The sequence below is a fragment of the Undibacterium sp. Di26W genome, from assembly GCF_049340265.1.
Lineage (GTDB): Bacteria > Pseudomonadota > Gammaproteobacteria > Burkholderiales > Burkholderiaceae_D > Undibacterium.
Map to the genome: position 1 here is coordinate 346,029 of NZ_JBMPOR010000003.1, position 52,262 is coordinate 398,290.

Genomic DNA, 52,262 nt, shown 5'->3' on the forward strand with positions numbered 1-52,262 from the left:
ATGCCAGGGTGGCAGTCGACCAGGCCGAGGCACAACTGGCCCAGACCGTGCGTGAAGTACGCGTGCTGTTTGCCAATAACGGCAGCCTGCAGGCCAATGTCAGCCTGCGCAGCAGCGAAGTCGAAAAAGCCAGGGCGGATCTGGCCCGTCGCCAGCAATTGCTGAGTACAGGTGCGGTCTCTGCCGAAGAACTGGAACATGCACGCAATGCCGTCAAGAGCGCAGAAGCCGCCTTGCAGGCCGCCAGTGAACAACTGACATCCAACCGCACGCTGACAGAAAACACCACGGTTACGCAACATCCGAATGTCTTGCGTGCTGCCGCACGTCTGCGCGAAACCCTGCTGACCCTGAGCCGCACCAGCTTGCCAGCACCGACTACCGGTTATGTTGCCAAGCGTGCGGTACAGGTTGGTCAGCGCATCGCAGCCGGTTCACCATTGCTGTCTGTCGTGCCTTTGAATTCACTGTGGGTCGATGCCAATTTCAAGGAAGTGCAACTGGCGCATATGCGTATAGGCCAGGATGTGGAATTGCATTCTGACGTGTACGGTGGCGATGTCGCTTACCATGGCAAGGTGCTGGGTGTGTCTGCCGGTACCGGTTCTGCCTTTGCTCTGTTGCCGGCGCAAAATGCCAGCGGGAACTGGATCAAGGTCGTGCAGCGCATACCCGTGCGCATTACCCTGGACCCGAAAGAACTGGAAGCGCATCCACTGCGCATAGGTGTATCCATGCAGGTCAAGGTCAATATCTCGCAACAGCAGGGCGCGCCGGTAACGGCTGCGGCACGTACTAGCCCTGCCTATCAGACCGCCGTGTTTGAACAGAATGGCAAAGAGGCGGATCAGCGCATTGCGGACATCATTGCCGCCAATTTGCCAGTCACGAAAGTTACTACCACCAGTAAGGTCAGGTAATGAGTGCGGCACCACGTCCACAGGCACCGCATCCGCCGTTGAAAGGACCGCAACTGGCGATGGGCACGCTGGCCCTGTCACTGGCGGTTTTCATGAATGTGCTGGATTCGTCGATTGCCAATGTGTCGATACCAGCCATCTCCGGTAACCTGGGTGTGTCACCACAACAGGGTACCTGGGTCATTACTTCGTTTGCAGTGGCGAATGCGATTTCCGTACCACTGACAGGTTGGCTGACTACCCACTTCGGCCAGGTCAGGCTGTTCTTGTCATCGATATTGTTGTTCGTGATTTCATCATGGCTGTGCGGCATGGCACCGAATATCGAAATGCTGATTGCTGCCCGTATTTTGCAGGGAGCAGTGGCAGGGCCAATGATCCCCTTGTCGCAGGCATTGCTGCTGGGCAGTTACCCGCCCGCCAAAAGTTCCATGGCCCTGGCGCTATGGGGGATGACGACTCTGGTCGCGCCCATCATGGGGCCTTTGCTGGGTGGCTGGATATCGGACAATTATACGTGGCCATGGATTTTTTATATCAACATCCCGGTGGGGCTGTTTACCGCCTGGGCGACCTGGTCCATTTATCGCAAGCGTGAATCACAGATCAAGAACCTGCCCATCGACAAGGTCGGGCTGTTCCTGCTGGTCATCTGGGTGGGGGCCTTGCAACTGATGCTGGACAAAGGCAAGGAACTGGACTGGTTTAATTCTGGAGAAATCATTTTACTGACCGTGATTGCTGTCATCGGCCTGATTTATTTTGTCATCTGGGAACTTGGGCAGGACCATCCCGTGGTCGATCTGTCGCTGTTCAAGGGACGTAATTTCAGCGCCGGTGTGATCGCCATTTCCATCGGTTACGGCCTGTTTTTCGGTAGCCTGGTCATCATGCCTTTATGGTTGCAGACACAGTTGTCATATACCGCAACCGAGGCTGGCAAGGTCATGGCACCGGTGGGCGTATTTGCGATTTTGCTGTCACCCATCATAGGAAAAATCTTGCCCAAGGTGGATGCGAGGAAAATTGCATCGCTGGCTTTCCTTGGGTTTGCCCTGGTGTTCTTTTTGCGCTCAGGCTTCAACACGGATGTGGATACCTATACCCTGCTGATCCCGACCCTGATACAGGGGGCCGCCATGTCCATGTTCTTTATCCCGCTGACATCGATCATTTTGTCAGGTCAGCCACCGGATAAAATCCCGGCGGCATCCGGCCTGTCGAATTTCGTACGCATCATGTGCGGTGGCATGGGTGCTTCCATCATGACCACCATCTGGGATAGCCGTAGCACCCTGCACCATGCCCAGATGACCGAGCTGACCGGCAGCAGTTACCCGACGTTTGTGCAAAGCATGCAAAACCTGATGCAGCAGGGCATACCAGAACAGGGCGCCTATGCCATCATAGACCGCAGCATCAGCGTGCAGGCCAGTACCATGGCAGCAACAGATATCTTCTGGATGTCAGCTTATATGTTCATTGGCCTGATTGGCCTGGTGTGGCTGACCAAACCGAAGAAATCTGCAGTGCCGGTGGATGCCGGTGGCGCGCATTAACGTGGATGAAGGCTTGATCGCCATGAAGAAAAAAGCCCGGCATATTTTGCCGGGCTTTTTTGTCTTTCACAGATGTTGCAATGCCTGATCAGAACTTGGCATCGAAGCGCACGCCTACGTAACGGAAGGCATCACGGGCCGGGCTCCAGGTGGTGTTGGTGACGGTGATAAGCGGATTAGGGGCTTTGGAACTCCAGTTCCCCAGTCCGGTAAAGCCGGTGTTGGCATAGTGTTTGTTGAACAGGTTATTGATAAAGAAACTCAGCTTGTATTTGCTTTGTTTGTCTTTGATACCAAATCCCAGATTGGTCACGCTATATCCGGCTACTGACAGCGTCGGGTCCTGGTTCAGGTTGGTCAATACTTCGCTTTGGTAGCGGACTGCTGCCGTCACAAAGGCATCAAAAGAATAGTCCTTCAGATGGATATCATATTGCCCGCCCAGATTAGCCTTGATCTTGGGTGCATTTGGCATGCGTCCGCCAGCCAGGTCTTGCACATTCTGTCCGCCATATTGGACTGACTTCAACTGACAGGCTGCATTAAATCCGCCATTCGATGTATCAATGACGTTGTAGCAGGGTGCATTTGGAAATTCGGTAATGCTTGCATCGGTGTAGGCGACACTGCCGTTGATGATGAAATCAGCCGTGACCAGTGCAGAAATATCCATTTCCACGCCACGGGTCTGTACCCCACCCACGCTGTTGAGGCGGGTCACATAAGTGGTCGTGCCGGGCAGATAGCCGCCGGAATTTTGCTGGTAATTCTTGAACTTGCTGTTGAAGGCAGCCAGGTTCACTGTCAGGCGGTTGTTCAGGAAATTGCCTTTCAGGCCCAGCTCGAAGGTGTTTGAAGTTTCCGATTGTACTGGTTGTTGTGCGGCCGTGGCGGCATTCAGGCTGCTGGTCAGGTCATAGGCCAGGCCCTTGTAGCCGGTCGCACCCAGTACATACGCCATCAGGTTTTTATTGAACTGATGTTGCAGACTCAGCTTGCCAGTGGTGGCATTTTCAGTGTTATCCACGCTGGAAAACGCGGCAGTGGGAACGAAAGCGCCAGGTGGCGGCGCGCCGGTCGTAAAATGAAAGCCCGAGGTTTCACGGTTATAACGCAGGCCGGCAAGGACGGTGTAATCCGGCAAAAAGTCCCAGCTTACCTGGCCAAAGATCGCCTTGTTTTCATTATACGTATCGGTGAAATACTGGGTAGGGGTGGTTAAGGCAATGCCGTTATATCCACGGACAAAGTGGCGGTCAATGGCATTCCATCCATACCACAGCCCGGCCACATATTTGACGGACTGGTTTTCAGGTGAAGTCAGGCGCAGTTCCTGGGTTCTGGAAATGACATCGAAGCTGCCGTACTGCACATAACCTTCATTGACGCCAGCTGGCTTGCCATTCGCCAGTGGGTAATACTGCAGGGTGGGAACATCGACAAAATCCTGGTCGCGCGTATCGTTGGCATAATATCGGTCCAGCGATGTGATGGAACTCAGCGTGGCACCATTCGGCATAGCATAGTTGATGCGCAAGCCAAAGCCACGGCTGGTGGATTCTTGCCCGGTCCTGGTGTCATTGCGGATGTCTGTATTGTAAGGCCCGATATTGATGCCTTGTAACAGCGTGGAGGCAGGCAGTTGCGTGAGGTTCGACAGCAGCGCACCCTGCAGTGGCGTTATGCTGGTTGCGACCAGGGCGCAGCAGGTGGTGTTGGAATAGTTGTAGCGTGGTGTGAAATCAAGATCCAGGGTGTCGGTCGGATGCCAGCTCAGTTTCGCCATGAAGGTCTTGCCGCCAGAGCCATTGGTTTTTGTGCCTGTGGTCAGGTTATTGACATTGCCCGCAAAGCGCGTATCGCTGGCAGCAATACGAAAGCCGAATTTTTCTGACAGTTCACCACCGTAGCTACCACCGACCCGCCATTCGCCGTCACTGGTATAAAAGCTACTGACATTACCCGACAGTGGACCAGAAATAGGCTTGGTCGTCACATTCACCGCGCCGGCAATCGCACTTTTCCCAAACAGGGTGCTTTGCGGGCCTTTCAAAATTTCTATCCTGGCGATATCCGTCAAATCCTGGAATGCCTTGACCTGCATGCCCATGGGAATGTCGTCGATGATGACCGCCACATCGGCTTCCACACCTATGCCTATCGAGGTGGTGCCTATGCCGCGCATATTGATGCCGTTGTTGGCGGGCGTGGTGCCATAGGTGATGGTCAGTGCCGGCGACAGATTGATGATGTCGGCAAATTCGCGGACATTATTTCTTTGCAGTACAGCGTCACCCAGCACGGTAATCGCCAACGGTACCTGTTCCAGTTTCTCTATGCGTTTGTTGGCCGATACGATGACTTCTGCCAGCTTTGGCTGTTCGGCTGTGGTACTGGCTGCTTGTTGGGCGGCGGCAGTTTGCATCATGCTCAACAGCGCCAGCGCTACCGCTGAGCTGATAGGCAAGAGTCGGCATGTCTGCCTTGGTTGTGATGGCTTGTTACGCATTTCCTGGTCTCCTGATAAATGTTTTTATTTGTGTTGATAGGTATTTCTGCTTACTGCAATTGAAAATCACTGCGACATCATCAGCGTTGCTGACGCCGAATTTGCACAGGGAATTCCGGTGTGGCTCATCAAATGATCGTGTCAGTGATATTTGATGGACCAGCTAATCGTGATCGGTGTATCAAAACTGAAAGCCTTGCGTTCACAGCTCACCAGGGTCTTCATGGGGCCGTTCGGTGATTTGAAATTTTCTGTATCGAGACTGGCCCTGGCGCTGCAGTGATCCATGCCGGTGACGGTAAATTCGCTGAGATCACCCTTGTTGAAGCGGATGGTATTGCCGCTGACTTCTGGCAATTCCGAGAAACTGGCAAATTCCAGTGACACCTGACGCACGCCCAGCTTTTCTGTCGGCAGATATTGATCTGTTCTGGTGATCATGCCTGCACCCAGGCGATAGCTGGTATTCAGTTGTATGCGTGCATCTGGCACGGGTTTCTGATTGACGGGGCCGATTCTGGTCAGGCCGTCCTGGTGGTAAGTTACTTCATAGGCTTGCGGGGTTTGTGCGGTTTCAGTAGCTTCTGTGTGGTGGATGTTTTTGATGAAGGCTGTCGCGATCAGTTCACTGCCATCATTCATGGTAAATTTGGGTAATAATTGCGGATGTTGATAACCACTGTCGGCGATGCCGGCAAGCAGCAGGTTGGAAAATGGCAAAGGGTAATAAGGACTGTTCCCGTGCTGGCTTGCACCACCGTTCACCATTAGCAAGCTGAACACATGTCCGGCGTCGCGGTAGATGGCGAGCGCCCTGTCATATTCACCACGGGCAAACCAGGTGAACTGGAATGCCGGTTGCGTCTTGTCCAGCCAGGCCGCCAGATCTTGCCTGGGTAATTTGTCCTGGTATCCCATCTGGCGCCATAAATCATTGGCCGAGATCAGTTGGTGCAGCAGCGAGAAATTTTCGCCCAGTATGCGGTGTATGCCACGGTAGTCATCCGTTTTCCGGCCTTGGCCCCACAGGTCGACAGACCTGGTTTTTTTGTCGTACCAGAAATCAACGTATCTGGCGACGATACGGGTGGAATAGGCGTAGGCATATTCTTTTTCTTGCTGGCTCAATATGTCCAGGTAGGCAGATACCGTCAGTATGTCAAGCACGGCGGTTTCGCCATAGGCACCGATGCTGCGTCCAAAACTGAAGCCATCGCCAGATACATTACCCAGGCGGAAGGCAATATCGGTGGCTTTTCTCAGTTTGGTTTTCAGTTCTGGCGTGACTTCCATGCCGGTTTCTATGAAGCGTCCGCAGATTTCTGAAATCAGCAAAATACTGTAGCGGTCAAAGCGGCCCTCACCTTCGGTTTCATCAGAAAAACCATAGGTGCCCGAATGCTGTTCGTAATGATCCAGCAGTTTTTTCAGCAGACGCTGGCTGGCAGTCTCATCTTCCCAACCCAGCAGCATGCGCAGGCGAGCCACACCAAATGCAACGCCGTAGTAATTGGTTGGCAGCTGTATGAGTTTGAAATCGGTTTGTGTAACGAAGCTGCGCCAGTCCAGTTTTTTCTTCAGGGCATCCAGTGTTTTTGTTGGGACTGCCTGTTCCAGTAAGCCATTTTTCTTCAGTTCGTATAGCGCCAGCAAATAGTAATAGATGCCCCAGGTGTGATTGTCCATGCCCACCGTCAGTTCTGCCGATTCCCGGAAATCGCTCAGATAAGGGGCAAGATCTTTGCCTTCATGCTTGGCGTTCAATAACAAATGGCCCAGTCCGGAAGCGATTTTCCCTGGCAGGAATTTATCCTTGCCATTGAAGGCAGGGTGACCATTGAGTGTGGTGTTTTCTTTTTCAGCCAGCAGCTTTTGCGCCAGATAAGCCAGTTGCGGATACAACTCGGATTGCACGATCTTGTCCATGGCAACATTGGCCAGCGGCGGCTCATAGACCACTTTAGCGATATCACTGGCCGCGACCTGTGCGACTGTAGCGAATACGGTGAGCAGCATGCAAATGCGGGGTAAGAAATTCATCAGCTATAACCTGGCAGGTTTGTTCTTGCTTGCGAGAGTGTTAAGCGTATCTGGAGCAAGCTTGAAATTATTTAGGAAAACGTTTAACTAGATAATAGTGAAGAAAAGTACGTGAGTAAAGTGGCTGAATTCATTTTTTTGTATCCGTTGCGGTGAGACAACGGCAAAATATAGATATATCAGGCCCGAGTGACTTTGCGTTAAAAGTTTTAAATGGAAAACGTTTAACGTTGGATTGAAAATGTGTACATGGCGCAGATATGCGCAGAATTACGTCTGGGCAGGGGTGTTTGCGGCTGTGCTTAGTTACGGCGCATGGTGGATGCGCGCACCACCAGTTGCGGTTCTATCACGGTGAGTTCGTTGTCCTGCGCGCCAGCAATGATTTGCATGAGTTTTTCCATGGCGGCGACACCCATGCGTTCGCTTTGCAGATCTACCGAGGTGAGTGCCGGGGTGACAAAGCGCCCATACAGGATGTTGTCTATGCCGGTGACGGAGATGTCATCAGGTAACTGGAAGCCGAGGATTTGTGCTTCTTTCATGAAGCCGAGGGCGATCAGGTCGTTATAGCATATCAGTGCATCCGGGGGGCTGCTGCCCAGCATGATGGATGAGCACAGGCGCTCACCTTCGGCGGCGGTGGCGGCATTGGTGTTGTATTTGATGAGTGGTAACTGGTGTTTGTCCAGGCAATCCTGGACGCCACTCATGCGTTCTTCATCGCGCCTGGATTTTGCAAAGCCTACATAGGCGATATGCTTGTGCCCCAGTGCCACCAGATGCTGTGCCAGCATATAGGTGCCACGCCTGTCATCACTGCCTACCGATGGCAGTTGACGTTCGTGTATGCGGCCAAAGAAAACCAGTGGTTTGTCCATCTGGAATAGCCATTCCAGGTCCTGTTCCGGCAGGCGCGAAAACACGATCATGCCATCGACCTTGCGGCTCAGTGCCTCCAGTAATGGGCGTTCACGGCTGAGGGTTTCATCTGTGTCAACCAGCAGCAGGGTATAGCCCTTTTCCATGGCAACGCGATTGGCGCCTTTGACGATGCTGGTGAAGTGCGGGTTGCTGATGTCCAGTATCGACAGGCCTATGGTCTTGGTCTTGCCGGTGATCATGGACTGTGCCTGCGGGTTGGACTGATAACCTAGCTCTTCAATCACCTTTTTGAGGTTGGCTTCGACGGGGGCGGAGAATTTTTGTGTGCCATTGATGTATTTGGACACGGTTGCGGTCGAAACTTGTGCGGCGGCTGCAACATCGCGTATCGTCGGGAGCTTTTTTTTCATGATTGAGTTAAAGGTTTAACTTTTTTCTTGGTCTGGTCATATGCATTCTAACCTGAATAAGAAAAATCCCTACACACGAATGAAAATAGTATGAATCTCGTGCTGTTTGTAAACTGAAATACAAGATAGGATTCCTGCGAAGTCTTATAAAAAAACAAAATGCGCTTGCATGTACAACATTTTTTAGTATACTTAGTTAATCGTTTAACTTAAAGTTTCTTCCGTTACACCGGTTGATGTAGTACCCCGCAAGCAGGATGCCCCCGCACCCTGTCGCCGCTGCTTTGGCTGCTGCCTGCATGATCACGATTGCCCATTTCAATGTTGAGAAAATACACATGACCACGACAACAGATAACAAGCCTATTAATAGAATCTTGCTGACCGGAGCTGGCGGCGGGTTGGGGAAGGTGCTACGTCAGTCGGTTTCTGACTGGACCCATCACCTGAAGCTAAGTGATATTACCGATCTTGGTGAGGCGCGCGAAGGCGAAGAGATCGTGCAGTGTGATTTGGCCGATGGCGCTGCCGTGATGAAGCTGGTGGAGGGCGTTGATATCGTATTGCATTTTGGCGGTATTTCGGTGGAAGATAAATTTGAACCCATCATGCAGGCCAATATCCTGGGTATGTACAACCTCTACCATGCGGTACATGCCTGCGGCGTCAAACGCGTCATCTATGCAAGTTCCAGTCACGTGGTGGGGTATTACCCGACCACGGAACTGGTGGATGCCGATATGCCTTTGCGCCCTGACGGATTTTATGGTCTCAGCAAATGTTTTGGCGAAGCCCTGTCGCGTTATTACTATGATCGGTTTGGTATAGAAACCGTGTGCCTGCGCATAGGTTCCAGTTTTCCCGCGCCACTGAATCCGCGCATGATGGTGACCTTTCTCAGCTATGCGGATTTGCTGGAACTGATACGCTGTGCCGTCTTTACTCCCAAGGTTGGGCATACCATCAGCTTTGGCAATTCGGACAATGCCAGCCGCTGGTGGGACAACCGTAAAGCATCCCATCTGGGCTACCGCCCGGCAGATAGTTCGACACAATTTACACATCTGTTTGCCGATAACATTGCCTATCCCCCTGCGGATGATGCGACGGCACGGTTTCAGGGCGGCCCTTTCGTGATTGCCGGGCCTCAGTACTAAGTTGAGCATGGCGAAATACTTGCTATGCCGTCTGCTGTCGTGTCTGCCCTTGCTGCTGGCCAGCACGGTGTATGCGAAAGACGATGCCGGTGTCGCGAATACAAGCATAGCAATTTGGGGTCATACCCGTCAGGGTGACCAGGTGGGGCGCGTCAGTCTGCGCAATGACCTGGGGATGGCCGTCAGTTATATCGATTATGGTGCCACGCTGACGGCGACATCTGTTCCCGATCGTCACGGTCAATTTGCTAATGTGGTATTGAGTCTGCCCAGCCTGCAGGCCTATGAGGCAAGCAAGCGCAAGTTTGCTGCCGTCATAGGGCGTTATGCCGGACGTATAGGCAATGCCAGTTTCCCGCTTGAGGGGCGGCAGGTCATGTTGCCGAAAAACGCCAGGGGCATCGCCCTGCATGGCGACCCCGATGGCTATGACAAACGGGTGTGGGCGCGGCGGGAATTTGCCGATGATGATTCTTTCGGCTCGGTCTACAGCCTGTTCAGCCCTGATGGTGACCAGGGATTTCCGGGGGCAGTCAAGCTTGAGGTTCGCTACCGTCTGTATCGCAAGCGCAATGAATTCCGTATCGAATACAGTGCCAGTACGACGGCTGCCACGGTGATCAATTTGACGAATCATGCATATTTCAATCTGGCCGGTGCCGGCAGTAAAGGCATGCCGCAACATACATTCATGATCAATGCAGACCGTTACCTGTTGACGGATGACAAGCGGGTTCCTACCGGTGTCATCGTCAGTGTAGAAGGAACTCCACTGGATTTCAGGACGGCAGCATCGCTGGCAGGTCGCTTATCTGACATACTTAACGTGCCTGCCACGCCTGCCGTACCAGCCATGCCTACTTTGACTGGCTCACCTCCAGGCATAGACCACAGCCTGTTATTTGCAACCTGGAAAAAGAATGCCCTGGCCCAGGTTGCAAACATCATGGAAACTGGAAGCGGTCGTTGTATGGAAATATGGACGACCGAGCCATCGGTGCAGTTTAATACAGGTAATGGTTTTGACGGCAGCGAAATCGGCAGCGAGGGCCGGGCATATGAAGCCTATGATGGTTTTGCCTTTGAGACGCAGCATTTGCCGGATAGCCCGAATCACCCTGGTTTCCCATCTGTTGTATTGTTGCCGGACCAGGACTTTCTATCGATAACGCATTTCAAATTTTCTGACTGCAAATAACATGAATAATTTCCGGGTCTGTGCAATTCTGTTGATCAACCTGGCATTGCCGGATGCTGTCCATGCCAGCCAGACTGATGGCGTGACCTATGGCCTCAGCTATAAAACACCAGTCCTTCACAGCGGTGTGACCGGCAATAGCCTGTGCCTGACCGCATCTGACGCGAAAGACGGTGATACTTATGCGCATATAGAAAAAGTATTTGGCAAAGGCGCAGTGGAAGCACCCAGCGACGACATGTATGTGCCGCCGCGACCGCATGTCAGCATAGGGCGTAATGATGCGCTGGTCGGTGATTATTTTTCCATCATGGCGAATGAGATGGCAGATGTTAACTTGGATAAAAAATCCCGCCAGCAAGGTAGTGACCGCTCTCGCACTGAAATAAAAATTGCACCCTCCAAAGGCGGTATGCATGAAACATTCAAAGCCAGGGACAATGATGTATTTAACTATCGCTGGCAATTCAGGGTTGCAGCGCAGATGAAATTTTCCCCTTCATTTACCCATATCCACCAAATCAAGGCTTACGGCGGCTCTTATGCCGAACCACCGCTGATTACCTTTACTGTTTTAAATGACGGTAAATTGTATGTACGCCATATCGCTGACAAACTGACGGAAGGCGGGCATTTCAGCATCCTGGGTTCATTTGACCTGGCTGCCTTAACGGGACAATGGCTGGATGTCAGGGAGGAAATTCATTATTCTAATACCGACGCCCGCTACCAGTTGCTGATCCGTGATCAGCAGGGCAGGCCGGTATTGAACATCGATCGCTCAGGCTTGTCGTTCTGGCGTACTGGTGCAGACCATATGCGCCCCAAATGGGGAATTTACCGCAAGCATCATCCTGATTTGAGGCAGGATGCTGAAGACCTGGTTGATTTCGCCAATCTGGCCATTACGCGCGGTGGTGATGGCGGCGGTGCGTATTGTGGCGTGACTGAACAGAGTGGTATACCTGCCCAGAAATAAACCGAGCTTTGCAGCATCTGCGTGCAGATGCTGCAAAGAGGGAGAGGGTATCGGTTCCTTATTCCTGTGGCAATTCGTGGATCACCAGCCCCGCATGGGGCGGCAAGGGTTTTAGCCATGATTGATGGCGCAGTGCGCGCTTGCAGTCATGGATGCCGGCAGCCCAGCGGGCTTGTATGGTCGAAGTACTGAAATCCACATCCTTGAAATAATGATCGTCCGGCAGCGCTTTCATGATCAGGTGGACGACATTGACGGTGTGGTCACAACCCATGGCCATCAGCGGCTTCAACTCGGCTTTTTTGCGCTCGGCCGCAGGCAGGTGCTGCGCCAGTGTGCGTATGGCACGCTGCATGTCCTGCATCTTCTGGTGCATCAATAACTGCTCTGTGGAACGGCTGGCGTACTGTATGCTTTTGTAGCGCGTCATGGCTGCGGCGATGGAATCAGGCCGGGTTTCTGTCGGATCCCATAAATCGACCATGAAGCACAGGGCATCGGCATTTCTCTCTTCATCCAGGAACACTTCCAGCGGCGTATTTGAATACACGCCACCATCCCAGTAAGCATGCTTGCCGATTTTTATGGGGGGAAAGCCGGGGGGCAAGGCACCGCTGGCCATGATATGTTCCGGGTGTATCCGTTCTTTCTTGCTGTCAAACACCACGCCCTGGCCGTTATCAATATCGACTGCACATACGCTGATGCGCATGGGGCCTTCATTCAGGTAGTCAAAATCCACGTATTTTTCCAGCGTGGTTTTGAGTGGCGAGGTATCGTAAAAGCCAGTTTCTTCCAGCGGTACTTTGGCATTGATATCCCAGGCTGCACCAAAGCGCGGCTTGAAAAATCCGGCAACACCCTGCATCAGGGCGGACAGGGTATTGATGTTGCTGGTGATATTCATCCATGGCGTCATGGAGGGCCAGAAACTGTCACGGTGCAGGGCATCGGGTGCCAGGCTGTCCCAGAAACCGTGCAATTGCTTAATGCGTTTTTCTGGCGGGTTACCGGCGATCAGGGCGCAGTTGATGGCACCGATAGAGGTGCCTATGATCCATTCTATAGGCATGCTGGCTTCTTGCAATTGCTGGTAGACGCCTGCCTGGTAGGCACCCAAGGCACCACCGCCCTGCAGTATCAGTACCGTATTTTGATCAGCCATAGTGTATGTGGGGTGCTTGCAGGCACCCGGGCAAGTACTTCAGGAGAACCCACCTAATTGCGCCAGCTTGTGCTCATTACCATCGTGAGTCACAGACACAACATCAATCTGATAGGGGGCATTCAGTTCATGACGCAACTGCGCGCCCTTGTTCACAGCAGCAAGGAAATCATCCCCGGCGTCTACTGTTTTGGTAATTTCGCTTTTTTCATTGAGGCAAGCCAGACGGTAATACATGAATTTTCCTAAAAATTAAGTGACCGGACACAGACGATGTAGATTGAACCATGCATGCTGGTTTCTATTGTTGCGCCGCACATTCTATCACGCATCATTTTCTTTTATTGCAGGTGGCTAAGTATGGAAATGTATCTTTAAAACGATGTTATAATGATATTGTCGCGAGATGGTTTGGCTCGGCTTGGCTCGCAGTCGGCAATAGGCTTCAGGGGTGATCAGGGTTGTATGCAAACCCCAGCGTAAGCTGCATCCTGGAAAAAAGATGTCATAATGCTTCGCTTTTGTAGCTATGTCGCACTGTGCCACGCTGTGTCATTGCGCCGAATCAGCCGCAGTAGCCACAGTGATGGCGGAAACTTATCAAGTGACAGCTTGAACCGGGCATACAACGGATTACGGCAAGCAGTACGGAGTTGTCGTATCGGGGCGCGCAGGCTTCATGCGCCTTAGCTCACCCCCGACAGGCACTGTTGCGCCAATCAGGCGCGCTTGGAAAACGCAATGTTGAGGCGCTTGACTAAATCCTTATTGAAGAATTTAGTGTCCTTGCTCCAGTGTTTCATGGTTTGCTGGATTTCTGCATGCAAGCTGTTGGCAGTGCCATGTTCCCCAGCCTGCAAAGCCCAGATGGCATATTCCACGCGGGTTTCCATGCTGCCAAATTTGGCAGCGGCATCGGCAAAGATCGCACCGGCTTCTTGCTGGCGGCCAGCACTGGCATAGGCCTGACCCAATAATAGCGCCTGCTGTTCTGGTCTGTGGTTAGGCTGTTCTTTGCGCACCGCTTCCAGCAATTCAATGGCATCAGCACTTTGACCATGCAGTATTTTTGCATGTGCTGCATCCATGCGAATTTCCGCATCGTTGGCAAAAGGGCCTTGCAGGCAAAGATCATAATGTTGTACCGCCTGGGCCGTGTCACCCGCATCCAGATAGGCTGCTGCAAGGCGCGTTTGATTTTGTGCCGTGGGTACCAGGTCATAGGCTTTTTGCGCTTCACGCACGTCACGTCCGCGATCCAGTGTCTTGGCTGCAGCCGTGACGGTTTTGCGCATACCGTGTTCCAATTTGGTATCTGGCAGGTACACAGCAAAAAAATACACGACGCTGCCCAGCAGTGGGAACATGAATAAAATCATCAGCCAGTACATCTCGCGTCCATTACGAACAGCATGCACGGCAAAAAACAGGGCGACAAGAATGTGAAAACCAACTCCGATATAGGGCATAAAAATAATTGGTAAAAATAGAGGGTGTATGTATCCCGTATTTATCCCGTATGTATCTGGACACGGACAGTAAAAATTCGTGCAGATCAGGATGGAACAGAAGTGTAAAGAACAGCCAGATGGCATTTTACCATTAGCTTGCTGGAAGGGATTTGATTGCTGCGACTGGTCGTTCTGAAAAAATTACAACCAGTCTTGCAGCGCAGTGGCAAACAAAACAAATATATAGCGGTATAAGAACTGGGCCGGGCCAGAATTATTTATAGATACCGCAAGCAAAATAAATTTTGTCAACCCGTTCTACGTAGGTACTTTTTTGTTCCATCTCCTTGGTTACAGGATTTGGCCATTTGTAGTCTACCCACCCCTTGCCTGCTTTGCTGCCAGCGACTTGATTGATTTTCTTGACGAAGAAAACGCCATCACCATCGCGCAATTCACCCAGCGGTTTGCCGAGTAATTTGGGGTTGCCGCCGTGGGCCAGGGTGACTCCGCCGGGTTTGACTGTACCGGCAAACACATATAAATCCTTGTAAATGAACTGACCTTTGGGGTCGTTCACCGCGGCATAGGTTTTTTCGGGGCCATTGGCTTTATAGTAGGCGACGACTTTTTTTATCATGTCAATTGCTTCCTGTGCCGTGGCACGTTCGGCAGCAAAAGCCGTGCCCTGAGCAAGCAGGGACATGGATAAAACGAGGGATATGCTTTTAAAAAGTGTCTCATGATGTCACCGGTTGGTGTTTTTATCTAAGTGACCCAATACCTGATAACAATAGCTAATCCAGAGTAGGCTTTGCAGGCAGCTTTTGCAATGCAAAGACCACACTTTTTTCTTTCAGTATGTCAGCACGAAGAAAACAATACCAGATTTCCGTATGGAAATGTTGGTGATTTTTTCCATACAGAGTTGCTTGCATCAGGCAGGTTTTTGTTCTGCACTGAATACCTTGATATCACTCAATAAGCCAGCAACGGCGGTCTGGATGATTTGCTGCCCCAGTTCTATCGTCGCCAGGCTGGAATCGGCACCAATGCGGCCATCCGGGAAGCGGGCGCGGTAATCAAGGGCGTCGAGGATAGGACCGGTAGGCGGGATTTTGGGTGTCAGTTCAACATGGCGCACCTGATCTGGGTAAGCAGCATAGGTCACGGCAATTTCTGACGGTGTCGCATGCGAGCCGTGCCCCACCGGGAACATTTCATGACACAGTGGGGCAACGCCAGGCAAGTCCCACCAGTTTTTCAGCTTGAGTGTCAGCGGACAGGTTTTGCCGCTATACGAATAGTGGGAATAGATTTGCGAGAAACTGGCTTCTATCGTGGCAATATTGCCGCCGTGGCCATTCAAGAAATAAATATGATCAAAACCATGACGTGCCAGTGACAATACCCAGTCTTCAATCGCTGCCATGAAGGTCGACGGGCGCAGTGAAATAGTGCCGGCAAACCCCAGGTGATGTTGTGCCATGCCAATGTTGAACGTGGGGGCCAGCATCATCGCTGCGCCCGTTTCCTGCGCGACTTTTTCAGCGGCAGTGGCAATGATCTCCGGGCACATCCAGTCTGTCCCCAGCAAGCCCATGGGGCCATGCTGTTCATTGGAGCCGATAGGAATGATGACGGTTTTTGAATCCGCCAGGAATGCAGTAATTTCTGGCCAGGTGGAATAGGCTAAACGCATGCTGATTCTTTCTTGAGTTGGATAGTGACTGGCAAATTATAGAGCGATACGGCAACGCATGCCGGCTGGAGGGGGGATGAAGATAAAATCACCCTTGTGAGTGGCATGGACTAGAATGAATCAAGTCTTGATACTAGTCTTGAGACAGGTCTTGTATAGTCCACATCAAGCCCACGTCACTCCAGGAGAATAAAGATGAAATACATCGATGGATTTGTACTCGCTGTTCCCAATGCCAACCGCGAAGCTTACAGGCAATATTCGGAAAAATCTTCCCCGGTTTTCAAGGAATACGGTGTGCTAAGTGTCGTCGAATGTTGGGGCGACGATGTGCCGCCTGGCAAGCTGACTTCCTTTCCTCTGGCAGTGCAATGCAAGGAAGATGAAACCGTGGTGTTTTCCTGGATGACCTGGCCATCGAAAGAAGTGCGCAATGCCGCATGGGAAAAAGTCATGGCAGACCCACGCCTGAACCCTGAAAGCAATCCCATGCCTTGTGATGGCAAACGCATGATTTTTGGCGGCTTCGAGGTGATGGTGGAGTTGTGATTCTTTTGACAGGTATTTTCTGTTAGCCTGGGATGGTTTTCGCTTAATCAATAAGGTAAAAAAATTGCGCAAGAACCCCATCCCCATCCCAACCTTCCCCTTGAAGGGGAAGGAGTTTAAACCCTCTGATCCGCAGGCAGCCTCGTAGGTTGGGCCGGGCCTCGCTAGGCTACGTTTCACCAGCCCAACAGGCGGCTAATAAAACGTAGCCCAACATGCTCAGGCCTGCCCCACAACACCGGTATGTGAATTTTCATAAGCTTGTTTAACCATTCATTGTTACAGGTAAGACCCCAAACTTTTGCTCATACAAACTCACCAGCCAATCCACAAACACGCGCACGCGGGGTGATAACTGGCGGCGGTATGGGTAGAGCGCAGTGACCTGCAGTGGCGGGCTTTGCCAGTCAGCCAGTACTTCCACCAGACGACCTTCGCGCAAGGCATCAGCGACATGAAAGCGTGGCAGTTGAATCAGGCCGCAGCCGCTAAGGGCGCAGGTAACATAGTTCTCGGCATCGTTGACTGACATCCAGCCACCGACATCAAACTCTTTCACTTGTCCATCCATAGTCAGCACGAAAGGGTAGTCAATTGCCCCGGTACTGGAAAAGAACCTGACAGCCTGGTGCAGCATTAAATCATCCGGATGATGCGGCGTACCAAATTTGGCCAGATACGCCGGGCTGGCGCAAATTGCTTGCGGCATCATCGCCAGGCGGCGTGCCACCAATGTTGAATCACGCGGATTACCGCCGCGTATCACGCAGTCCACGCCTTCCCTTACCAGATCGACCAGACGGTCACCGCTGCTGACGACCAGATCTATGCCGGGATAACGGTCACGGAATTCATATATCTTCGGCAATACCACTTGTGTCGCATGGGTGCCGTGCATGTCCACCCGCAAGACCCCGCGTGGATTGGCGGCTACATGCCGCATCGATGCTTCGGCATCATCCAGCTCACTGAGCACATGCACACAACGCTCATAGAAAGCCTGCCCATCGAGAGTAGTGCGTACCTGGCGCGTGGTGCGTTCGAGCAGGCGGGTGCCCAATCGTGCTTCCAGCTGCTTGATGGCATAGGTAGCGCTGGCACGGGGCACATCCAGCATATCCGCCGCCCGGCTAAAACTGCCGGTTTCGACAATGCGGGTGAATAGTTGCAGGGTATCCAGTCTGTCCATGATTGTTGAGCTGTGTTGAATTATGTTCTGAGTTTATCAGTATTTATCTCATTGTATTGAATGGTTAAAGTGTATTCCAGACAGGCGATATGGTCCTGTAGTCTTAAATCACCGGAGTCAATCATGAATAAAGATGCAACTAAAACAGCCATCATCACTGGCGCATCCCGTGGCATAGGCCAGGCAATCGCGCTGCGTTTGGCGGCAGATGGCTTTGCTGTTGTGGTTAATTACGCCGGCAATGCCAGTAAAGCGCAAGAAACAGTAACTGCTATACAGGCGGCTGGCGGCAAGGCCATCGCCGTGCAGGGCGATGTTGCCAGGCCGGAGGATGTGGCGCAATTGTTTGCAACAGGCAAAGAAGTATTTGGCCGCATTGATGTGGTCGTCAATAGTGCAGGCGTCATGCCCATGGCAACCATCAATGACAGCAATCTGGATGCTTTTGACAAGGTCATCGCCACCAATCTGCGTGGTGCTTTTCTGGTACTGGCCCAGGCGGCCCAGCATGTAGAAAAAGGCGGTCGCATCATAGCCTTGTCCACCAGCGTGATTGCCAAATCCTTTCCCGCCTATGGCCCGTATATCGCCAGCAAGGCAGGGGTAGAAGGCTTGGTCCATGTATTGGCGAATGAATTGCGCGGGCGTGATATCACAGTCAATGCCGTCGCCCCTGGCCCGGTGGGCACCGAGCTGTTCTTCAATGGCAAGACCGAAGAACAAATCACCAACATCGCCAAAATGGCACCGATGGAACGCATAGGCACACCCGCAGAGATCGCTGCTGCCGTCGCCTTTCTGGCCGGCCCTGACGGTGCCTGGGTTAATTCGCAAGTGCTGCGCGTCAACGGCGGCTACGTTTAAGCAGTATTATTTTTTACACCAAGGAGAAAGCCATGCCATTTGCCAATTTCAAATTCCCTGAAGGCATACTCGATGCAAGCCGCAAGGAAGAAATTATCCACCGCACCACTGCCATGTTCGTCGAGTACTTTGGTGAGAGAGTACGTCCGTATTCCATGGTGTTAGTGGAAGAGGTCAACGACGGTGGGTGGGGCCGTGCCGATGAAACGCTGACGCTGGAAAAGATGGGTTTGCCACCCAGGTCAAAATAAGTATTGCTGATGTCAGTGCACCGGTTCGCGCGTATTGTCAGGGCCGGTGTATTGGATGGCTTCATCAGCTCACCACGGCTGACTGGCAAATTCCTCCACCAGAAAATCCAGCAAGGCGCGCACAGCGGGGGACAAATGCCGGCGCGACGGGAACAAGGCATAAATCGTCATCGCCGGTGCCGTCCATTCTGGCAATATGATTTGCAGTTCGTCCTTGCTCAAGTGGTCAGCCATCAGATAGGTTGGCAGCAAGGTGATACCGCCACCTGCCAAGACCGCCTGCAATAATACTGTCGCATCATTGGCGCTGAAATGGCTGGCGATATCAACCAGTAAGGTTTCATCAGCACGCTGGAAGCGCCAGGTGTTACGCCCGTAATTGGAATGACTCAGGCAGCGATGCGCAGGCAAATCTTGTGGATGCGCTGGCAGGCCGGACTGGCTTACATAAGCAGGCGACGCCACCAGGACAGAATCACACACTGCCAGTGGCCGCGCAATCAACAGCGGGTCTGGTTCACTACTGATGCGTATCGCCAGGTCTATGCGTGCTTCGACCAGATTGACAGTGCTGTCGCCTACCTGCAAATCGATCTTCAGCATCGTGTGCAGAGCCAGGAACTTGCTGATGACGCGTGCCAGATGACCAAAGGCAAATGAAGTACTGCAAGTCAGGCGTAACTGGCCGCGCAGTTCTGCGTTGTCGCTACTGGTTTCTTCTTCTATGTTTTCCATCAGCGCCAGCATTTGTTGGCTGCGGCGCAGGCATTGTTCACCGGCATCGGTCAGGGTCACGCTGCGCGTGGTTCTTTGCAGCAGGCGTGCATTCAGCCAGCTTTCCAGTTCACTCACATAACGTGTCACCATGGCACGCGACATGTCCAGCTTGTCTGCGGTGGCACTGAAGCTGCCGCTGGTTGCAACCTCACAAAACACCCGCATGGCCGTCAATCTATCCATAATTTGCCCGTCATTTGCTCTATTTTTGAAATAGTTATGTGCATTTTATCGTATTTATCTGGTTGAAAATTGAAATTAAACTGCAAGCACTGGATCATTTACTGATTCAAACCACAGTTCAAACTCAATTAAAATCAGGAGCTCACCATGTTGCGTACCACTGTATTAGCCGCCACCTTCGCCGTCACTTTTGCCTCTGCCGAAGCAGCCACCCCGTTGCAAGTCAAAGTCTATAACGCGGATGGCAATAGTTTTAATGTTAATTCCACCCTGGTATATGGCGAAAAAGAAGCCATGGTGATTGATGCCGGTTTTACCCGTGCGGATGCCCTGCGTATCGCTGCCAATGTACTCGACAGTGGCAAGCAATTGAAAACCATACTGGTTAGCCAGGCTGATCCTGATTATTACTTTGGCGTCGAAGCGCTGAAAGAAATTTTCCCGCAAGCTGATGTCGTCGCCACCCCGGCCGTGCTGGAAAAACTGAGCGCCAAGCTGGCAGGCAAGCTGGCTTTCTGGGGCCCTAAAATGGGCGCGAATGCACCTCGTACCCCTGTCTTGCCCAAGGCTTTGAGCGGCAATAGCCTGACCGTCGATGGCGAAGTGGTGGAACTGCGTGGCAACCAGGGCGTGCTGGCACACCGTCCTTATTTCTGGATACCATCGATCAAGGCCATCGTCGGTAACATTGGTGTGTTTGGCAATATGCACGTATGGACAGCAGATACCCAAACCGTGGCCGAACGCAGTGCCTGGGTTGCGCAACTGGATGAAATGGCTGCCCTGCAACCAAAAATCGTCGTCCCTGGCCACATGAAATCCGGCAAGGTAGTTGATGTCAGTGCGATTACTTACACCAAGGGCTATCTGCTGTCGTTTGAAAAAAATGCAGCTGCCACCAAGACCAGTGCCGAACTCATCGATGCCATGAAAAAAGCCTATCCTGATGCGCCACCAGGCATGTCGCTGGACATCGGTGCCAAGGTGAACAAGGGTGAGATGAAGTGGTAAGTTTGTATTAGTTGATTCATTGAGCAATACCTTGAGCATGGCGGACAACAGTTCGCCATGCTATTTACACATAAAAGAGGTGAGAAATTGACTAACCTGGACATCATCAAAAGCACGTATGAAGGTAAAACTTCAGAAGAAAATGGCAAAAACCTTCAACAATATCTGGCCGCAGATGCCAGTTGGACAGAGGCACAAGGTTTTCCCTATGCTGGTACCTACACAGGCTTTGCAGAGATAGCAAAAAACGTCTTTCAGCGCCTCGCTACAGAATGGTCAGGCTATACATTCACAGTCGAAGATTATGTCGCCAGTGATGACAAGGTTGTGGCCTACGGCACATATAGCGGCACGCATAATACGAGCCAAAAATCCTTCAGCGCCAGAGTCGCCCATCTGTGGCAATTAAAGGATGGCAAGATCATACGCTTTGAGCAGTTTGTGGATAGCGTGCCGGTTGTTGCTGCCATGGCTTGAGGTACTCTGCATTCCACGTTTCTCCAGCGCAGCCAGAGTGTACTCGCGGGCGACACAGCCTTTTCATATAAGGCCACTGGCTGCGGGTTTTTCTTCCACGCGGCATGTTTTTCTGCACCTACCCAGACCACGGGTTCTCGCCGTATGAAAACACCATCCTGGCCTTCACCACGGGCAAGTCTTGTGCAGGTGGTCGGTTTGCTACTGATCGTATTGGCCTGTCCGGGTGTCAACCTCAACTTGGGTTGGCGCGTTTCTAGACAAAAGCCGGTAGCACGCATCCTGTGTCGCTGCACGGCATTGTCAATGCCGTAACTGTTGTAACAATTATCCCTGCAGTCGTGTTGGCGATGACGGTATAGAGTATTGTTGATGAAATGAGTCAGTATTCTGTTTCGGCATAATGTCTGACCCTGCGGCTGTGGCAAGGGCGTGCTGCCACAGCACGCCAACATTGGAATAGCTATGAAATCTGATTTCTTGTGTGTATTTTCTTCCGACAAAGCGCCACTCGTTACGTCGCTCATTACACCTCTTATTACACCGCTTATTACTATCCTTGCTACATTGTTAGTTTCAGCTTGCGGTGGTGGCGGTTCTTCCAACACTGGCACCACGCCAGTCGTTACACCAGAAGTTGCCAATCCGCCTGGCCCGGGGCATTTTGAGGTGGCCACTTTTATCAAAACGGTCAATGTCACTGATGTGACTGTGGCACTTCCCAAAGACGTGGCCGTGGCAGTCAAACCGCTGTATTCCGTCGACACCTATAAAATCACTTACACCACGACCGATTCTGCTGGCCGCAGTGTGATTGCATCCGGTCTCGCAGCCATTCCACGCAAGGCAAGCAGCCTGGCCAGCCCGGTACTCAGCTACCAGCATGCCACCATCAAAACCGATGCCGAAGCACCCAGCAACCATGCCACAGCGGATGAACCTGCGGTGCTGTTTGCCTCCATGGGGTATCTGGTCAGTGCCACCGATTATGTCGGTTATGGCGTGACCAAAGGCTTGCCACATCCCTATTTGCTGGCGACGCCGACGGCTGTTTCCGTGATTGATTTCATGACAGCCACTTCACGCTGGCGCCAGATGAAGGCGATTGCTGACAATGGCCAGGTGTTTTTAACCGGGTATTCTGAAGGTGCCTATGCATCGATGGCAACGCTGCGCCAGTTGACGCAAAACAAGACGCCAAGTACCGTGCTGCCGGTCAGCACATTTATCGGTGCAGGCCCGTATGATGTGGTACTGACATTGAATACCATGCTCAATACCATCCGCAAGGACAATCCTGTCCTTGGCGCACTCATCAGCCCAGGATTCTTGAAAAAACTGGGCGCGAATGACAGGGCGAACGTGCGCAATTTGCTGCTGTTGTCTGCATTGGGCAGCCAAAGCGATATCAGCTTTGACCCTGCATTCCTGGATAATTTCCTTAATGATGACGACGCCAGTATTGCTGCACAAAGCAATGTGTATGACTGGACGCCACAATCACCCATCCTGTTTTTCCATGGACGTGATGACACCACCGTCCCCTATGGCAATACTGATTCAGCGTTCCAGGCGATGACAAGACGTGGTGCCGCATCGCTGATAGAACGTATGGATTGTCCAGCCAAACCGTCTGAGCACATTCCCTGCGTACCGTCATTTTTGATCAGCGACATCACCCGGCTTGGCGCTTTGGCGCGGGGATTGTAAAGCCTGTTGCCTGCCACTGCCGGATACATGATTTCCTTGATCAGGTATTCAGCCGACGTGCAGATTCTTTAGCGCTTGTTTATCGCTTGTTCAGCGTCGCCCATGGCACTTCATGGTCATGCTGCCCAGCCACAACCACGTCGCCATTGATGTCCGTCACACCGCGAAAGCCGACACCATAGGCCCTGAAACCCAGCTGTTCGTGATGCTTGCTGTAGTCGATGCGGTCATGGTGATGGCCGTGGAATGAGCGGGTAACGCGCATGCGCCGCGCCAATTCATCAATCACGGCAAAGCCATGCGGGTGCGAGCTGGGCGCTTCATGGGTGACCAGGATGTCGGCGCGCTGGCTGGCCAGGTAATTGTAATCGGTAGGGAAGATGGAACTGTAGTGCTTGCGCGGCAGCCCTTCGCGCCAGCGGTTTTCCTTGCCAGCTTTGATACTGTATTCTCTTTGCGTCTGAAAATGCCTGGCCCCTGGTGGCATCCAGATATGTCCACGGAACACCCCACCCAGACCGGCTATTCTATAACCCGCAATATTCACCACCCGCCCATGCAGATTGCGGCCGGCCAGGGCTGAACCAAACAAATGATCATAATCTTCGTCAGTATCGGTATCGTGGTTGCCATGGATATACCAGATGTCGGTACTGCCCATAATAGCGGCCAATTCTTGCTCCAGCGGTTGCCTGGCTTGCAGGTCGCCCAAAAATATGATGGCTGCAGGGCGATTCGCCAGGACGACATCGATCACATGTTGAAAGTTGCCATGTGTATCGCCGCAGAAGTAAATTGCTTGCATAATGTACAGCCAGGTAATGAATTGATAAGTAATATGTTCGTCAGTCAAACGCAATGTTGAACCCACGCGCAATATACCTTACATCAAAATTCAAATATCATGGCGACACGACAATTAACATGATTGTTGTGAAATTGGCCTGGGAGATGGCATCATCCTCTCAATACCGCTGACTACAATCGACCAGGATTTCCCTGTGTCGCGCAGTTTTCCATATTTTTAATATTTAGGGGCAAGCATGTTTTCATGGCGATGGATACTGGTGGCTTTAATCCTGTTTGGTGTCGTCCACCAGTGGCGTGGACGGTCTGTGACCGTGCCACCCGGCAGTATTGCGCCGAATGATCCGGTGCAGATCATGCTCGATCGCGGGCCAGTCTATCAGCAAAATAATTACAATCTCAAAGCACTGGCAGAATTTACAGTAGAAGCGCGCGTACTATCCAAAGAAACCTATTCTTCTGATCGCGAAGCCGAATTGTCACCCGTAGACCTGGCCCTGGGCTGGGGTGCGATGTCGGATTCTGCCGTACTGGCAAAACTGTCGATAGGCCAGGGCAACCGTTTTTACCATTATCACTGGGACAATGAGCCGCCACGCCCACCGGCTGAGATAGCCAGCCACAGCGCCAATATGCATTTGATACCGACCACCCCCGAGTTGGAAAAAAAGATGAAGGCAGTACGCGTCGGCCAGGTCGTCACCATACGCGGCCAACTGGTCGAAGCCACTGCAGCCGACGGCTGGCACTGGCGTTCATCGCTGACACGTGACGATACCGGTGCTGGTGCATGCGAGGTGATCAGGGTCGAGGCGATAGAGGTTAAATGATTTTCTATTAAGTAATAAATGCATAAATTGGTACTGTCATGCGGTGCTGAATGGATAAAGTGTCAGTACTTTGTTCATAAATATGGTACCAGGCACTGAAAGTGACGACACTTGGAAATATAGTCTTGATTGCCCAGTCCGGTTGAAGGATTGTATGGGGTAAGCGTGGACTGGTGGGCATGGGGGTGTTTATCCCGGCTCATTAAAATAATAATTCAAGGAAATGTTCACTATGCATGCTGCTTCCACGTTTGCTTCTGCTCTCTCAAGACAGGTCAGCCTGCTGGCATTCATGCTGGCATCGCTGACCACGTTTGCCAGCCAGGTACAGGCCCAAGTCAATGCGCCGACAAGCGCATCTGCAAGTATGTCCGCCAGCGCATCCGCCAGCTCGTCTTCAGGTACTGCCGATGAACTCCAAAGTGTAGAAGTCAAAGCCATCAGGGACCCGGCCATCTTGCCCTATAAAACAGCATATGAGCTGATATCAAAAGTTCGTGCAGCAAGCAAGGACAAGGTACAGATACTGATCCGCATCACCTCGGCCAAATCCCACGCACCGGTACCTAACCTGAACATCTATCTTGACGGTAAAGCCACGCATCAACAACTGCAAATATCACCAAGCGGTTTCATCACCGTGCCGCTGGACCAGGCCGCTTATGCCGATGGCGCAGAATTTGTCACCAACCAGAAAAAAGGTTCGATGGAAGTCAACATCCTATTGCTGCCCAAGCTGCCGCAAGATGTCTTCAAATATGCAGACATTAGCGAGAGTATTGAAGCAGCCAGATTGGCTATAAAGGAACTGGTACCCTGGTATCTGCGCCTGTTCATGCCATCGGTTGACGGTGTCGGAATTTGTTACGCTGATCAAAACCAGACCGTGTTGGTCAAGGGGAGTGAAGAAGTTCATTTGGCAGCAAATAGTGATGCGACTGACCCTCTGAAAAACAAGCTACATTGCGCCAAAATAGCGGCCAAGGATGCGGCGAAGGAAAAAGATAATCTTATTCTGCCAGCGACTGGCTGGCAGGCGATTTTTATGTAAGTCCTGTGAGTCATGCCTTGGGGCCAGTGGACTTGATAGTTCACTGATAGCTCGCTGTGCCTGCATCTGGCCCTGCATCCTGCTTTAGCCACGGGTGGCTTTTCTAAACCACTTCAACCTCATCAACCACATCAATTTCTTGTCACTTAGGGAATCCCTCTTTTATTGGTCCTATTGTTGTACTATGATCATTTTTCAAAGAAGCATAAAATGACTCAGCTTTGGCAATCTTGCTTAATCAAATAGCGTATTTCTTTGTAGTGTTCAAGTCTGTATAGGGGGACCAATGAAAATATCTTCGGTTGTGCTCGCAATATGCGGTATCACCATGGTGGGGCCGGTGCTTGCGGCTGGCGATATCGCATCATCCGTACAAAAAATTGCCAGTGCCCGCGTTAGCAGTGGCGCTGTTCCGGGCATAGTGGTGGCGACTATTACCGGGCAAGAGCAAAAGGTGCAGGGCTTTGGCCTGGTGTCGAATGGCAAATCCCAGCCACATCAGCCGGATGCCAGCACCGTGTTTGAGATCGGCTCAGTAAGCAAAACCTTTACCGCATTGTTGCTGGCTGATATGCAGGCGCATGCTCAGGTCAAGCTTGACGATGCGGTCGCGGCCTTGCTGCCTGCCTATACCATTCCGCAATATCAGGGGCGCGCCATCACTTTGCTGGATCTGGCCACACAGACTTCCGCTTTACCGCGTTTGCCTGCCAATATGGCTCCCAGGCAGCCTGACAATCCGTATGCCGATTACACAGAAAATAATCTGCGTGAATTTTTGCGCAGCTATCAACTGACTCGTGCGCCGGGCGCGAAATATGAATATTCAAATCTGGGTTTTGGCTTGCTCGGTCAGGCTTTGTCCGCACGCGCAGGCAAGTCCTACGCAGAGCTGGTGCAGGAACGCATTGCCAAGCCATTAGGCATGGCAGACACTGGCATAGCCCTGACAGCCACTATGCAAAACAATCTGGCGACCGGGCATGATGCAGTTGGCAAGCCTGTCGCGAACTGGGACATGCCCTCCCTGGCAGGTGCAGGTGGGCTGCGCTCTAACGCGCAAGACATGCTGCGTTACTTGCATGCACATATGCACAGTGCGGACGTGAAGTCACCTGCTGGCTTGCAACTGGTACAGCAGCCACTACGTCCCACTGGTTCGCCGGGTTTACAGATTGCTTTAGCCTGGCACGTACAAAGTGTGCGCGGGCAGACAGTGATCTGGCATAACGGCATGACAGGTGGCTATGCCTCCTTCATCGGTTTTACCGCAGATGGCCAGCGTGGCGTTGTGGTGCTGGCAAATGCCAGTGTCAGCGTCGATGATATAGGCATGACGGCGTTGTTGCCAGCAACACCAGCAACTGATGCCAGCAAAGCCGGAGAGACTCGCCTTACAGCAAAGGAAATGACAGAATACACAGGTCGTTATCAACTCGCCCCTGGTGCTATCCTCACCATCAGTGCTGGGCCGGAGGGTTTGCTGGCACAAATTAGCGGCCAGCCACAGGCACCCGTATCCTGGCGCAAGAAAGATGAATTCTTTTATAAAGTGGTTGAAGCCAGCCTGCAATTTGAACGTGATGCCAGTGGAAAAATCCAGTCATTGACCTTGCTTCAAAACGGCCACGCCTCACCGGCAGCACGTATAGGCGACGCTGGCCCTGAACCTGCCAAGCGTACAGAAATAGCTATCCCGGCTGAACAACTGAAACAATATGCAGGCAGCTACACCCTGGCACCCGGTTTCAAACTCATCATCACAGAACAGGCCGGGCAACTATATGCACAGGCCACGGGACAGGGACGCAATCCTGTTTTTGCACAGGCGCCAGATGAATTTTTTTACAAGGTAGTTGATGCACAACTGAGTTTTCAACGTCAGGCAGATGGCAAGATAAAAGGCTTGGTCTTGCATCAAAATGGACAGGATATGCCGGGGCCACGCGATGGGGATTAATTGATTGCTGTCTTGATTTATTTTTTAAAGAAGTAGCATTTCTGCATACCTGACATGTAAGGAATCCGAAAGAATTTATACTTCACACTCAGTACATACTGACTTCACAAGCCATTGTTAAGCTGCGGAATTCTCCATTCCCTGCCGCTTCGTCCGGCTTTAGTATGTCTTCACTGCTGGCCCATGTCGCTGTTGGCTTTACTCTGCGTTTTTGCAATCGCGATGACAAAGTATGCTCACTAAAGCTAGCTCCGGCTTTGCCGGTGCTATTAGCCATCCTACCCGATTTCGACTATTTCGCGATCTGGTTTTTAGGCGTGCGGTTTGAACAGCGTTTCACGCATTCACTGTTGTTTTGTCTGACAATGACCTGTATCGCATGGATGGTGACGAGGCGATGGCTCAGTGCACGCAATGCGGGATCGAGTTTCTGGCTTCTGTTGCTGGCGAGTTGCTCGCATTTGTTACTTGATCTGCTGGTCGGGCGGTCTTTGCCTTTGCTGTGGCCATTTCCGTTTGCCGAACTGTCCTTGCCTTTGGCGGTATTACCGGGTGCGGCGCATACGGGGCTGGTCAGCTATTCATTCTGGCGTAACCTGGTGATTGAATGCTGCCTGCTCTTGCCGGTATGCGCTGCGCTCATTGCAAGCATGCAAAAAATGCCATGGCGCAGGTACCTGCCTGAAATGATACTGATGCAGGCAATGTGGCTGGGTTTGCTATTTTGCAGTAACAGTTTGACGGCGACGTGAATGCTTGAGATGCTGCTTGATCCTATGCTTCAAACAAAACTGAATCCCGCTTTCGACAACGGCAATGTACGTATGCGCTTGCCCTTGCCTTTGCCATTTTCCGCAGCAGCAATCGCATTGCACAGTGCCGGTGCTATCGAAGGCACCGCGGGTTCGCCAGCACCGGCGGGGGATGCTTCACTCTCCATGATGATGATTTCCATGGGCGGCAACTCGTTCAGACGCAACACCTGATAATCAGAAAAATTCTGTTGTTCCACTGCGCCGTCTTTTACCGTAATTTCGCCCTTCATTACGGCAGACAAACCCCAGACCATGCTGCCTTCGATCTGGGCTCTGAAGCCGGATGGGTCAACCACTACGCCGCAGTCGGTGACGCAGACGGCCTTGTGTATCTTTACCACATTTTTAGATGAAATGCTGATTTCAAATGCATGTGCGGTGTAGGCATGGGTGTGGGTATAGACACAGCAGGCAATGCCACGATAGTGGCCACGCGCAGCGGGTTTGCGCCAAGCTATGGCGTCGGCACAGCGCAGCAACACCGCTTCCATGCGCTTGCGGTGCGTGGCCTGCACGGTGTCGTTGCCGTACTGGCGTAGCAGCATCAGCCGGTATTCCAGCGGATCGGTCTTATTGTGTGCCGCCAGTTCATCGATGAAAGATTCCACCGCAAATACATTCTGGCTATACGAGATAGAGCGCCATGAACCCACCGGAATGGGTGACTCTACCGGATAAAAAGCACTCTGGTAATCTGCCGCAGGATAAATCAGGTCATTCGATGGGCCGCCGTAAATATGCTGGGCCGAGGCGATGTTTTTTGCCGGGAAGGTACTGACGGCAAGCTGATGACGCCATGCCTGTATGCCGGATTTGTCGGCTTTGGCGGATAAGCGGTGGAAGGTGGCGGGGCGGTAAAAGCTGTTGCGCATATCGTCTTGCCGCGAAAAAATCAGCTTGACGGGTTTGCCCAGGGCTTTGGACAACTGCATGGCTTCTGCCGCATTATCGACTTTTTCTTTGCGGCCAAAGGCACCACCCATGGGCAGCAAATGGGCGAAAATGGCTGACTTATCGACTTCAAATGCCTTGGCCAGGGTGCTGGCAAAAAAGCCGGGGGCCTGGAAACCACCCCAGATATCATATTTACCGTCGTGGTAACTGGCGACGCAGTTGGGCACTTCCATCGGTGCCTGGTTTAAAAAGGGTAATTCATATTCGGCACTGAAACTGGTTTCGGGCGCTGCCATGTAGGTTTTGCTTTTACCCTGGTTGTCGTAGCTGAGGGCAGGCGTGTCGTTCTTGATGGCAGTACGCATGGCAAGTGACAGTGCGGCACTGTCTGGATTGGCAAGAGCCGGGCCATGGTCCCATTCCACTTTCAATAGTGACTGGCCCTGCAAGGCCAGCCAGGTATTGCTGGCGACAATGGCGACACCATTACGGTTGTCGCAGCCAGCCATCTGTCTGACTTCAAGCACTGCAACAATGCCTGGTCCCAATGCCTTTACCGCGCTGTCGTCAAAACTGCGCACTTTGCCAAAAAATGTGGGGGGCCGGACGATGGTAGCCACCAACATGCCAGGCAGGCTGACATCCATGCCGAACTGCTCCTGTCCATTCGCTTTTTCCGCGGCGTGATAACGTTTGACCGGCTTACCTATCAACTTGTATTCGCTGCGCGGTTTTAACGCCGGGTCGGTGGGCACAGTCAGTTTGCTGGCAGCTTCGATCAGGGCGGCGTAGGGCAATACTGCATTGGTGTCGAGGTTGATGACGGTACTATTGCTGGTCTTCACCAGTTCGACAGGGATATTCCATGTGCTGGCCGCAGCGCTGGCCAGCATGGCACGGGCCGCCGCACCCGCCTTGCGCAAACTGCCCCAGCCGCCTTTGACGCTGGCACTGGCCCAGGTATTGTACTGGCCTGCGCTGGCGGCATCATAGGGCAGGGCCTCTATCGTTATCTTGTCAAAATCGGCATCCAGTTCTTCTGCCAGCAGTACTGGCATGGCAGTCCGCACGCCCTGACCCATTTCCTGTTTTTGCACGAACAGGGTAATCTGGCCATCCGCCGCAATGCGTATCAGGGGTGAAGGGCGAAAGCCTGCCCCAGTTTGTGCCAGCGCAGTGGGCAGCGCTTCTGACAGTAGCCATGCACCAGCACTGAAAGAAGAAAGGCGGAGGAAGCTTCTGCGGTCCATGAATTGTTTGCCTGAAGGCGGCGTCCGGGATTGAGTTATGGAATTATGCAGGGTTTGCCACTAAAACCTGCTCAAGAAGATGATTTTTCGGGCTGCCGTAAGGTCCTGTCTTTTAGGCTGACTTACTATTGCCAGTCTGATTTATTCCGTTTTTTGAGGTGATTGTTTCATGGGCCTGGTCCGTATTTTTCTTCTGTCCCTGTTGTGCACTCTCGGTGCCAGTCAGGCGATTGCCGCCATTGCAGGCGCGCCGCGTAGTGTGCAATTGCTGTCAGAAGGATGGCGCTTTAGCAAAGGCGATGCCAGTGGTGCCGAACAAACTGGTTTTGATGACAGTCAATGGCGTCGCGTGACCGTACCGCATGACTACAGCATAGAAGGGCCAGTAGCGCAGGATAATCCATCCGGGCCTGCCGGCGGATTCTTCCCCGGCGGTGTGGGCTGGTACCGCCAGACCCTGCATGTCGCCAGCTTGCAGCCGGGGCGACGCAGCTTTATTGTTTTCGATGGCGTCATGGCGAATAGCGATGTCTGGATCAATGGTCAGCATCTGGGTCGTCGCCCGAATGGATATGTCAGCTTTGTATATGATCTGACTACTTATCTTAAACCTGGCGACAACATCGTTGCCGTGCGCTGTGATAATGCCAACGAGCCTTCGCTGCGCTGGTATCTGGGTGCAGGTATTTACCGCCAGGTGCGTCTGGTTAGCACGGGCGACACACACATCGAACCCTGGGGCACTGTTGTCACCACACCCAAACTGACAGACGACAAAGCGACCGTGCATGTGCGCAGCAGCGTCATCAGTCCGGATGGCGGCAAGTTGGCGTTGCAGGTCAGGCTACTTGATCCCAGCGGCGCAGTGGTGAAGACAGTCAGCACACCCGTCGTGCAGGCAAAACCCGGCCAGACACTGAATCTTGAAGCGGATATGGCCGTGACCAAACCACAACGCTGGGATATTGACAATCCTGTGCTGTACACAACTGCAGTCAGCCTGGTGCGGGATGGAAAAGTCGTCGACAATGAAGATGTCGCGTTCGGCATTCGCAGCTTTGAATTCAATGCATCCAAAGGTTTTTTCCTGAATGGTCGCGCCTTAAAGATATATGGTGTCGGCTTGCACTCAGATGGTGGTGCCATGGGGGCAGCAGTGCCGCTGGCCGTATGGAAGCACCGCCTGACAGAACTGCGCAAGCTGGGTGTGAACGCCATCCGCACGGCGCACAATGCGGTCGCACCAGAATTTCTTGATCTGTGCGACCGCATGGGTTTTCTGGTCATGGATGAATTTTTTGATCAATGGACCCTGGCCAAAGTGCCGCATGACTACAGCCTGCATTTCAAGGATTGGGCAGAACGCGATACCGCCGATCTGGTGAAGCGTGACCGCAATCATGCCAGCATCGTCATCTATTCCATCGGCAATGAAATACGTGATACCACGCAACCGCAAGTGGCATTTGAATGGGCAAAACGCCTGATCAAGGTACATCATGAGCTTGACCCTACACGTCCGGTCACCCAGGCCCTGTTCCGTCCCAATGTGACCAAGGACTATGACAATGGTTATGCTGATCTGCTGGATGTCGTTGGCCAGAATTATCGTGAAAAAGAAATCCTGGCAGCCTATGTACAAAAGCCTACGCGAAAAATCCTTGGCACAGAAAACACCCATGAAGTCAATCAATGGGTGGCGGTGCGTGATCATGCTGAATACGCAGGGCAGTTCTTGTGGACAGGTGTCGATTACCTGGGCGAAGCCGGTCGCTGGCCAACCATAGGTACAGGCTCTGGTCTCTTGCTGAGCACTGGTTTGCAAAGGCCGCGTGCCTATGAACGCCTGTCATGGTGGTCAAGCGCGCCCATGGTAAAGATGGCCCGTCGCGTTGCCACCGTAGGGCAGAACGTGGTGGAGCCTGTGTTTGGTCCCGGTGCTGCACCGGCAGATCAGCCAGCCCAGGCGGCAGCCACTGCAAGGCCACGTTTCTCACAACCACTGGTGGCCGACTGGTCACCTGCCAATCGTGAACCGCATACTGAGACACTGGAAATTTATACCAATGCCGATGAAATCGAACTCAGCCTGAATGGACAAACGGTGGCAACTGAAAAACGCCATGCTGATGCCACACCCATCGTCGTCAAACTGTCATTTGTAGCCGGCAGTTTGAAAGCCATTGCCAAACGTGATGGCAAGATCGTTGCCACGGATGAATTGCTCACTGCTGGCAAAGCTGCACGCTTGCAGTTATCCGCCGATACAACATTGAGCCAGCATCTGGATGATGTCGCCCATGTGACAGCCACCCTGGTCGATGACAAGGGTGTACGCATTGCAGATAACGATACAGTAGTCGAGTTCTTGGCCGAGGGTGAAGGCAAGGTCATCGCCGTGGACAATGGCAATATGCAAGACCACGACCCCTACCAGTCCAGCCACCGCAAACTGTATGACGGCAACGCAATGGCCATACTGCGCGCTAATGCCAGCAACGGCAAGATCACTGTGCGCGTTCGTGTGCCCGCCATGCCCGATGTACCAGAGAGCGTGGTGACGATACCGGTAAAACCGGCGACTGCCCTGGTACCGCTGCGTAGTTTTTAAGCCTGTAATTTCTTATTAAAAAAATAGAGACCTCGCACATGATAAGCACACCCATTCTGACCAAACTGCTGCCCCTCGCAGCTCTCCTGCTGGCTGGTGCCTGTCACGCGGCGGATGCACCACCAGCCATGCCAGGCAAAGGTCTGGCACAGCATGATTTTTTATATACAGGCGAAGCCAGGACCCGTGACATATACATAGTCCGTGGTGGCAAGGTGGACTGGGATTTTCATGATACATCGGTTGAAGGTGAAGTCAGTGATGCCGTCATGGCATCCAACGGCAACATCGTCATGACGCATCAGCATGGTGTGAAGGTTATTGACCAGAATCGCCAGACATTGTGGGCATATACGGCAGAAGAAAAACATGAAATTCACACGGCCCAGTTCATCGGCAATGACAGAGTCATCTTCATCCAAAGCGGTACACGTCCACGCATCATGGTCGCCAATATCAAGACCAACAAGATAGAGCGTGAAATCGCCATCCCGGCCGGCAACCTCAACAACACCCACGGCCAGTTGCGCCATGCACGCCTGACCAGCACTGGCACCTATCTGGTGGCGCAGATGGACATGAAACGCGCGGTGGAATTTGACGGCCAGGGCAAAGAAGTCTGGAGCCTGCCTTTCCCTGGCATCTGGTCAGCCAAACGCCTGGACAACGGCAATACCCTCATCACTGGCAAGACCGGCGTATTTGAATACAACAGCAAGGCCGACATAGTATGGAGTCTGACCCCGGAAGACCTGGCCGCCTACAAATACACCAGCTTCCAGCTCGCCCAGCGCCTGCCTAACGGCAATACCCTGTTGAACCACTGGGTTAACCAATGGAGCCCCGCCGGTGCCAACATCGACCCCGCCACAGCACCGGCACAATTGCTGGAAGTGACACCCAACAAGAAAGTGGTGTGGGCATTGCACCAGTGGAAAGACCCCAACCTTGGGCCATCAACCACCGTGCAGCTTTTGGATAAGGCAGAAAAAACTGAGCAGGTTTATTTTGGGGATGTGCGCTAAGTCAGTGTGCCATTTTTGAATCGCAAGACGAATCTGATGATTTTCTGAATACGCCGCTGCTGACTAATCGCTCTGTGTTTCACTTGGTCTTACTTGCTTTTTTCGCTCTTCAGCTTCCTCATTTGTTCTGCACTGACAGCCTTGGCTGGTGCGGCTACCCGTTCAGTCTTTGGTGCCTGCATGATTTTCGTTGTTTTCGCCAGTGCGCTTGCGCAGTCCGTATCTGGCGTATTACCCAGATTGACCAGTGGCAGCACGGCGGCAAGAGGAGAGAGGATGGCAAGTGCCACTGCCGCACCGGTTTTTAGCACCAATGGTCCTTTATAAGGGCCGATGTCAGGATGCTTGAATGTGCCCTTGGCATACAGCGGAGTGCGTAAAGAAATGATCCGTACCCCTTTGGTCTTGGGGTTGACATCCAGGTTCAATTGTTCCTGTGCGAGGTTGATGTTGCCGGTAATGTCAATCACTGCGTCATCGGTATCGATCACAAAGCGCTGAACTTCCGCCAGGCCGTTTTTCACCTTGAAATCACTGGCGAGGCAATTCAGATGGATCTGTTTGTCACCAAAGACTTTAACGAATATGGCATTGGCGAGATTCAGGCCCGCGATTTCCAGGATAAATCGACTAACGGTGCCTTCGGTGACAACAGCGCCGAGCTGGCCGTTCGAGGTAGCCAACATCGCGGAGATGGAATTACCGTGGCCGGTCAATGCGGCATCGCCGTTGATTTCACCAAAGCTTGCACTCATTGATACCAGGGCAGGGAATAATTCGCGGACCTTTAAATGACGTGCGGTCAGCTTTATCTGGGCGGTAATTTTTTCATTGCGGCCATCGAGCGAAATATTAGAGGTCACGTCGCCGCCGGCCATGCCAAAATTCAAAGGCGTCAGGCTCAACACCTGGTCTTTCATATGTATTTCTGTAACGACGTCCTGCAAGGGTATGTCATGCGTACGCACCAGTTTTTTACCTTTGAATTTGACGTCTGCATCGAGCGCATCCCATTTTGCGGTATTGAATTGCTCCACTGGCAGCGCTTTCTGATCCGGCTGGACTGGTGCCTTGTTCCGGGCCACTTTGGCCGCATTGCTATCTGCCCCTATCGTTGGCCCCAGGTCTTCCAGCCGCAATTGCTGCGATATGACCGTGCCGTGTAGCAAAGGGCGGGGTTGTTGTTGCGTGTATTGCAAGCTGCCGGCCAGGTCGCTACCGCCCACGGTGCCGCTAAAGTCCTGATACAGCCAGTTCCACAGAGCGTTCACTTTCTTGCCTGTCAGGTGGCCCTTGATGGCATAAGCTGGCGTTTCCGGCAACAATACGCCTGTCAGCGGGTACAGGTCGGCCATGCTGGCGCCGCCCAGTGTCAGTTGAAGATCAATGCCTGAAAGCGACCGGGGATCGGTCAGCGTACCAACCATGCCTATCTTGTTCTTGCCAATATGGGCATCCGCTTCGACCGGATAGATCGTATGGCCGTCTTTCAGCGACAGCAGCGCACCTGCCTTGCCGCTACCGGTGACAGGGGCATTGTGGTAGCTGCCAGTCAGGTCTATCTTCAGGCCGAACTTTGGGGTATGCGCTTCCTGGGTGGAGGCCGCTGTTGTTGTTGCTGCGGCGACTTTGGCGGCAGCATCATTGCCAGCAAGGGATGATATCTTTGCCCGCATATCCAGCTTGATGCTGTCGTCCAGGTAGTGCAAATTACCTTCTGCAATGGCCATGCGCTGGATTTCTACTTTCCAGTCAGAAGAGCCGCCGTTTTTCAGCGTCCACGAATTGCTGCCATCGGCCCGTCGCTGCAGCGCCACCAGTGCAGTATCAAGGGACAAGTCCGTCACAACGATGTTTTTGTGTAGCAAAGGGAGCGGATGCAGGGTGATCATAACGCGGCGGGCGCTGGCCATCTGCGGGCCTATTGCGCTCCATGCGGGATTGCTTATTTGCACATCTTCGGCGCTGATTGCCAGCCTTGGCACGTGCAGCCACCAGCCTGGCTCCGTGTCGAGGCCTGGCATGAACCGTACGTCCAGGTTGCCGCGAATAGCAAATTCGCGACCGGTACTTTCTGATACCTTTCGATTTATATAGGGACGGGCCAGGTTCCAGTCGAAAGTTACGATGAAAACAAGCACGGCCACCATTGCCGTCAATAAACTGGCAAAGGTCCAAAATAGGATTCTTACTGGTCTGGGTGCTGCCATGATTGCCCTATGGTAAGAGGAGCAGGGCCCGTTTCAGGCCGGAAGTCTTTCAAGACTAGCTTGGCAGGGGAAATACTTCTGTGCGCTTTCAAACAGAGCGCTTGCTGTAAAAAGCAGAATCAGGTGAGAAATTCAGAATTAAACGAGATTGTTTGGATTTATTTGATCATTCCTGCCAAAAAGATGACACCTCCACTCAGATTGAGCTTTACTCCCGCATTGAAGTGACGTCTATGAATCACGGTTTATTGGACCGTCAATTTCAGTTCGATAGCGCGAGCGACTGCTTCCGTTCGTCGTTGCACCTGTAGTTTTCCAAAAATATTTTGGTTATGCCATTTCACTGTGCTCAGAGATAAAAATAATCGTTCGCTGATTTCCTGATTGGAACGTCTCAGGTGCATCAAGCGCAGTATGTTCAGTTCGCGTGGGCTATAGGACTCGATAGGTTGTGCCGTGGCGCGAGAACTATTTTTTTGGGCATCTCTATGTTCCATCGACTTTTGCAATGCAAATATGCTGAGCAGTTTGGACACGTAATTGGGTTGAATGGCTTGTTTCGCCACCTTCGACAATAGTCCTTCCATAGGCGCACCTTCGTCGACAAAAATCCGGATATATCCTCCTGACTCTGCCAGCACCAGCGCTTCATTGATGGCTTGTATTGCTTCGTTCACTTTATCCAGGGCTTCCAATATCTCGGCAAAGAGGGAGGGCGGAACCAGGTTATATGCAGCCGTTTTGATTTAGTCGGCGGGTAAACCTGTAAAAATCGGAATTAATTGAGGGCATGCCTAAAAATTAGGAGAAAAATATCAAAAAAGCAATCATGCAGAGGCTCAATTAATTCCGATTTTTACAATTGATGAGCGCACGACATTTGCCATCCACCCTGGCTGTTACGGCGTTGGGGATGGAGTTACCTCTGAAGCAGGCGACGAACTACGCAACAATTTCGGGATGCTGTCAACCAGAGCAGGTTCCATGTGCATCTTCTGTAAGCACTGCGCCAAGTAAGCCTTATCGCTGACCATTTCGATAGCCCTCATATACGAGTTGTCGATGCTTTGACCATATGCCCGGCGAGCCTTGGTCCACGCTTTTTCCGGCACGGCTCCCCAATGCTTTATCAGCATTGCCAAGTCGATGGCATCGCGGCTGGCAACGGACACATTGCTACATCGGTCTGCGTTGGCAAGCAACTTTTCAGCGTACATATCCTCGCGCGACAGCGTTGGCACACCGAAAACCGGGTTCATATTGCCAATGATGTCGATTCGTCCCTCGCTGACGATTTCGAACTTGATTGGCGTTCCGTCCACCCACACAAAGGTTCGGATGCCGTAGCGATCCGCACGCACCTCACGGGCCAGTTCCACAGGCTGGGTCAAGATGTCGCCAAGCGACGCGTTGGTGATCGTGTTGCGTAAGGCCCGGTAGCCATCCATTGAGCTACAGAGGAAGTCAACATCAACTGACTCCCTGTATTCATTCAAGGACAGCACGATGGCCGTTCCCCCACCGAAATAGCAACCGGATTGGGCGAGAAAATCTGCGTTGAGAGAGGAGAGAAACTTGGCGATGCGTTGATGATGAGGGCGGTCAAACATGCAAGATGCCATGGCCGTATTCACGTGTCAGTCGCTCAACCACAGCACGCTCTTGGGGAGTCATGGCATTTTCATCAACAAAACGCCAATTTCGCTCGTAGAGATCGAACGCCTCCTCACCGGTGATCGCATCATGGGGATTACGATTCCATGCGATCAGTCGGAGCTGGGGAAAATCCCCGATCACGAAGGTGTTGATTGCGGTTCTCATAAGATAATTATGCACCATGCGGGACTTATTTTCAAACGCTGGTACAAAATCTCAAATAATTCCGGTCAGTCTCATTTAATTCCGATTTTTACAAAAACCTTGTACGAGTTATGGTTATCCAGTTTTGTACAATTGCAAACGTCTGTAGGGTGGCAGTAATTGCATCACTAAATGAATTACAGGAAGATGCCCCGCATATTTTGCTGGCAAGTGCGCAATTGATTGGCGAAGGGTTTGATCATGCTCCTTTGGACACGATGATCTTGACTTTACCAATTTCCTGGGAAGGAAGCTTGCGTCAATATGCTGGGCGACTGCATCGGGATCACGCTACTAGGGGCTGTTGACGTTTGAACGTAAGTCTATGAAAAAGAAAGGCAAACTTGTATTGTTAAGGTTCTCACACCGGATCAACACGAGTTTGCCATGCCCCGATTGCTGCTCAACGACGAGCTTTGGTCGAAGCTGAAGAAGATTTTGCTTCAAGAACGAATTTATAACAAGCGCAATTTACGCCTGATGGTAGAAGCGATGCTGTATCGACTGAGAGTGGGTTGCCCGTGGAGGGACTGCTGCGTGGCTTACCGATTATCCGACCGAACCAAGTCTGGAGTACCGACATCACCTATGTTCGGCTATCACGCGGATTCGCGTACCTGGTCGCCATCATGGACTGGTACAGTCGCAAGGTATTGTCATGGAGGTTATCGAACACGATGGACGCAGGATTTTGCGTGGACCGTCTGGAAGAAGCGATCAGGTATTACGGCAAGCCGGAAATATTCAATTCAGATCAGGGCTCACAGTTCACCAGCGACAGTTTCACGAAGGTCTTGAAAGATCACGGCACCACCATCAGCATGGATGGCCGTGGACGTGCGATGGATAATATCTTTGTTGAACGGTTGTGGCGCAATGTGAAGTATGAAGACATCTATTTGAATGGCTATGCCACCATGCCGGAATTGATGCTGGGTCTGACCAACTACTTTGTCTTCTATAACGGAGAACGCCCACACCAGGCGCTGGATTACAAGACGCCCAACACGGTGTACATGACGGCAACGGGTGGCGGTGTATTGATTGTAGATAAATTTGGCGGCGCGGGTAAGAAACCCTCTGTTCCGCTACGCTCCACAGCGGATTTCTTACCCGCAGATGCAACATCGACAGCAACAGCAACACCGGGACAGCGCCGTGCAGCTGTATTAGAAGCAGAAAATACTTCTTAAACTACACGGATATTTGTCTGGACAGATGGGTCCACTATACTACCAAAATTACTTCTTAATCGAGGTTGCAGAGTTGTCATTGCCTCTCCTTGGACTTGATGCCTTAGTCCCTTATCGGTGGTTAGAAGGCTTCATGAATGCTTGGAACGCAGGCGAAACGGTGTTGACCGCGACATTTAAAGCGAACTGCGAAGTTTCTAATGTGCTGGGGGATCCTCCGCAGTATGGGCTCGCAATGACTGTGCATGGAGATGTATTTTTACGTAAATAGTACCGAAGGAGCAAGGTGAGGTATCAGGCCATCTAACTGCATCGCTACGGAAATTTAGGTGGACAGTTTGCACACAATCGCAATAAAGGCTTACTCTAGATTCCAGCTCACGACCTGTAGTCGACCAGTTCCCAACTGGCCTTCTGGATTTGGTGGCAGCATGCGCATTACAAGCTTTCCTTGCGTTTCGACTGGTGAGCAAAACCAATCTGGTAAAGAAAACACGGCCTCGTTAATCACCCAAGGATGAGGTATTTGGTACAAAGCTATCAGACCTAACGCATACTTGTTCAAGGATTCAAAATAGATTGAGCTGTTTGAAGCCAAGTTAGTATACTCATGTGGCAACAAGGCAACCTGAACAATAAAAGTGTCTGTCTTTTCAATATGTGGCACACGATACTTGACTCTAAGCAAAGTTGGCCGAACGTGAAATGTCTGCTTACAAACTAGCGTTGCCTCATAGCGAACTTTGGCACGCACCTCCTGTGGTGCTGCATAGGCATTGATACAACCCGCTAAAGCAGCACCCCAAATCACAATCAGTACCAACTTTCTAAATTCCCGAGCCACAATCGCCTCCCCAAAAACCATTCTTTGGCTCTTAGTTTATACGCTTATGACTTCCACGTCCTTAATCTGGAACACAGATGAAGCCTCTCCCTGCGCTTGAGGATGAATTGACACAACCTGTATTTGGATGCGCTCATCCAGACGTCCTTGAGCAGCCTGAGCTAACAGCGGAGCAGTAATATCTACGACTATGCTATAGCCATGGTGCCCTCCCTGATGAGTCATTTGAGCTGAACCAAAGAAGCTGAATGATCCTGCATAGTGTGGATCATTATTGCCGGTAGTAGGGGTAAGGTATGGGCAATTCACGAAGACGTTAACCATAAGCCCTTCCTGCGTCCCTTCAGGCCAACTTACTTGCTTGAGTACAGCAAGTATGCGCCGGCCTTCTGATGCTAGGCGTCTCTGTGTACCTAAAGTAGTGCGGAACACTCGCGACTCTCGCAGTTCTTTTAGTAGGGATGTCACCTTAACGGGAAGTGCAACTGGTGTGTTTGCTAGGACTTTTACGAGTGAATTTAGCTGTGCTAATGATTTAGGCTTTGTCGTTTTAAGTTGAGTCGCAAGTACCTCTTGGAACTTATTCGAAAAAGGTGCCTCACTGAGAAAATTCAAGGGACTGGAGTTGACAAAATGATCGTAAGTGTATCCCAGAGCCTCGAAGTCGTGGACTTGCTTTGCATTGAAAGTGATCGGCTTTCCATCGGCATCCACAAACATATCTGCATAGATTTGTTGCTGATCTTGGGTAACGTTGCCCGCCTTCTGCCAGCGAGCCCACATAAAGTCGACCATTGTATGGTGCATCCAGAAAATTGGGTCAAGAGGTGACAACCCGTCGCCTATATGCCCAGGCTTACCGCTTGGAGGGAAGCCCGCCACCACATGCCCAGTATTATGAGGTTGGCCTTCGAGCATATTCGTGAAATTGTTAAACTGCGTCTGTTTTAAAATGTTCTCAAGATTCTTAGTAGTAAAAGCCCCACCTCGCACTGGATCCGATTGCACACCAATACCTCTCGCTAGCGCTCGAAGTGGCCGTGAATCTACAGGTCCCCAATTTTTCCCATTATAGACGCCTGGATCATTCCAGAACGTTACATCAAGTTCTTGCCGATCATAGAATGGATTCGGAATAATTCCGTTCTTCGCACTCCAGTCCCAATAATGCAATGTAAAGGAAGGATCGCCAATTAATTTTGCACAAATATTTTCAAACATCAACAAATATGGACGATGCCAGACAGCAAAATTTGCGGTTCCATGTTGGCAATGGTTGGGGTGTATCGTCGCCTGCCCCCACCAACTACGCATGTCGCTTGTTGGCAATGCATGCATTGCTTTCACTGCTTCCGCATATTGCGTAAAAAATGGATCACTATCCGGTAAGGTCATCAAATTACGACGAACTTTCAGATTGACCGGTGCCGCCCATAATTGACTACTGTTGAGCAAGAGGGGAAGTGCTACACATTGTGCAGACAGAGATAGAAATTCACGCTTATTCATCTTGGACATTTCTTTCTATAAATAGGTAGAACGCATGATTGATGAAGATTCACCAGCAAACTGGTTTAATGGCAATATAAGCAATTTGCTCTCATTCTTCTCTAGCGTAAACTATTGAAAGCGAATTACTTCGTTTGCTCGACATACCTCCGCCCAATTCAATTCCAACTGGCCCCCAGGCTTTTTTGATACCTAGAGTACCGTTGCTATCGACTACCAGGCTGAAGTTGATGGTTAATTCTGCAAGCATTGTGGGGCCACGTGCAACCACACCCTTCTGGCCGTTGATACCGGGTGCGGTAGGATCGTATTCTTTTGCTGATGCTGCTACTGCCTGACGAATCAACTCAATTAATTGTTTGGCAAGTTCCTGGCTCTCTTGGGAGATCGATTTTTGGACTGGCATTGCAGGTTGGACAGAGCCATAAATAGTGTCGCGTACGCGTGGTAACAAAGTAAGATCCATGTTATTCGCAGCTGTGTTGGTTCGTCCTGCGCTAAACGATACAATCAGAAGATTTACCCCGTTACTAACATTATTTTTTTTCTCAACCGCCAATGAAAGATTGGCTTTCTTCAGAACTGGGAAGGTGATGGATGTGGCATTACGGCACGTCGAGGCGGCTACTATTTTATTTGACGTACAGTTTAGAGAATTTTCGCACCAAGCTTTAATAGTACCCGCCCCATCAGCGCACAACGCTGCTCGATCATTGCCAGAAAGATATTTTTTACAGCGAGCCATTGAACCGGGATCGCAATTGCCGTTTGGGCAAAGCGGCTTGCAAAGTTTAATAGCATCGTCCTCCATCATGAGACATGAGCTCGCCGCAACGGATTTGGCTGCATTACAAGCCGCATCCCAATGGGCCAACTCTATCTTAGTTGCGTCCCACGCACTTTCTTTTGCCGCTCCGTCAATCGCAAACTGTACTGCGTCGATCACGTATGCCAGTTCTTTTTGGGTAGTGGCTGGATTGTCGTCCACTAGAGGGGTTGAGCAGCCCGCAACAAGAGTCACTACAAGCAAAAGAAGACATGAGAGCCGTTGAAAGCTTTGTTTTAATATATTAAGCAGACTGTGCAGCGAGGATTCAGTTGACTGAAACATGTTCACTCCCTATGTAACAGATTTATGAGATGAAGAATTCCTTTTTACAAATTTGTTCGACGCATAACTTTGTGAGAACAGATTAGATTAGTTACATAAATTTACAATAAATATTGACTAAAAAATTATATTTTTTATTAATTTTAAAAAAACAACACCTAAGATTTGTTTTGGCGTGCCGTAGTCGGCTACTTTTAGCTATACTTTGTCTGGTTTCCACTGGTTTGCCACCATTTTTAGGCTAAAAGATTCGCACTCGCAGCAAACGCCTTCGCGATACTTGTGCGATGTAAATGGCTGGATTGACCCAATGCACGAATGAGCAGAATTGGACACAATGCGTCAATCGCGGCTGAGGCAATATCATCGGACTTAAAGATGTCGACCAGCATGCCGTTTTTGCCGTGCTTGATCATTTTCCCCACCGATTACGTGCGCGATTTGACGCATCTGGCCGACATTACTCTAGGGTCTGTTGACGTTTCACATAGGCAACCACAAAAAGGCGCAGGCCATGGCGACAACACTGACATAATTACGTTTCAACTTGTCGAATCTCGTCGCCAAAGCCCGAAACTGTTTTAAGCGGGCAAACGCATTCTCGACGAGGTGACGGTATCGATACAGCCCTTTATCAAGGTCATCGTTTCCATTGAGAGAGTTGCGTCTTCTCGGGATAACGAAACGACTTCCCTTTGCGATGATTTGCTCTCGTATCGATTCGCTGTCATACCCTTTATCGGCAATCATGGCTCCTGCCTGCGGCAGCACGGCAATTAGTTCTGGCGCAGCCTTGCAGTCATGGGTAGCGCCACTGGTAACCGTAAAATCGATTGGCAATCCATAACCATCGACTGCCAAATGAATTTTCGTTGTATTACCAGCCCGGCTTTTCCCTATGCCTTCATCACTATCACTGGCGGCTCCTGCACTATGCTGATGTGCCTTGGCATAGCTGCCATCGATAAAAATCCACTCCACATCCGGCTCTGTGACCAGTGCCTTAAAAACTGCACTCCACTTCTCGCAGGTTGACCAGGCATTAAATCTCTTATAAATCGAGTTCCAGCAACCAAACGCTTTCGGTAAGTCTCTCCACGGGCAGCCCACTCTCAGCCGATACAGCATCGCTTCTACCATCAGGCGTAAATTGCGCTTGTTATAAATTCGTTCTTGAAGCAAAATCTTCTTCAGCTTTGACCAAAGCTCGTCGTTGAGCAGCAATCGGGGCATGGCAAACTCGTGTTGATCCGGTGTGAGAACCTTAACAATACAAGTTTGCCTTTCTTTTTCATAGACTTACGTTCAAACGTCAACAGCCCCTAGTATTTTGATTGAGATAGCACACAAAAAAATAGGAGAACTAAATGAACGAAGCAATACAAAAACTGATCGCATTGGCAAAGTCAGAAAAGGGTACACGGGAGGGTGCCGTCAATAATACCGGTGCACGAATAGTTGAGTACCAAGGGGCAACATGGTTAGCACCTGGTGCTTGGCCATGGTGTGCCGCTTTCACTTCTTGGGTAATGAGAGAGTGGCTTGAAGATGAATCTGTCAGAACGTTGCTTAATCTAACCAGCTTTTCGTTAGCCGAAAAGTGGCGATGTCGAGATGCCAGTGCATTCGGGTGGGGAAAATGGGCTGATCAAAGAAAAATATTGATACTTCCTGAAACTAAACTGGCTCGTGCTGGTGATTTTGTAATCTTTGATTTTTCACACATTGGCTTGGTTATAGAGGATCAAGTATCGATCACGGATAAGATAAAAACCATCGAAGGGAATACAAATGGTAAGGGAGATCGGGACAGTGAAAGCGGTGATGGAGTTTGGGAAAAACAACGTATACCAAGCCTCACAAAAGCCTATATTCGCATTTTTCCCTGATACCAATCATCATTCCTTTGGACCGGCGCGAAAAGCTATGTCGGGCGGTGAATTCAGACTCGATACCGAGAAAAAGAGACTACTGAAGAGACATGCCCCATGGCAAGGTCCTTTGGCATGGCCACAGCTGAGTCAGCGCAGAATGATTAGCTGTAGCTAATTGTTCGGAGGACGATATGTCGCCAGTTTCCCTTTGTTTTATTGTGGATCAATCGAATCGACCAGAAAAATGTAAGCGTCCAACCGGCAAGGTCGCTGGCAAGCGGATGTGCCAGCCACCAGGGCTGGTGATGGTGAGGCAAGCTGTGGGTGCAGAGGCAACGGATGCGTCCACTTGTGGGCTGACAGCTTGAATACGCAAAGGGATGAGTGTCTGCTGTGCTGGCCCTGGCGCATTGCTCTTAAGCCGGGTGCGCCAGTAGGCCAACCGTTTGACATCAAGCGCATGCTGACGGGCAAATGCTGCCGGTCGCAAGCCGCTTTGTTGCCATTGATTGATCCGCTCTTGCCATACTGCTCTGCGTTCTTCTCGTGTCATCCTGATTTCCTCAGTTTAAAAAAACTGAAGTATCTTCAAACAGGGCATCAATTCGTAGATGGGACGGCTGGACGCTTAGAGCGGCTGCAAAGCCGATAATAGATAGTTGATGTAAGTTCGATACGGAGAAGAAATGGCGAATCACTCTGGCCCCGAGTCATGCGGTATGCATCGTGAGGTGTATGCTGAAGCGTTGACAGGGGAAACCGACAGGCCAGCCATTGAGCCGCGAAATCAGGAATCTGGGATGCCGACGTTGTTAAGCGAAGCGGAAGGCAATATGGTGTACGGCGGTAATCGCAAGTCGTATGCTGATCCCACGCGGTCGGAGAACCTGTGCATGTTGGGAAGTCTATTACACGGAAGCAGCGAGATCTCATTGGTATCCTGTGCAACGTGGCAGGATGGGGTTGGCAAGGTTAATGACCGCAATCCAACCATCTACGCCGATGAGAAGTCGGATACACCCATAGTACCGAAGAAGTTGCCGAACAAAGGGTCTGACCTAGCGGAGGCAATGGAGGAAAGGGGTGTAGCCTTAGGGAACGCCAACGAATCCCCCGCGTCACGGACACAGAGCCGAGATAAATACGCGTCGATGGGACTTGAAGGCGTACGCGAAACAGCAAGACGAAACCGTCAATGCCGCTTTACGGCACTGCTGCATCACGTCACACCGTCATTGCTGGTGGAGAGCTTTTATGCGCTCCGCAAACAAGCGGCGGCAGGCGTGGATGGCGTAACGTGGCATGACTACGAGAGCGAACTCTATGGGCGAGTGCATGAATTGCATCGGGAGATTCATACCGGTATTTATCGCGCACAACCATCCAGAAGAGTCCATATACCTAAGGCGGACGGCAAGCTGCGTCCACTTGGGATTGCAGCGCTGGAAGATAAAATTGTGCAACAGGCCATTTCCCTGGTTCTGGGCGCAATTTACGAGCAGGACTTCCTCGGGTTCTCGTATGGATTTCGGCCGGGGAAAGGTCAACACGATGCACTGGATGCGTTATCGGAAGGAATCGAGGGACGTAAAGTAAACTGGATTCTGGATGCAGATATCCGTTCATTCTTTGATGAGATAGATCATGACTGGATGATCCGATTTCTAGAGCACCGGATTGCAGATAAGCGCGTCATTCGATTAATCCGAAAATGGCTAAAAGCCGGAACAATTGAGAATGGACTCCGCACCGCCTCGGTACGGGGAACCCCTCAGGGTTCGGTCATTTCGCCAATGTTGTCCAACATCTATTTACACTATGCGCTAGATTTATGGGCACATCAGTGGCGTGGTCGATATGCTTTGGGCGATGTCATCTTGGTACGCTACGCTGACGATAGCGTGATGGGTTTCCAATACGAAGGTGATGCAAAGCGATTTCTGGCGGCAATGCGAGAACGCCTAGCGCAATTTAAATTGGAACTTCATCCCGACAAAACACGGCTGATCCGATTTGGACGGTACGCGATGCAACAGTGTCGGGAACGTGGAATAAGAAAACCGGAAACATTCGACTTTCTGGGGTTCACGCACTGCTGTAGTCAGCCCAGAAGTGGCTTACTTATCGTCAGGTTGACGATCAAGAAGCGGATGCGCGCATCGTTGGCAGCTATTCGTGAAACGCTGATGCGAAGGCGGCATGAATCAGTGCAGGTGGTGGGTAGATGGTTGAATCGTGTGATCAGGGGGTACTTGAACTATTATGCCGTGCCGGGCAACATGCGCCGACTGTCGGGGTTTCTCAGTGAAGTGTGCCGTGCATGGCGGCACTCTTTGCTGCGTAGAAGCCAGCGACATCGATTGCCATGGAGCAGATTCTCGCGGTTAGTTCGAAAATTTATTCCTCCGTGCCGGGTAGTACATCCACTTCCGTCAGAGCGATTTCACGTTAGTACCTCTGGCAGGAGCCGTATGCGGTAGTTCCGCAAGTACGGATCTGTGCGGGGGGCGGTGGGTAACCATCGTCCCTACCGCGACCAATGCAAATAACAAACCAAGCCTCGTTTCGTTTTATCGTCGGCTCAATCGTCGATTGAATTGTCGAGCTAATTTCGGATTCTTCAGTCATAACGCAACGGTGAACGGATGGCCGCCCACAAATTAATTAAATACTGAGCCGCATGGCTGCCAGTCCGATCGACCATCTCTGTTAGAGATCAATCTGCAATCCCATAAAGGCCTAGCTGCTTCCATTTAGCGTACGAGAGCACAGAGATGAGCTTCTGTAAGAAAGCCCGTTCATCTGGATGTAAGTCTAATGTGAGCAGTGGAAAAAATTGCAGGAGGGCCAGTTCAATTTCTGAGACCGAGAACGCTTGGTCTTCGAATAGGTTGGATATTCGTTGAAGCAGCGAGGAATCAATTCGCTTGAGCAGCCGCGAGATCGCCGGAAGTTCAGCGAATTCAATCCCTCCAACTATATCTGACGCATCTTTGACTTTGCTACCTCGGCCAACAACTAAATCGTATGCCATTCGTGATCTCCAACGAACTAAGTTGACCGGCGCTTAGCGTCGGCGTTGAACGGCAAGTTAGGCATGCTCACTCAACCTTTCCATGTTCGAGATAGTAAGAAATTGCAATCCATTCCGCGGGAAGCATTTTGCCTTTATATCGCCCAATTATTCCCGAACCTAACGCAATGACGTTTCCAGTATTTTTTTCAACGACAAATCCAACCATTCCAATCCAGTCCAGTCCTTGGGAATAAACCACCAAGAATCACCCTCAACGACTTTCGATTGATCGCATGCTAGCGGACGTTTCAAGTGTCGTTCCAGAATCATTTGCGCAGACAGAAAAGATTCTTTTGATTCTGGATGGATCCCGTAAAACCTATAGCGAGCGTGAGTTCTTAGCAAGCCGATTTCCTGAGCGCGCATTTCTTCTTCCAATTGCTTAGCTCGGCGTTCACATTCCCGATGTGCACCGCGCTTACCACATATCTCGAAAAATCTTTTGGAAAAAGTTGCACTGCTAACCTAAAAAATGCTTAACGACTGAGTTCACCTACGCCAACGGCGTGAGTGTGCAACGACGAGTTAGGCTCAACGCTGAGAATGTTTTGTATATCGAAATTGGCCATCATCATATATTTCAGCTTCCTGATCACGAAGAGCCCGACTAGTCTATATGCCGAACAAATATCCTGTATATAGCCCGCCCGTCTTTGCACAAAGCTGCACATAGCTCATCTTTTATTCGACGATTCTGTAATTACTGCTTGTCTTCATCGTTTTTGTTCTTCCTGTGATGGCGATCCATTGCGACCATCAGTTCATCGACGTTTTCCCGATCGCCGAATACATGTATCTCAGTATCGCCGACTAAACCGATGCCGCCAATGGCTACTTTCGCGCCCATGATTGGATCATGCACACTCGCGGCAATGCATCGTCCGAGTCTTCGAAATACCTCGAGTTCCTGTCTTGTCCTGATGAAAAAGACTTCCCGTTCGCAACTGGAACAAAATCTTTTTTCCGGATCGTCAAGAACGGTCAGGCTTTCCCATGTCTTCGGACATTTGAAGGAAAAATCGCATTCCAAGATCAAACCGTTTTCATCCATTTTCCTCTCCTGTCAGACAGCAATGAATCTGAAGTTTACCGAAGATTGCCGCCGCTGCGTCCCAGTGAAATAGCAACTCGGACGTAAGCACTTTATCGATCGCCACAATGCCTAACTTCAAATAGAGCGAAAAAAATTCCACCTAACCTAGCGCTCTGTCCGCCTATCCTGGCAGGGTAATTCGCTTGTAACCATTGCCCTGCGCTGCCTCCTGTCACATACTGTATTTACTGCAGTACTAAATAACTAGGAAAGGCAGACAGGTCCTGTGGATACCGGCAATCTTACTTCTGATCCAAATTCTAAGCCACCAAAACTGCTCAGCCGCGTTAAAAATTGCATACGTGCAAGCACTATAGCTTACGCACCGAAGAAGCCTATGTCTAACGGATTCGATGGTTCATCCGCTTTCATGGTCTGCGGCATCCCCTGGAAATGGGAGCAATCGAGGTCAAGGCCTTCCTGTCTTACCTGACCAGCGAGCATCATGTCAGTGTCACCTCGCCGAATTCAAAAATGGCATTGGCACAATTTCTGTTGATGTATCAATGGTAAAACATCGGCCAACACCAGGAATCATGTTCATGATCCCAGTGGGGATGACGGTAGGGGTTTAACGAAAGCGATATTTGTGCACCATACTGTCCAGAGCAACTCATGCGCTCCATTTTGCTCACGCCACTATTTACGACAGACCAAAATTTCCCGGGCCGGGTTTGATTGTCGTGCCGCGATCAGATCAGTAGTGACGTCGCCCACTTCACTTTTGGCCTACACATGTAGACTTTTTTGATTTCTCGTGTCTAGGTGTGAACACACCTCGTTTGATTTTCTATCTACTGCAGTTGTGCGCTCTCGGTTTGAGGCATTGACGCCTCCTCGGAATAGTGCATTGTAGGACTTGCTCATCTAGAATGAATACGGCCTTGCTCTAGTAGTTGAGGCAGTCTGCGCGTCAGAGTGCGTCGTGGTATTTGATCAATTGTGGATCGTACCTGCGATGGCTGACAAGGGCTGGGTGCTGCAGTCATTGACGCCTGCAAGCCTTTTCCGGGCAAAGTTGGCGTGTTACCATGCGAGCCTTTGGTGACATTGATGATCGCCGTTTATTCTAACAAGGGTTCTCCATGGCAAACGCCGCTGATATTCAAAACCTCTACATCGCTTACTTTAAACGCCCGGCAGATGTCGCTGGCCTGACTTACTGGACATCCGGCGCGCAGGTGAACTTTACGACAGTGCAAATTGCGCAGCTGTTTTCGCAGCAAACTGAATACGCCAACGCCTTTGCCAATTTCACGATGGCGCAAACCGTCAATGCCCTGTACCGTAACCTGTTCAACCACGATGCTGATCCGTCTGGCTTAAGCTACTGGGTCGGGCAGATCAACAACGGCACCTTCACCATTGGCCAGGCTGCTATTGCCATCTTAACGGGCGCACTTGGCACAGACGCTGCCACGGTTGCCGCCAAGTTCACCGCCGCCAGCGCATTCACCGCGAAGATGGCAGCCAGCCCGGCGGCTCAGGCGACCTATAGCGCAACTAACGGCAATGCCTACGGTGTTGTCAAGACATGGCTGGGGGGCGTGGTGGATGCCGGTACCGGCACAAGCGCAGCAAGTAAGCTCGACGCGCTATTTACTACCATGGCCAATAGTCCTGCCGTGGTCGTGCCAGGGGTGAACAGTGTAGTCAACCCTGGCGTCACAAATCTGGGTACGGCAGGCAATGATATCTTCAATGCGACGGATGCCACTTTGCTGACAGCAGGCACTTCCATCTCGGGCAATGGCGGAACCGACGTGTTGAATGTCACCTCTGCTTTCACCGATGCGGCTCACCCGGCGGTAGTCACGGGCGTGACTACCCTGAATTTGCAACAGGGGGGGACGATGCAACAAGCGGTTGCATTCATGAGTCAGTTCACCACCATCAATGACAACAGCACGAACGACTACGATTCCATTTACCTCGGGAGCGTTGCGCAGACAATCAACCTGAACAATGCTGCCGGTTCCCGGACTGTGCACCTGGGCGCGCCGAACCAGGTGATTAACCAGATCAAAACCACAGGTGAGGTCGGTATCATTTCAACCAATGCCAATCTGGCAGGAGCAAAGTGGGACATGGGCAATGCTCTCGGCGGCGCAGGCATATCTATTACGGATGCTGGCACGGCGACCTTGAGCGCTGTTCAAATGAATCATATTGGCATCATCTATCTGGCTGGCTCAGAAAACCTGACATTCAATCCAGTCAACGATATGGAAGTAATCACCGGATTCGGGAGCACGGTAAACCTGACTGCGTTCACGACCAACAAGGTGATTGTCGTGGGAAGCTTAAATCAACACTTGACTCTGGCTGGCAGTGCAAACTATCAAGTCGAACTGGCGGGGGGCGGCGACAACGGCACGGTGACATTAGCAGGCACGGGTAATGTCGTTCTTAAGGGCTCTGGAACAGGCAACCTGACCGTCACTGGCGGCGCTGGAATTGAAACCATCTACCTCGCCTCCACTGGCGGGGTGGATAATATTGCAGTCAGCAGCTCCACTCTCGGTCACATCGCCACCAACCTGATTACCATCAGCAACTTCAAGATCAACCGCCCCGATGCCCTGCATTTCGGCAACGCGGCGTCGTCCCTGGGGACTATCAACATCGCCAGTTCCGACTTTGGCAGCCTGGCTACCAACATCACTAACGGCGCTGGCAACCTTACCAACAATGACTACAAGGCATTCATGGTCAACGTAGCCTCGGGCGCTGCCGCTGGCACTTATGTGGTTGAGCACACAGCGGGCACGACGGTCGGTAGCAGCGACATCATCGTGAAGTTGATCGGCGCGACTGGCTCTGTGGCGGTGGGGGATTTGCAGGCGTAAGAAACTGTTGACGATCTGTAGCGAGCAGGCGTTGGCGGGGTTAATTGTAGAACAAAAGGCAACGAAAAAAGCAAGGCAAAACTGGGTCTTCACTCTAACGTTATCAGCATGTTGTTGATTTGCACTGAAAATTGACCCACTTTGCTGGATAATTTGCATCTATTGTGACCCACGTTTAGCACACTGTTATTGTTGACATCATCAACTCGCTGATAGAAAATGCTTGAAGTCGCATGGCGGCATTAATGACACGTAGCAAAAAGCAAAGCAGCTAGGCTTAAAACTAGGGAATCTCTGATTAAGTAAACGCAATCTCCTTCAGAAACGTTAATAGAAGCATGTTCCCCTGTCAATCATTGAAGCCATGAAACAGACTACCTTTGCCCAAGGAAGCTTTGAACGTTACGCCAAGAC

45 protein-coding genes and 2 pseudogenes (1 of these 47 only partly in view) are annotated in these 52,262 nt (G+C 51.4%); 23 read left to right on the forward strand and 24 right to left on the reverse strand.

The genetic code is table 11. The features are described from left to right. Window positions 1-920, forward strand: the 3' portion of a protein-coding gene (locus ACO0LM_RS05885) for an HlyD family efflux transporter periplasmic adaptor subunit (RefSeq protein WP_423035157.1). It extends 310 nt beyond the left edge of the window; 920 of the gene's 1,230 nt are visible here — the last part of the coding sequence; its start codon lies beyond the left edge, outside the window; it ends in the stop codon at window positions 918-920. Continuing rightward, window positions 920-2,479 carry a DHA2 family efflux MFS transporter permease subunit gene (locus ACO0LM_RS05890; RefSeq protein ID WP_423035159.1) on the forward strand — a complete coding sequence of 520 codons (1,560 nt, stop codon included), beginning with the start codon at window positions 920-922 and terminating at the stop codon, window positions 2,477-2,479. The genes ACO0LM_RS05885 and ACO0LM_RS05890 overlap by 1 nt, the downstream gene beginning before the upstream one ends. An 88-nt stretch (window positions 2,480-2,567) precedes the next feature. Here ACO0LM_RS05890 and ACO0LM_RS05895 read toward each other — a convergent pair whose 3' ends face one another. The 3 genes from ACO0LM_RS05895 to ACO0LM_RS05905 all read right to left on the reverse strand — a co-directional run bounded on the left by ACO0LM_RS05895 (window position 2,568) and on the right by ACO0LM_RS05905 (window position 8,323). Beyond that, window positions 2,568-4,946 (reverse strand): TonB-dependent receptor, encoded by a 2,379-nt coding sequence (locus ACO0LM_RS05895; RefSeq protein ID WP_423035161.1) that lies wholly within the window; start codon window positions 4,944-4,946, stop codon window positions 2,568-2,570. A 183-nt stretch (window positions 4,947-5,129) separates the two neighbouring features. Continuing rightward, entirely contained in the window at window positions 5,130-7,028 is a 1,899-nt protein-coding gene (locus ACO0LM_RS05900; RefSeq protein WP_423035163.1) for a hypothetical protein, read from the reverse strand. 302 nt (window positions 7,029-7,330) lie between these two features. Continuing rightward, on the reverse strand, window positions 7,331-8,323 hold the full coding sequence (locus ACO0LM_RS05905) for a LacI family DNA-binding transcriptional regulator (protein WP_423035165.1): 993 nt from the start codon (window positions 8,321-8,323) through the stop codon (window positions 7,331-7,333). 338 nt (window positions 8,324-8,661) lie between these two features. Between ACO0LM_RS05905 and ACO0LM_RS05910 the strand changes: the two genes are divergently transcribed. Genes ACO0LM_RS05910 through ACO0LM_RS05920 form a run of 3 tightly spaced genes read left to right on the forward strand, consistent with a single transcriptional unit; the run spans window position 8,662 to window position 11,657 of the window. Then, window positions 8,662-9,480, forward strand: a complete 819-nt coding sequence (locus tag ACO0LM_RS05910; protein ID WP_423035167.1) for an NAD-dependent epimerase/dehydratase family protein — start codon at window positions 8,662-8,664, stop codon at window positions 9,478-9,480. A 7-nt stretch (window positions 9,481-9,487) separates the two neighbouring features. Beyond that, window positions 9,488-10,678 carry an aldose epimerase family protein gene (locus ACO0LM_RS05915; protein ID WP_423035169.1) on the forward strand — a complete coding sequence of 397 codons (1,191 nt, stop codon included), beginning with the start codon at window positions 9,488-9,490 and terminating at the stop codon, window positions 10,676-10,678. 1 nt (window position 10,679) lies between these two features. Continuing rightward, window positions 10,680-11,657, forward strand: coding sequence for a heparin lyase I family protein (locus ACO0LM_RS05920; RefSeq protein WP_423035171.1), 978 nt, complete (start codon window positions 10,680-10,682; stop codon window positions 11,655-11,657). A gap of 58 nt (window positions 11,658-11,715) precedes the next feature. Here ACO0LM_RS05920 and ACO0LM_RS05925 read toward each other — a convergent pair whose 3' ends face one another. The 5 genes from ACO0LM_RS05925 to ACO0LM_RS05945 all read right to left on the reverse strand — a co-directional run bounded on the left by ACO0LM_RS05925 (window position 11,716) and on the right by ACO0LM_RS05945 (window position 15,975). Beyond that, entirely contained in the window at window positions 11,716-12,822 is a 1,107-nt protein-coding gene (locus tag ACO0LM_RS05925; RefSeq protein ID WP_423035173.1) for a patatin-like phospholipase family protein, read from the reverse strand. A 39-nt stretch (window positions 12,823-12,861) separates the two neighbouring features. Then, window positions 12,862-13,059 carry a hypothetical protein gene (locus ACO0LM_RS05930; RefSeq protein ID WP_422987695.1) on the reverse strand — a complete coding sequence of 66 codons (198 nt, stop codon included), beginning with the start codon at window positions 13,057-13,059 and terminating at the stop codon, window positions 12,862-12,864. Window positions 13,060-13,541: 482 nt separating this feature from the next. Next, window positions 13,542-14,291, reverse strand: a complete 750-nt coding sequence (locus tag ACO0LM_RS05935) for a tetratricopeptide repeat protein (protein ID WP_423035175.1) — start codon at window positions 14,289-14,291, stop codon at window positions 13,542-13,544. A gap of 256 nt (window positions 14,292-14,547) precedes the next feature. Next, on the reverse strand, window positions 14,548-14,979 hold the full coding sequence (locus ACO0LM_RS05940) for a cache domain-containing protein (RefSeq protein ID WP_423035177.1): 432 nt from the start codon (window positions 14,977-14,979) through the stop codon (window positions 14,548-14,550). Between the two features lie 231 nt (window positions 14,980-15,210). After that, window positions 15,211-15,975, reverse strand: coding sequence for a creatininase family protein (locus tag ACO0LM_RS05945; RefSeq protein ID WP_423035179.1), 765 nt, complete (start codon window positions 15,973-15,975; stop codon window positions 15,211-15,213). A gap of 195 nt (window positions 15,976-16,170) precedes the next feature. Between ACO0LM_RS05945 and ACO0LM_RS05950 the strand changes: the two genes are divergently transcribed. After that, window positions 16,171-16,524, forward strand: a complete 354-nt coding sequence (locus ACO0LM_RS05950; protein ID WP_423035181.1) for a DUF1428 domain-containing protein — start codon at window positions 16,171-16,173, stop codon at window positions 16,522-16,524. Window positions 16,525-16,789: 265 nt separating this feature from the next. Here the strand turns inward: ACO0LM_RS05950 and ACO0LM_RS05955 are convergent, their stop codons facing one another. Beyond that, window positions 16,790-17,713 carry a LysR family transcriptional regulator gene (locus ACO0LM_RS05955; RefSeq protein ID WP_423035183.1) on the reverse strand — a complete coding sequence of 308 codons (924 nt, stop codon included), beginning with the start codon at window positions 17,711-17,713 and terminating at the stop codon, window positions 16,790-16,792. Window positions 17,714-17,836: 123 nt separating this feature from the next. Between ACO0LM_RS05955 and ACO0LM_RS05960 the strand changes: the two genes are divergently transcribed. Then, window positions 17,837-18,577 (forward strand): SDR family oxidoreductase, encoded by a 741-nt coding sequence (locus ACO0LM_RS05960; protein WP_423035185.1) that lies wholly within the window; start codon window positions 17,837-17,839, stop codon window positions 18,575-18,577. Window positions 18,578-18,609: 32 nt separating this feature from the next. Then, entirely contained in the window at window positions 18,610-18,828 is a 219-nt protein-coding gene (locus ACO0LM_RS05965) for a tautomerase family protein (protein WP_423035187.1), read from the forward strand. A 69-nt stretch (window positions 18,829-18,897) separates the two neighbouring features. Here the strand turns inward: ACO0LM_RS05965 and ACO0LM_RS05970 are convergent, their stop codons facing one another. Continuing rightward, window positions 18,898-19,788, reverse strand: a complete 891-nt coding sequence (locus ACO0LM_RS05970) for a LysR family transcriptional regulator (protein WP_423035189.1) — start codon at window positions 19,786-19,788, stop codon at window positions 18,898-18,900. Between the two features lie 147 nt (window positions 19,789-19,935). On the opposite strand from ACO0LM_RS05970, the gene ACO0LM_RS05975 reads away from it, so the two are divergent. From ACO0LM_RS05975 to ACO0LM_RS05985, 3 genes are all read left to right on the forward strand, one after another. After that, a complete protein-coding gene (locus ACO0LM_RS05975) occupies window positions 19,936-20,799 on the forward strand; it encodes an MBL fold metallo-hydrolase (protein ID WP_423035191.1) in 864 nt (287 codons plus the stop codon). Window positions 20,800-20,886: 87 nt separating this feature from the next. Next, complete coding sequence (locus tag ACO0LM_RS05980; protein WP_422987705.1) at window positions 20,887-21,276, forward strand: nuclear transport factor 2 family protein; 390 nt, start codon at window positions 20,887-20,889, stop codon at window positions 21,274-21,276. A gap of 465 nt (window positions 21,277-21,741) precedes the next feature. Further along, window positions 21,742-22,986, forward strand: coding sequence for an alpha/beta hydrolase family protein (locus tag ACO0LM_RS05985; protein WP_423035193.1), 1,245 nt, complete (start codon window positions 21,742-21,744; stop codon window positions 22,984-22,986). Window positions 22,987-23,065: 79 nt separating this feature from the next. Here the strand turns inward: ACO0LM_RS05985 and ACO0LM_RS05990 are convergent, their stop codons facing one another. Next, a complete protein-coding gene (locus ACO0LM_RS05990) occupies window positions 23,066-23,791 on the reverse strand; it encodes a metallophosphoesterase family protein (RefSeq protein WP_423035194.1) in 726 nt (241 codons plus the stop codon). Window positions 23,792-24,029: 238 nt separating this feature from the next. On the opposite strand from ACO0LM_RS05990, the gene ACO0LM_RS05995 reads away from it, so the two are divergent. The 4 genes from ACO0LM_RS05995 (at window position 24,030) to ACO0LM_RS06010 (ending at window position 28,386) form a co-directional block, all read left to right on the forward strand. Further along, window positions 24,030-24,623, forward strand: coding sequence for a hypothetical protein (locus ACO0LM_RS05995; protein WP_423035196.1), 594 nt, complete (start codon window positions 24,030-24,032; stop codon window positions 24,621-24,623). 232 nt (window positions 24,624-24,855) lie between these two features. Next, window positions 24,856-25,674, forward strand: coding sequence for a hypothetical protein (locus tag ACO0LM_RS06000; protein ID WP_423035198.1), 819 nt, complete (start codon window positions 24,856-24,858; stop codon window positions 25,672-25,674). A 286-nt stretch (window positions 25,675-25,960) separates the two neighbouring features. Continuing rightward, window positions 25,961-27,634 (forward strand): serine hydrolase, encoded by a 1,674-nt coding sequence (locus ACO0LM_RS06005; RefSeq protein WP_423035200.1) that lies wholly within the window; start codon window positions 25,961-25,963, stop codon window positions 27,632-27,634. Window positions 27,635-27,798: 164 nt separating this feature from the next. Next, window positions 27,799-28,386, forward strand: a complete 588-nt coding sequence (locus ACO0LM_RS06010) for a metal-dependent hydrolase (protein ID WP_423035202.1) — start codon at window positions 27,799-27,801, stop codon at window positions 28,384-28,386. A gap of 29 nt (window positions 28,387-28,415) precedes the next feature. Here ACO0LM_RS06010 and ACO0LM_RS06015 read toward each other — a convergent pair whose 3' ends face one another. Further along, window positions 28,416-30,593, reverse strand: coding sequence for a molybdopterin cofactor-binding domain-containing protein (locus ACO0LM_RS06015; protein ID WP_423035204.1), 2,178 nt, complete (start codon window positions 30,591-30,593; stop codon window positions 28,416-28,418). Between the two features lie 169 nt (window positions 30,594-30,762). Between ACO0LM_RS06015 and ACO0LM_RS06020 the strand changes: the two genes are divergently transcribed. Together ACO0LM_RS06020 and ACO0LM_RS06025 are read left to right on the forward strand one after the other, a co-directional pair. After that, the gene (locus ACO0LM_RS06020) at window positions 30,763-33,204 is read left to right on the forward strand and encodes a glycoside hydrolase family 2 TIM barrel-domain containing protein (RefSeq protein WP_423035206.1); all 2,442 of its coding nucleotides are present in this window, start codon (window positions 30,763-30,765) and stop codon (window positions 33,202-33,204) included. Between the two features lie 38 nt (window positions 33,205-33,242). Next, complete coding sequence (locus ACO0LM_RS06025) at window positions 33,243-34,229, forward strand: hypothetical protein (RefSeq protein ID WP_423035208.1); 987 nt, start codon at window positions 33,243-33,245, stop codon at window positions 34,227-34,229. 89 nt (window positions 34,230-34,318) lie between these two features. Here ACO0LM_RS06025 and ACO0LM_RS06030 read toward each other — a convergent pair whose 3' ends face one another. The 4 genes from ACO0LM_RS06030 to ACO0LM_RS06045 all read right to left on the reverse strand — a co-directional run bounded on the left by ACO0LM_RS06030 (window position 34,319) and on the right by ACO0LM_RS06045 (window position 38,260). Further along, complete coding sequence (locus ACO0LM_RS06030; RefSeq protein ID WP_423035210.1) at window positions 34,319-36,439, reverse strand: AsmA family protein; 2,121 nt, start codon at window positions 36,437-36,439, stop codon at window positions 34,319-34,321. Window positions 36,440-36,684: 245 nt separating this feature from the next. Continuing rightward, window positions 36,685-37,185 (reverse strand): LuxR C-terminal-related transcriptional regulator, encoded by a 501-nt coding sequence (locus tag ACO0LM_RS06035; RefSeq protein ID WP_423035268.1) that lies wholly within the window; start codon window positions 37,183-37,185, stop codon window positions 36,685-36,687. Between the two features lie 153 nt (window positions 37,186-37,338). Further along, entirely contained in the window at window positions 37,339-38,049 is a 711-nt protein-coding gene (locus ACO0LM_RS06040; protein WP_423035212.1) for a nucleotidyl transferase AbiEii/AbiGii toxin family protein, read from the reverse strand. Continuing rightward, a complete protein-coding gene (locus ACO0LM_RS06045; protein ID WP_422987729.1) occupies window positions 38,042-38,260 on the reverse strand; it encodes a hypothetical protein in 219 nt (72 codons plus the stop codon). Before ACO0LM_RS06045 ends, ACO0LM_RS06040 begins: the two co-directional genes overlap by 8 nt. Before the next feature lie 426 nt (window positions 38,261-38,686). Between ACO0LM_RS06045 and ACO0LM_RS06050 the strand changes: the two are divergent. Together ACO0LM_RS06050 and ACO0LM_RS06055 are read left to right on the forward strand one after the other, a co-directional pair. Then, window positions 38,687-38,845 (forward strand): annotated as a pseudogene (locus ACO0LM_RS06050) (transposase); the annotation flags it as partial. Further along, window positions 38,830-39,327 (forward strand): annotated as a pseudogene (locus ACO0LM_RS06055) (IS3 family transposase); the annotation flags it as partial. The pseudogenes ACO0LM_RS06050 and ACO0LM_RS06055, both read left to right, overlap by 16 nt. 526 nt (window positions 39,328-39,853) lie before the next feature. Here the strand turns inward: ACO0LM_RS06055 and ACO0LM_RS06060 are convergent. The 5 genes from ACO0LM_RS06060 to ACO0LM_RS06080 form a co-directional block, all read right to left on the reverse strand. Then, a complete protein-coding gene (locus tag ACO0LM_RS06060) occupies window positions 39,854-40,336 on the reverse strand; it encodes a hypothetical protein (RefSeq protein WP_423035214.1) in 483 nt (160 codons plus the stop codon). A 36-nt stretch (window positions 40,337-40,372) separates the two neighbouring features. Further along, window positions 40,373-41,845 carry a tyrosinase family protein gene (locus ACO0LM_RS06065; protein ID WP_423035216.1) on the reverse strand — a complete coding sequence of 491 codons (1,473 nt, stop codon included), beginning with the start codon at window positions 41,843-41,845 and terminating at the stop codon, window positions 40,373-40,375. 91 nt (window positions 41,846-41,936) lie between these two features. Next, complete coding sequence (locus ACO0LM_RS06070; protein WP_423035218.1) at window positions 41,937-42,956, reverse strand: hypothetical protein; 1,020 nt, start codon at window positions 42,954-42,956, stop codon at window positions 41,937-41,939. 236 nt (window positions 42,957-43,192) lie between these two features. Beyond that, window positions 43,193-43,372: a hypothetical protein gene (locus tag ACO0LM_RS06075; protein ID WP_423035220.1), complete on the reverse strand. Its 180-nt coding sequence runs from the start codon at window positions 43,370-43,372 to the stop codon at window positions 43,193-43,195. Between the two features lie 67 nt (window positions 43,373-43,439). After that, entirely contained in the window at window positions 43,440-44,189 is a 750-nt protein-coding gene (locus ACO0LM_RS06080) for an IS5 family transposase (RefSeq protein ID WP_423035222.1), read from the reverse strand. A 134-nt stretch (window positions 44,190-44,323) separates the two neighbouring features. On the opposite strand from ACO0LM_RS06080, the gene ACO0LM_RS06085 reads away from it, so the two are divergent. Further along, entirely contained in the window at window positions 44,324-44,845 is a 522-nt protein-coding gene (locus tag ACO0LM_RS06085; RefSeq protein ID WP_423035224.1) for a hypothetical protein, read from the forward strand. 208 nt (window positions 44,846-45,053) lie between these two features. Here ACO0LM_RS06085 and tnpA read toward each other — a convergent pair whose 3' ends face one another. Then, entirely contained in the window at window positions 45,054-45,383 is a 330-nt protein-coding gene (gene tnpA, locus ACO0LM_RS06090) for an IS66 family insertion sequence element accessory protein TnpA (protein ID WP_423035226.1), read from the reverse strand. A 439-nt stretch (window positions 45,384-45,822) separates the two neighbouring features. Between tnpA and ltrA the strand changes: the two genes are divergently transcribed. Next, the gene (gene ltrA, locus ACO0LM_RS06095) at window positions 45,823-47,310 is read left to right on the forward strand and encodes a group II intron reverse transcriptase/maturase (RefSeq protein WP_423035270.1); all 1,488 of its coding nucleotides are present in this window, start codon (window positions 45,823-45,825) and stop codon (window positions 47,308-47,310) included. A gap of 236 nt (window positions 47,311-47,546) precedes the next feature. On the opposite strand, the gene ACO0LM_RS06100 is transcribed toward ltrA, so the two are convergent. Next, window positions 47,547-47,864, reverse strand: a complete 318-nt coding sequence (locus tag ACO0LM_RS06100) for a hypothetical protein (protein WP_423035228.1) — start codon at window positions 47,862-47,864, stop codon at window positions 47,547-47,549. Window positions 47,865-48,606: 742 nt separating this feature from the next. Continuing rightward, window positions 48,607-48,957 (reverse strand): hypothetical protein, encoded by a 351-nt coding sequence (locus tag ACO0LM_RS06105; RefSeq protein WP_423035230.1) that lies wholly within the window; start codon window positions 48,955-48,957, stop codon window positions 48,607-48,609. A gap of 435 nt (window positions 48,958-49,392) precedes the next feature. On the opposite strand from ACO0LM_RS06105, the gene ACO0LM_RS06110 reads away from it, so the two are divergent. Further along, the gene (locus ACO0LM_RS06110; protein ID WP_423035232.1) at window positions 49,393-49,512 is read left to right on the forward strand and encodes a hypothetical protein; all 120 of its coding nucleotides are present in this window, start codon (window positions 49,393-49,395) and stop codon (window positions 49,510-49,512) included. Between the two features lie 572 nt (window positions 49,513-50,084). Beyond that, window positions 50,085-51,848, forward strand: a complete 1,764-nt coding sequence (locus tag ACO0LM_RS06115; RefSeq protein WP_423035234.1) for a beta strand repeat-containing protein — start codon at window positions 50,085-50,087, stop codon at window positions 51,846-51,848. Window positions 51,849-52,262: the final 414 nt, after the last annotated feature.

Excerpts from the sequence above, each read along its gene's own strand:
- ACO0LM_RS05920 (WP_423035171.1), top strand. The coding sequence starts at position 10,680 with ATGAATAATTTCCGGGTCTGTGCAATTCTGTTGATCAACCTGGCATTG.
- ACO0LM_RS05910 (WP_423035167.1), top strand. The coding sequence starts at position 8,662 with ATGACCACGACAACAGATAACAAGCCTATTAATAGAATCTTGCTGACC.
- ACO0LM_RS06075 (WP_423035220.1), bottom strand. The coding sequence starts at position 43,372 with ATGATCAAGCACGGCAAAAACGGCATGCTGGTCGACATCTTTAAGTCC.
- ACO0LM_RS06005 (WP_423035200.1), top strand. The coding sequence starts at position 25,961 with ATGAAAATATCTTCGGTTGTGCTCGCAATATGCGGTATCACCATGGTG.
- ACO0LM_RS05970 (WP_423035189.1), bottom strand. The coding sequence starts at position 19,788 with ATGGATAGATTGACGGCCATGCGGGTGTTTTGTGAGGTTGCAACCAGC.
- ACO0LM_RS06030 (WP_423035210.1), bottom strand. The coding sequence starts at position 36,439 with ATGGCAGCACCCAGACCAGTAAGAATCCTATTTTGGACCTTTGCCAGT.
- ACO0LM_RS06065 (WP_423035216.1), bottom strand. The coding sequence starts at position 41,845 with ATGAATAAGCGTGAATTTCTATCTCTGTCTGCACAATGTGTAGCACTT.
- ACO0LM_RS05915 (WP_423035169.1), top strand. The coding sequence starts at position 9,488 with ATGGCGAAATACTTGCTATGCCGTCTGCTGTCGTGTCTGCCCTTGCTG.
- ACO0LM_RS05900 (WP_423035163.1), bottom strand. The coding sequence starts at position 7,028 with ATGAATTTCTTACCCCGCATTTGCATGCTGCTCACCGTATTCGCTACA.
- ACO0LM_RS06070 (WP_423035218.1), bottom strand. The coding sequence starts at position 42,956 with ATGTTTCAGTCAACTGAATCCTCGCTGCACAGTCTGCTTAATATATTA.
- ACO0LM_RS05945 (WP_423035179.1), bottom strand. The coding sequence starts at position 15,975 with ATGCGTTTAGCCTATTCCACCTGGCCAGAAATTACTGCATTCCTGGCG.
- ACO0LM_RS06100 (WP_423035228.1), bottom strand. The coding sequence starts at position 47,864 with ATGGCATACGATTTAGTTGTTGGCCGAGGTAGCAAAGTCAAAGATGCG.
- ACO0LM_RS05930 (WP_422987695.1), bottom strand. The coding sequence starts at position 13,059 with ATGTATTACCGTCTGGCTTGCCTCAATGAAAAAAGCGAAATTACCAAA.
- ACO0LM_RS06025 (WP_423035208.1), top strand. The coding sequence starts at position 33,243 with ATGATAAGCACACCCATTCTGACCAAACTGCTGCCCCTCGCAGCTCTC.
- ACO0LM_RS05935 (WP_423035175.1), bottom strand. The coding sequence starts at position 14,291 with ATGCCCTATATCGGAGTTGGTTTTCACATTCTTGTCGCCCTGTTTTTT.
- ACO0LM_RS05955 (WP_423035183.1), bottom strand. The coding sequence starts at position 17,713 with ATGGACAGACTGGATACCCTGCAACTATTCACCCGCATTGTCGAAACC.
- ACO0LM_RS06115 (WP_423035234.1), top strand. The coding sequence starts at position 50,085 with ATGGCAAACGCCGCTGATATTCAAAACCTCTACATCGCTTACTTTAAA.
- ACO0LM_RS06110 (WP_423035232.1), top strand. The coding sequence starts at position 49,393 with ATGGGAGCAATCGAGGTCAAGGCCTTCCTGTCTTACCTGACCAGCGAG.
- ACO0LM_RS06010 (WP_423035202.1), top strand. The coding sequence starts at position 27,799 with ATGTCTTCACTGCTGGCCCATGTCGCTGTTGGCTTTACTCTGCGTTTT.
- ACO0LM_RS06040 (WP_423035212.1), bottom strand. The coding sequence starts at position 38,049 with ATGTTTGACCGCCCTCATCATCAACGCATCGCCAAGTTTCTCTCCTCT.
- ACO0LM_RS05890 (WP_423035159.1), top strand. The coding sequence starts at position 920 with ATGAGTGCGGCACCACGTCCACAGGCACCGCATCCGCCGTTGAAAGGA.
- ACO0LM_RS06085 (WP_423035224.1), top strand. The coding sequence starts at position 44,324 with ATGAACGAAGCAATACAAAAACTGATCGCATTGGCAAAGTCAGAAAAG.
- ACO0LM_RS06045 (WP_422987729.1), bottom strand. The coding sequence starts at position 38,260 with ATGAGAACCGCAATCAACACCTTCGTGATCGGGGATTTTCCCCAGCTC.
- ACO0LM_RS05960 (WP_423035185.1), top strand. The coding sequence starts at position 17,837 with ATGAATAAAGATGCAACTAAAACAGCCATCATCACTGGCGCATCCCGT.
- ACO0LM_RS05905 (WP_423035165.1), bottom strand. The coding sequence starts at position 8,323 with ATGAAAAAAAAGCTCCCGACGATACGCGATGTTGCAGCCGCCGCACAA.
- ACO0LM_RS06020 (WP_423035206.1), top strand. The coding sequence starts at position 30,763 with ATGGGCCTGGTCCGTATTTTTCTTCTGTCCCTGTTGTGCACTCTCGGT.
- ACO0LM_RS06000 (WP_423035198.1), top strand. The coding sequence starts at position 24,856 with ATGCATGCTGCTTCCACGTTTGCTTCTGCTCTCTCAAGACAGGTCAGC.
- ACO0LM_RS06015 (WP_423035204.1), bottom strand. The coding sequence starts at position 30,593 with ATGGACCGCAGAAGCTTCCTCCGCCTTTCTTCTTTCAGTGCTGGTGCA.
- ACO0LM_RS06080 (WP_423035222.1), bottom strand. The coding sequence starts at position 44,189 with ATGCCCCGATTGCTGCTCAACGACGAGCTTTGGTCAAAGCTGAAGAAG.
- ACO0LM_RS05940 (WP_423035177.1), bottom strand. The coding sequence starts at position 14,979 with ATGTCCCTGCTTGCTCAGGGCACGGCTTTTGCTGCCGAACGTGCCACG.
- ACO0LM_RS05990 (WP_423035194.1), bottom strand. The coding sequence starts at position 23,791 with ATGCAAGCAATTTACTTCTGCGGCGATACACATGGCAACTTTCAACAT.
- ACO0LM_RS05985 (WP_423035193.1), top strand. The coding sequence starts at position 21,742 with ATGAAATCTGATTTCTTGTGTGTATTTTCTTCCGACAAAGCGCCACTC.
- ACO0LM_RS05995 (WP_423035196.1), top strand. The coding sequence starts at position 24,030 with ATGTTTTCATGGCGATGGATACTGGTGGCTTTAATCCTGTTTGGTGTC.
- ACO0LM_RS05975 (WP_423035191.1), top strand. The coding sequence starts at position 19,936 with ATGTTGCGTACCACTGTATTAGCCGCCACCTTCGCCGTCACTTTTGCC.
- ACO0LM_RS05965 (WP_423035187.1), top strand. The coding sequence starts at position 18,610 with ATGCCATTTGCCAATTTCAAATTCCCTGAAGGCATACTCGATGCAAGC.
- ACO0LM_RS05925 (WP_423035173.1), bottom strand. The coding sequence starts at position 12,822 with ATGGCTGATCAAAATACGGTACTGATACTGCAGGGCGGTGGTGCCTTG.
- ACO0LM_RS05950 (WP_423035181.1), top strand. The coding sequence starts at position 16,171 with ATGAAATACATCGATGGATTTGTACTCGCTGTTCCCAATGCCAACCGC.
- ACO0LM_RS06105 (WP_423035230.1), bottom strand. The coding sequence starts at position 48,957 with ATGGATGAAAACGGTTTGATCTTGGAATGCGATTTTTCCTTCAAATGT.
- tnpA (WP_423035226.1), bottom strand. The coding sequence starts at position 45,383 with ATGACACGAGAAGAACGCAGAGCAGTATGGCAAGAGCGGATCAATCAA.